At 68.4% G+C, this 56,016-nt stretch carries 54 protein-coding genes (2 of these 54 cut by a window edge); 17 read left to right on the forward strand and 37 right to left on the reverse strand.

The window, feature by feature from the left end:
• On the reverse strand, positions 1-302 hold the 5' portion of the coding sequence (locus tag RS901_RS08765; RefSeq protein ID WP_316153432.1) for a phytanoyl-CoA dioxygenase family protein. The gene continues 496 nt to the left of window position 1, outside the view; only the first 302 of its 798 coding nucleotides appear in the window; its start codon is at positions 300-302; its stop codon lies beyond the left edge, outside the window.
• Between the two features lie 89 nt (positions 303-391).
• Between RS901_RS08765 and RS901_RS08770 the strand changes: the two genes are divergently transcribed.
• Positions 392-1,297 carry a LysR family transcriptional regulator gene (locus RS901_RS08770; RefSeq protein WP_316152969.1) on the forward strand — a complete coding sequence of 302 codons (906 nt, stop codon included), beginning with the start codon at positions 392-394 and terminating at the stop codon, positions 1,295-1,297.
• Between the two features lie 3 nt (positions 1,298-1,300).
• On the opposite strand, the gene RS901_RS08775 is transcribed toward RS901_RS08770, so the two are convergent.
• Positions 1,301-2,431, reverse strand: a complete 1,131-nt coding sequence (locus RS901_RS08775; protein ID WP_316152971.1) for an anhydro-N-acetylmuramic acid kinase — start codon at positions 2,429-2,431, stop codon at positions 1,301-1,303.
• Between the two features lie 11 nt (positions 2,432-2,442).
• Positions 2,443-3,834, reverse strand: coding sequence for a M23 family metallopeptidase (locus RS901_RS08780; RefSeq protein WP_316152972.1), 1,392 nt, complete (start codon positions 3,832-3,834; stop codon positions 2,443-2,445).
• 245 nt (positions 3,835-4,079) lie between these two features.
• Here RS901_RS08780 and tyrS point away from each other — a divergent pair, with 245 nt between their 5' ends.
• The 4 genes from tyrS to RS901_RS08800 all read left to right on the forward strand — a co-directional run bounded on the left by tyrS (position 4,080) and on the right by RS901_RS08800 (position 7,230).
• Complete coding sequence (gene tyrS / locus RS901_RS08785; RefSeq protein ID WP_316152974.1) at positions 4,080-5,321, forward strand: tyrosine--tRNA ligase; 1,242 nt, start codon at positions 4,080-4,082, stop codon at positions 5,319-5,321.
• Between the two features lie 10 nt (positions 5,322-5,331).
• Positions 5,332-5,793 (forward strand): D-aminoacyl-tRNA deacylase, encoded by a 462-nt coding sequence (gene dtd / locus RS901_RS08790; RefSeq protein WP_010813898.1) that lies wholly within the window; start codon positions 5,332-5,334, stop codon positions 5,791-5,793.
• 51 nt (positions 5,794-5,844) lie between these two features.
• Positions 5,845-6,492 (forward strand): YbhB/YbcL family Raf kinase inhibitor-like protein, encoded by a 648-nt coding sequence (locus tag RS901_RS08795; RefSeq protein WP_316152977.1) that lies wholly within the window; start codon positions 5,845-5,847, stop codon positions 6,490-6,492.
• A gap of 63 nt (positions 6,493-6,555) precedes the next feature.
• Complete coding sequence (locus RS901_RS08800; RefSeq protein ID WP_035824657.1) at positions 6,556-7,230, forward strand: histidine phosphatase family protein; 675 nt, start codon at positions 6,556-6,558, stop codon at positions 7,228-7,230.
• 2 nt (positions 7,231-7,232) lie between these two features.
• On the opposite strand, the gene RS901_RS08805 is transcribed toward RS901_RS08800, so the two are convergent.
• From RS901_RS08805 to RS901_RS08885, 17 genes are all read right to left on the reverse strand, one after another.
• Complete coding sequence (locus RS901_RS08805; protein WP_316152980.1) at positions 7,233-7,958, reverse strand: queuosine precursor transporter; 726 nt, start codon at positions 7,956-7,958, stop codon at positions 7,233-7,235.
• Between the two features lie 200 nt (positions 7,959-8,158).
• Positions 8,159-8,743, reverse strand: a complete 585-nt coding sequence (locus tag RS901_RS08810; protein ID WP_316152982.1) for a BPSL1445 family SYLF domain-containing lipoprotein — start codon at positions 8,741-8,743, stop codon at positions 8,159-8,161.
• 44 nt (positions 8,744-8,787) lie between these two features.
• Positions 8,788-9,381, reverse strand: a complete 594-nt coding sequence (locus tag RS901_RS08815; protein ID WP_010813893.1) for a hypothetical protein — start codon at positions 9,379-9,381, stop codon at positions 8,788-8,790.
• Positions 9,382-9,588: 207 nt separating this feature from the next.
• Positions 9,589-10,647, reverse strand: coding sequence for a Holliday junction branch migration DNA helicase RuvB (gene ruvB, locus RS901_RS08820; RefSeq protein ID WP_013955579.1), 1,059 nt, complete (start codon positions 10,645-10,647; stop codon positions 9,589-9,591).
• A gap of 58 nt (positions 10,648-10,705) precedes the next feature.
• On the reverse strand, positions 10,706-11,287 hold the full coding sequence (ruvA, locus tag RS901_RS08825; RefSeq protein ID WP_316152986.1) for a Holliday junction branch migration protein RuvA: 582 nt from the start codon (positions 11,285-11,287) through the stop codon (positions 10,706-10,708).
• 78 nt (positions 11,288-11,365) lie between these two features.
• Positions 11,366-12,598 (reverse strand): glycerophosphodiester phosphodiesterase, encoded by a 1,233-nt coding sequence (locus tag RS901_RS08830; RefSeq protein ID WP_316152987.1) that lies wholly within the window; start codon positions 12,596-12,598, stop codon positions 11,366-11,368.
• Positions 12,599-12,681: 83 nt separating this feature from the next.
• The gene (gene ruvC, locus RS901_RS08835) at positions 12,682-13,227 is read right to left on the reverse strand and encodes a crossover junction endodeoxyribonuclease RuvC (protein WP_078195302.1); all 546 of its coding nucleotides are present in this window, start codon (positions 13,225-13,227) and stop codon (positions 12,682-12,684) included.
• Between the two features lie 146 nt (positions 13,228-13,373).
• Entirely contained in the window at positions 13,374-14,948 is a 1,575-nt protein-coding gene (gene purH, locus RS901_RS08840; protein ID WP_114134925.1) for a bifunctional phosphoribosylaminoimidazolecarboxamide formyltransferase/IMP cyclohydrolase, read from the reverse strand.
• A 22-nt stretch (positions 14,949-14,970) separates the two neighbouring features.
• Positions 14,971-15,204 carry a Fis family transcriptional regulator gene (locus tag RS901_RS08845; protein ID WP_010813887.1) on the reverse strand — a complete coding sequence of 78 codons (234 nt, stop codon included), beginning with the start codon at positions 15,202-15,204 and terminating at the stop codon, positions 14,971-14,973.
• Positions 15,201-16,262: a tRNA dihydrouridine synthase DusB gene (gene dusB, locus RS901_RS08850; RefSeq protein WP_316152994.1), complete on the reverse strand. Its 1,062-nt coding sequence runs from the start codon at positions 16,260-16,262 to the stop codon at positions 15,201-15,203. Before dusB ends, RS901_RS08845 begins: the two co-directional genes overlap by 4 nt.
• Positions 16,263-16,547: 285 nt before the next feature.
• Positions 16,548-17,786 carry a UbiH/UbiF/VisC/COQ6 family ubiquinone biosynthesis hydroxylase gene (locus RS901_RS08855; protein ID WP_316153436.1) on the reverse strand — a complete coding sequence of 413 codons (1,239 nt, stop codon included), beginning with the start codon at positions 17,784-17,786 and terminating at the stop codon, positions 16,548-16,550.
• Positions 17,767-18,246, reverse strand: a complete 480-nt coding sequence (locus RS901_RS08860) for a hypothetical protein (RefSeq protein WP_316152997.1) — start codon at positions 18,244-18,246, stop codon at positions 17,767-17,769. Before RS901_RS08860 ends, RS901_RS08855 begins: the two co-directional genes overlap by 20 nt.
• Complete coding sequence (locus RS901_RS08865; RefSeq protein WP_316152999.1) at positions 18,243-19,646, reverse strand: aminopeptidase P N-terminal domain-containing protein; 1,404 nt, start codon at positions 19,644-19,646, stop codon at positions 18,243-18,245. Before RS901_RS08865 ends, RS901_RS08860 begins: the two co-directional genes overlap by 4 nt.
• 104 nt (positions 19,647-19,750) lie before the next feature.
• Positions 19,751-20,494: an N-acetylmuramate alpha-1-phosphate uridylyltransferase MurU gene (murU, locus tag RS901_RS08870; RefSeq protein ID WP_316153001.1), complete on the reverse strand. Its 744-nt coding sequence runs from the start codon at positions 20,492-20,494 to the stop codon at positions 19,751-19,753.
• On the reverse strand, positions 20,494-20,817 hold the full coding sequence (locus RS901_RS08875) for an AzlD domain-containing protein (protein ID WP_010813881.1): 324 nt from the start codon (positions 20,815-20,817) through the stop codon (positions 20,494-20,496). The genes murU and RS901_RS08875 overlap by 1 nt, the downstream gene beginning before the upstream one ends.
• Positions 20,814-21,617, reverse strand: a complete 804-nt coding sequence (locus RS901_RS08880; protein WP_316153004.1) for an AzlC family ABC transporter permease — start codon at positions 21,615-21,617, stop codon at positions 20,814-20,816. Before RS901_RS08880 ends, RS901_RS08875 begins: the two co-directional genes overlap by 4 nt.
• Positions 21,618-21,621: 4 nt before the next feature.
• Entirely contained in the window at positions 21,622-22,656 is a 1,035-nt protein-coding gene (locus tag RS901_RS08885; protein WP_316153006.1) for an aminoglycoside phosphotransferase family protein, read from the reverse strand.
• Positions 22,657-22,866: 210 nt separating this feature from the next.
• Between RS901_RS08885 and lptD the strand changes: the two genes are divergently transcribed.
• From lptD to trpS, 5 genes are all read left to right on the forward strand, one after another.
• Positions 22,867-25,308: an LPS-assembly protein LptD gene (gene lptD / locus RS901_RS08890; RefSeq protein ID WP_316153008.1), complete on the forward strand. Its 2,442-nt coding sequence runs from the start codon at positions 22,867-22,869 to the stop codon at positions 25,306-25,308.
• A 9-nt stretch (positions 25,309-25,317) separates the two neighbouring features.
• Entirely contained in the window at positions 25,318-26,793 is a 1,476-nt protein-coding gene (locus RS901_RS08895) for a peptidylprolyl isomerase (protein ID WP_316153010.1), read from the forward strand.
• A 29-nt stretch (positions 26,794-26,822) separates the two neighbouring features.
• Complete coding sequence (gene pdxA, locus RS901_RS08900) at positions 26,823-27,926, forward strand: 4-hydroxythreonine-4-phosphate dehydrogenase PdxA (protein WP_316153012.1); 1,104 nt, start codon at positions 26,823-26,825, stop codon at positions 27,924-27,926.
• 17 nt (positions 27,927-27,943) lie between these two features.
• Positions 27,944-28,789 carry a 16S rRNA (adenine(1518)-N(6)/adenine(1519)-N(6))-dimethyltransferase RsmA gene (rsmA, locus tag RS901_RS08905; RefSeq protein ID WP_316153013.1) on the forward strand — a complete coding sequence of 282 codons (846 nt, stop codon included), beginning with the start codon at positions 27,944-27,946 and terminating at the stop codon, positions 28,787-28,789.
• Positions 28,790-28,852: 63 nt separating this feature from the next.
• Positions 28,853-29,887, forward strand: coding sequence for a tryptophan--tRNA ligase (gene trpS / locus RS901_RS08910; RefSeq protein ID WP_013955595.1), 1,035 nt, complete (start codon positions 28,853-28,855; stop codon positions 29,885-29,887).
• A gap of 52 nt (positions 29,888-29,939) precedes the next feature.
• Here the strand turns inward: trpS and RS901_RS08915 are convergent, their stop codons facing one another.
• The 15 genes from RS901_RS08915 to RS901_RS08985 all read right to left on the reverse strand — a co-directional run bounded on the left by RS901_RS08915 (position 29,940) and on the right by RS901_RS08985 (position 45,981).
• Complete coding sequence (locus RS901_RS08915) at positions 29,940-30,845, reverse strand: DMT family transporter (RefSeq protein WP_316153014.1); 906 nt, start codon at positions 30,843-30,845, stop codon at positions 29,940-29,942.
• Positions 30,846-30,857: 12 nt separating this feature from the next.
• Positions 30,858-31,265: a lactoylglutathione lyase gene (gloA, locus tag RS901_RS08920; RefSeq protein ID WP_316153015.1), complete on the reverse strand. Its 408-nt coding sequence runs from the start codon at positions 31,263-31,265 to the stop codon at positions 30,858-30,860.
• A gap of 83 nt (positions 31,266-31,348) precedes the next feature.
• On the reverse strand, positions 31,349-32,203 hold the full coding sequence (locus RS901_RS08925; protein ID WP_316153016.1) for a SprT family zinc-dependent metalloprotease: 855 nt from the start codon (positions 32,201-32,203) through the stop codon (positions 31,349-31,351).
• Positions 32,200-32,964 carry a lysophospholipid acyltransferase family protein gene (locus RS901_RS08930; protein WP_316153017.1) on the reverse strand — a complete coding sequence of 255 codons (765 nt, stop codon included), beginning with the start codon at positions 32,962-32,964 and terminating at the stop codon, positions 32,200-32,202. Before RS901_RS08930 ends, RS901_RS08925 begins: the two co-directional genes overlap by 4 nt.
• Positions 32,965-32,998: 34 nt before the next feature.
• Entirely contained in the window at positions 32,999-33,586 is a 588-nt protein-coding gene (gene gmhB / locus RS901_RS08935; RefSeq protein WP_316153019.1) for a D-glycero-beta-D-manno-heptose 1,7-bisphosphate 7-phosphatase, read from the reverse strand.
• A 21-nt stretch (positions 33,587-33,607) separates the two neighbouring features.
• A complete protein-coding gene (gene glyS, locus RS901_RS08940; RefSeq protein ID WP_316153020.1) occupies positions 33,608-35,731 on the reverse strand; it encodes a glycine--tRNA ligase subunit beta in 2,124 nt (707 codons plus the stop codon).
• Positions 35,732-35,767: 36 nt separating this feature from the next.
• Entirely contained in the window at positions 35,768-36,397 is a 630-nt protein-coding gene (locus RS901_RS08945) for a hypothetical protein (protein ID WP_114134909.1), read from the reverse strand.
• The gene (gene glyQ, locus RS901_RS08950) at positions 36,394-37,341 is read right to left on the reverse strand and encodes a glycine--tRNA ligase subunit alpha (RefSeq protein ID WP_010813866.1); all 948 of its coding nucleotides are present in this window, start codon (positions 37,339-37,341) and stop codon (positions 36,394-36,396) included. The genes RS901_RS08945 and glyQ overlap by 4 nt, the downstream gene beginning before the upstream one ends.
• 591 nt (positions 37,342-37,932) lie before the next feature.
• Entirely contained in the window at positions 37,933-39,543 is a 1,611-nt protein-coding gene (gene lnt / locus RS901_RS08955; protein WP_316153025.1) for an apolipoprotein N-acyltransferase, read from the reverse strand.
• Entirely contained in the window at positions 39,540-40,427 is an 888-nt protein-coding gene (locus RS901_RS08960; RefSeq protein ID WP_013955604.1) for an HlyC/CorC family transporter, read from the reverse strand. The genes lnt and RS901_RS08960 overlap by 4 nt, the downstream gene beginning before the upstream one ends.
• Before the next feature lie 133 nt (positions 40,428-40,560).
• On the reverse strand, positions 40,561-41,307 hold the full coding sequence (gene ybeY / locus RS901_RS08965) for an rRNA maturation RNase YbeY (protein ID WP_316153028.1): 747 nt from the start codon (positions 41,305-41,307) through the stop codon (positions 40,561-40,563).
• Positions 41,308-42,306 carry a PhoH family protein gene (locus RS901_RS08970; protein ID WP_114134905.1) on the reverse strand — a complete coding sequence of 333 codons (999 nt, stop codon included), beginning with the start codon at positions 42,304-42,306 and terminating at the stop codon, positions 41,308-41,310.
• 33 nt (positions 42,307-42,339) lie between these two features.
• Complete coding sequence (gene miaB / locus RS901_RS08975) at positions 42,340-43,692, reverse strand: tRNA (N6-isopentenyl adenosine(37)-C2)-methylthiotransferase MiaB (protein ID WP_316153031.1); 1,353 nt, start codon at positions 43,690-43,692, stop codon at positions 42,340-42,342.
• Positions 43,693-43,780: 88 nt separating this feature from the next.
• Positions 43,781-44,182 carry a hypothetical protein gene (locus RS901_RS08980; RefSeq protein ID WP_316153033.1) on the reverse strand — a complete coding sequence of 134 codons (402 nt, stop codon included), beginning with the start codon at positions 44,180-44,182 and terminating at the stop codon, positions 43,781-43,783.
• Positions 44,183-44,295: 113 nt separating this feature from the next.
• Positions 44,296-45,981 (reverse strand): ClcB-like voltage-gated chloride channel protein, encoded by a 1,686-nt coding sequence (locus RS901_RS08985; RefSeq protein ID WP_316153035.1) that lies wholly within the window; start codon positions 45,979-45,981, stop codon positions 44,296-44,298.
• 300 nt (positions 45,982-46,281) lie between these two features.
• On the opposite strand from RS901_RS08985, the gene RS901_RS08990 reads away from it, so the two are divergent.
• On the forward strand, positions 46,282-47,874 hold the full coding sequence (locus RS901_RS08990; protein ID WP_316153037.1) for a DEAD/DEAH box helicase: 1,593 nt from the start codon (positions 46,282-46,284) through the stop codon (positions 47,872-47,874).
• Positions 47,875-47,893: 19 nt separating this feature from the next.
• Positions 47,894-48,940, forward strand: a complete 1,047-nt coding sequence (locus tag RS901_RS08995) for a serine/threonine protein kinase (protein ID WP_316153038.1) — start codon at positions 47,894-47,896, stop codon at positions 48,938-48,940.
• Between the two features lie 47 nt (positions 48,941-48,987).
• Here the strand turns inward: RS901_RS08995 and RS901_RS09000 are convergent, their stop codons facing one another.
• Positions 48,988-49,428: a universal stress protein gene (locus RS901_RS09000; protein ID WP_041227749.1), complete on the reverse strand. Its 441-nt coding sequence runs from the start codon at positions 49,426-49,428 to the stop codon at positions 48,988-48,990.
• A 350-nt stretch (positions 49,429-49,778) separates the two neighbouring features.
• On the opposite strand from RS901_RS09000, the gene RS901_RS09005 reads away from it, so the two are divergent.
• The 5 genes from RS901_RS09005 to RS901_RS09025 all read left to right on the forward strand — a co-directional run bounded on the left by RS901_RS09005 (position 49,779) and on the right by RS901_RS09025 (position 54,434).
• Complete coding sequence (locus tag RS901_RS09005) at positions 49,779-50,846, forward strand: CaiB/BaiF CoA-transferase family protein (protein ID WP_316153040.1); 1,068 nt, start codon at positions 49,779-49,781, stop codon at positions 50,844-50,846.
• Between the two features lie 92 nt (positions 50,847-50,938).
• A complete protein-coding gene (locus RS901_RS09010) occupies positions 50,939-51,349 on the forward strand; it encodes a carboxymuconolactone decarboxylase family protein (protein ID WP_316153041.1) in 411 nt (136 codons plus the stop codon).
• Positions 51,350-51,512: 163 nt separating this feature from the next.
• Positions 51,513-52,139: a LuxR C-terminal-related transcriptional regulator gene (locus RS901_RS09015; RefSeq protein WP_316153042.1), complete on the forward strand. Its 627-nt coding sequence runs from the start codon at positions 51,513-51,515 to the stop codon at positions 52,137-52,139.
• Between the two features lie 84 nt (positions 52,140-52,223).
• The gene (locus tag RS901_RS09020; protein ID WP_316153043.1) at positions 52,224-53,816 is read left to right on the forward strand and encodes a L,D-transpeptidase family protein; all 1,593 of its coding nucleotides are present in this window, start codon (positions 52,224-52,226) and stop codon (positions 53,814-53,816) included.
• 30 nt (positions 53,817-53,846) lie between these two features.
• A complete protein-coding gene (locus RS901_RS09025; protein WP_316153044.1) occupies positions 53,847-54,434 on the forward strand; it encodes a YcbK family protein in 588 nt (195 codons plus the stop codon).
• A 177-nt stretch (positions 54,435-54,611) separates the two neighbouring features.
• Here the strand turns inward: RS901_RS09025 and RS901_RS09030 are convergent, their stop codons facing one another.
• Positions 54,612-56,016: the 3' portion of an ABC transporter ATP-binding protein gene (locus RS901_RS09030; RefSeq protein ID WP_316153045.1), read on the reverse strand. Its footprint extends 128 nt past the window's final position; only the last 1,405 of its 1,533 coding nucleotides appear in the window; its start codon lies off the right edge, out of view; it ends in the stop codon at positions 54,612-54,614.

Genomic DNA, 56,016 nt, shown 5'->3' on the forward strand with positions numbered 1-56,016 from the left:
ACCAGGATGTGTTCATGGAACACCTGCACCGCCTGCGACTGCATGATGCGCCCGGCAATGGCCGCGGCCGGGGACTGGCGGATAAAGTCATCGAACGGCGTAATGCGCTGCCAGTTGCAGTAGTCCTCGAAGAAGCGCCCGCTCTCGCCGGGCCGTACGTTCTCAATGGCGAAGGGGCCCGGCTCGGCCAGGTTCCGCGCAAAGCCGTCGCGCAGCCGTTCGACCCAGTCGGTGAAGGCGCCGCGCAGCACCAGCACGCCGTCGCGCTGGTAGGTGTCGATCTGTTCCTGGGTGATGTTCATGGCGATGTAGTGTGGGGCGGTGTGCCCAGTATCGCCATGCATGGTGGATAGGAAAAGCATATATTTCCTATGTTGCGATATAGGAAATCATGATCCCCTTCTCCTTCCGCCAGCTCGAATACTTTGTCGCCGCAGCCGAGCATGGCAGCATCAGCGCGGCGGCTCGGGCGCGCCATGTGTCGCAGCCTTCTGTCTCCACCGCGATCGCGCAGCTGGAAGACACCCTGGGCGAGCCGCTCTTCAGGCGCCAGGTCAGCCGCGGGCTGTCCCTGACGCCCGCCGGGCAGCGCCTGCTGGGGCGGGCACGAGACATTCTCGCGCTGGCGGCCGGCCTCACCGTGGACGACGCCACCGGCCGGGGCCTGACCGGCCAGCTCTCGCTGACCTGCTTCCAGGATCTCGGGCCGTACTTTGTGCCAGGTTTGCTGGCGGGGCTGCGCCGGCACCATCCGGGCATCTCGGTGACCTTGTTCGAGGCCGACCTGGCGACCGTCCACCGCACGCTGCAGGCGGGCAAGGCCGAACTGGCGCTGACCTATGAACTGGGGCTTGATGCCCGCACCGAGCGCCGCACGCTGGCGGAACTGGCACCCTATGCGCTGCTGCCCGCCGGCCATCCGCTGGCAAGCGGCACCGATGTGAGCCTGGCCGACCTGGCCGGCGAACGGCTGATCCTCGAGGACATCCCACAGACGCGCGAGTACTTCCTGTCGCTGTTCTGGGCGCATGGCCTGCACCCGGTGCTGCACCAGTACACGCAGACCTTCGAGATGCAGCGCGGACTGGTGGCGCACGGCTATGGCGTGGCGCTGTCGTGCACGCGCCCGGCCGGCGACCACAGCTACGACGGCGTGCCGATCGCCTGCCTGCCGCTGCGCGAGCCGGTGACGCCGCAGCGCGTCGTGCTGGCGCGCTCGCCGGCCATGCGGGCCTCGCCGCTGGCACAAGCGTTCATGGATTGGGTGGAGGCGGGCGGCGCGATGCGCCTGTCCTAGCGCTTAGCGCGGATAGATTGCGCCCAGCACGCGCGGCCCGGCGGCGCCGGTCACGGTGGGCACGTTGCCGGGCAGGCGCAGCAGGCACTGGCGTGCGAGCCAGGCAAAGGCGATGGCTTCGACCTGCGACACCGGCACGCCGTAGTCTTCCGAGGTCTCGATGGCCACGCCGGGCAACGCCTGCGCCAGCCGCGCCATCACGAACGCATTGCGGGCGCCGCCGCCGCAGACGACCAGGCGGCGCGCATCGGGCGCATGGGTGCGCACGTCGCGCGCGATGGCCTCGGCCGTCAGCGCGGCCAGCGTCGCCTGCACATCGGCAGGCGCGAGGTGCTGGAACGAGGCGAGACGGGCTTCGAGCCAGCCCGGATGGAACAGGTCGCGCCCGGTGCTCTTGGGCGGCGCCACGCTGAAGTAGGGCTCGGCCAGGCACTGCGCCAGCAGTGCGGCGTCGACGCGCCCGCTCGCGGCCCAGTCGCCATTGCTGTCAAAAGGAAGCCCGCGGTGGCGGCCGATCCAGTAGTCGAGCAGCGCATTGCCCGGACCGCAGTCGAAGCCGCTGACGGCGCCGCCCGCCGCGGGCAGGATGCTGATGTTGGAGATGCCGCCGATATTGCAGGCAACGCGGGTTTCGGCGTCGCTGCCGAACAGCGCATGGTGCAGCGCCGGCACCAGCGGCGCGCCCTGGCCGCCGGCGGCGAGGTCGCGGCTGCGGAAGTCCGCCACCACGTCGATGCCGGCCAGCTCGGCCAGACGCGCCGGATGCTGGCTCTGGCGGGTGTAGCCGATGCCGTCATAAAGGCCCGGCCGGTGGCGGATCGTCTGGCCGTGGGCGCCGATCGCGGCCACCGCGGCCGCGTCGACCTGCGCCTCGCTCAGCAGGGCGGCCACGCAACCGGCGTAGACCTGCGCCAGCGCATTGGCTGCCAGCGCCTCGCGATGGATCTCGTCCTCGCCCGGCTGCTGCAGGGCAGAGAATGCCGCGCGCAGCGTGTCGGGGAAGGGCTGGCTGGCGGCCGCCAGCACGGCGGGCCGCACGCCGCTGAAATCCACCAGCACCGCGTCGGCCCCGTCCATGCTGGTGCCGGACATGATGCCGATATAGCGTTCGCTGCCAGGCACGGGCTGAGTCACGATGGGCGCGGTCAGTTGGAGGCGGTCAGCACGTTGTAGGTGCGCAGCGCATTGATGCGGCTGAGCAGCCCGCTGGTGTAGGTCAGGAATTCCTGGCGCGACTTGCCGGTCAGCGTCGGCGATTCCATCAGCGTGATGGTCAGCGGGTTCTGCGGCACGTCGTTGAAGCGGAACTCATAGTGCAGGTGCGGGCCGGTGGCCCAGCCGGTCGAGCCGACATAGCCGATCAGCTGGCCCTGGCGCACCGGCTGGCCCTGGCGCATGCCGGCAAAGCCGGACAGGTGCGCGTAGTAGGTTGAGTAGCCGTTGGCGTGGTTCAGGATGACGATATTGCCGTAGCCGTTCTGCTGGCCCACGAACTCGACCACGCCGTCGCCGGTGGCCAGCACCTTGGTGCCGGTCGGGGCGGCGAAGTCCACGCCCTTGTGCTGCGCCCAGTCATGATGCAGCGGATGCTCGCGGCCGCCGAAGCCCGACGACACGCGCGAGAATTCCACCGGCGAACGCAGGAACGGCCGCTTCATGCTGCGCCCGTCGAAGGTGTAGTAGGCGCCGCCGTCCTTGCTGTCCTCGGGCGCGAACCACAGTGCCTGGTGCAGCTGGTTGCGGTTGATCAGCTCCAATGCGACCACGCGGCCGTTGCGCACGAAGGTGCCGTCGCGGAAGCCCGCTTCGTAGATGATGCGGAAGCGGTCGCCGCTGGCGATGTCGTGGTGGAAGTCGATCACGCCGGAGAAGATCGACAGCATCTGCTGCACGACTTCGTCGGGCACGTTGGCCGCGTCCATGGCCTTGAAGAAGCCGCCCGCGGAAATCGCGCCCGAGGCCATCTCGTAGTGCACGTCGTTGTCGACGCGCTGCACCCTGGCCTTGTAGGTGGCGGCGGTGTCGTCGCTGGCCGCGCGCACGCGCTCGATCACCAGCTCGCGCGAGGCGGCTGCGTCGCCGCCCAGGTTGGCCTGCAGCGACACCAGCGTGTTGCTTTCGTCGATCTCCGCCTGCACCGCCTGGCCGGGGTTCAGGTTGAACAGGCCGCGCGCGGTCGGGTTCTTGACGATGAACGCCTGCGCGTCGGCATCGTCCACGCCCAGCCGCTTGAGCAGGCTGGCGATGGTGTCGCCGCGCTGCATGCGCTCTTCGCGTACGTAGACGGCCTCGTTGTCGGTAAGCTGTTCAAGTTGCTCGCGCACGTCGGGCATGCGCAGCGCCTGCTGCGTGCGCGGTGCGAGCGGATCGTCAAAGGCGCTGCGCGGCGCAACGCCCATCGCCGCGGCCATGCCGAGCGTGAAGATTGCGCCCACCGAGGCCGTCAGTTGTTTGCGCCGCCGCGCGTGCTGGGGGTTGGTCGGATCGACAAGAACCACCAGCTCACGCGCGAAAACTTCGCGGAGTCTGGACCACATCACGTAAAATTCAACCTTGGTCTGAGCACCACTGCCGGGGACGATGTGTCTCGTCTGCCTTCCTCCCCCGAGGTGCGGCGCGGGCTCTTCACTGTTATTTGGCCGCCTGCATTGCTGCACAAAGTGGCGGGTAGCGCACTGGAAAGGCTTCCGTAGGCGCCGGGAATCGCGGATTATACCAAAGTCCAGCCCTGTCGGCTGTCAGGAAATTTCCTAAAATTTCAAGTATTTCAAAGACTTACGTCATGACTGAAGTTGCCTCGGGCCCCACGGCCAAATACCCCCTGACGCCGTCGGTGATGCAGGCCCTGGAAGTCTCCAAGCGAGGCTGCGACGAACTGCTGATCGAATCCGAGTGGACGCAGAAGCTGGCGCGCAGCGAGGCCACCGGCGTGCCGCTGCGCATCAAGCTGGGCCTGGACCCGACCGCGCCCGACATCCATATCGGCCATACCGTGGTGCTGAACAAGCTGCGCCAGCTGCAGGACCTCGGCCACCAGGTGATCTTCCTGATCGGCGATTTCACCTCGACCATCGGCGATCCGTCTGGGCGGAACAGCACACGTCCGCCGCTGACGCGCGAGCAGATCGAGGCCAACGCGCAGACCTACTACCGCCAGGCCAGCCTGGTGCTCGACCCGGCCCGCACCGAGATCCGCTACAACAGCGAATGGTGTGATCCGCTGGGCGCGCGCGGCATGATCCAGCTGGCGGCCAAGTACACCGTGGCGCGCATGATGGAGCGCGACGATTTCACCAAGCGCTTCCGCTCCGGGATTCCGATCTCCGTGCATGAGTTCCTCTACCCGCTGATGCAGGGCTATGACTCGGTCGCGCTGAAGTCGGACCTGGAACTGGGCGGCACCGACCAGAAGTTCAACCTGCTGGTCGGGCGCGAGCTGCAGAAGGAATACGGCCAGGAGCCGCAGTGCATCCTGACCATGCCGCTGCTGGTGGGCCTGGACGGCGTCGAGAAGATGTCCAAGTCCAAGGGCAACTACGTCGGTGTGACCGAGGCGCCCAACGAGATGTTCGGCAAGCTGATGAGCATCTCGGACGACCTGATGTGGCAGTACTACACGCTGCTGTCGTTCCGCCCGCTGGCCGAGATCGACCTGATGAAGCAGGAAATCGCGGGGGGCCGCAATCCGCGCGACTGCAAGGTGCTGCTGGCGCAGGAGATCGTGGCGCGCTTCCACAGCCAGGCCGATGCCGAGAAGGCGCTGGACGACTTCAACCACCGCGCCCGCGGCGGCGTGCCGGACGACATCCCGGCAGTGAGCCTGAGCGGCGCGCCGCTGGGCATCGCGCAGTTGCTCAAGCAGGCCAACCTGGTGCCGTCCACCTCGGAAGCCAACCGCAATATCGAGCAGGGCGGCGTCAAGATCGACGGCGCCACGGTCAGCGACAAGGCCACCAAGGTGGCCGCCGGCACCTATGTCGTGCAGGTCGGCAAGCGCCGCTTCGCGCGCGTGACGCTGGCCTGAGGCGGCCGGGATGATCGCGCTGATCCAGCGGGTGGCCCAGGCCCGCGTCACGGTAGAAGGCCGCACCACCGGTGAAATCGGCGCCGGCCTGCTGGCGCTGGTCTGCGCCGAGCGCGGCGACACCGAGGCGCAGGCAGAGCGGCTGCTGGCCAAGATGCTGTCGTACCGGGTGTTTTCCGATGCGGCCGGCAAGATGAACCTGCCGGTGCAGAACATGGACGGCAACGGCAACGCCGGCGGGCTGCTGGTGGTGTCGCAGTTCACGCTGGCGGCCGATACCAACAGCGGCACGCGGCCGAGTTTCACGCCCGCTGCCTCGCCCGAGGACGGCCGGCGCCTGTACGAGCATTTCGTGGCGCAGGCGCGCGCCGCCCATCCGCAGGTGCAGACCGGCGAGTTCGGCGCGATGATGCAGGTCAGCCTGGTCAACGATGGCCCGGTCACCTTCTGGCTGCGGGTGCCGCCGGCCTGAACAGATTCCAAGCTGTCGCGCCCCGGCGCGGCACCAAGACAGGAGAGACAAATGAAACTCTGGAGCAAGTCCTTCAACGACAACGCGCCGATTCCCGGCGAGTTCGCCTTCTGCGTGCCCGACGCAGCCGCCCACGTGGCCCTGTCGAACAACCGCAATCCCGACCTGCACTGGGAAGACGCCCCGGCCGAGACGCGCTCGTTCGTGCTGATCTGCCACGACCGCGACGTCCCCAGCAAGGGCGACGACGTCAACCAGGAAGGCCGCGAAGTGCCGGCCTCGCTGCCGCGAGTGGACTTCTTCCACTGGGTGCTGGTCGACATCCCGCCGGGCCTGACCTCGATCGCGGCGGGCTCGCACAGCGACGGCGTGATCGCGCGCGGCAAGCCGGGTCCCGAAGCCACCGGCGGCACCGCCACCGCGGGCGGTCTGCGCCACGGCATCAACGACTACACCGGCTGGTTCGCCGGCGATGCCGACATGAAGGGCGACTACTACGGCTATGACGGCCCGTGCCCCCCGTGGAACGACACGCTGCTGCACCACTACGTGTTCACGCTGTATGCGCTGGACGTCGACCGGCTGCCGCTGGATGGCACCTTCACCGGCGCGCAGGTGCGCGAGGCGATCCAGGGCCATGTGCTGGCGCAGGCCAGCCTCACCGGCACCTATACGCTGAACCCGAAGCTGGCGAAATAACGCCTGGCCGGCGCCGCGCCAGCCGCGCGGCGCCGGCCTCAAGGAAATCCCGAAGGAAACGGCATGTCGCAAAGCCCCGGGCCGCATTCGCTGGCCTATACCCACCTGATCGTGATCCGCCACGGCGAAACGGCCTGGAACCGGGAGCGCCGGCTGCAGGGCCAGCTCGACATTCCCCTGAACGAGACTGGCCGCGCCCAGGCGCGCGCGCTGGCCACTGCGCTGGCGGGCGAGCCGATCGATGCTGTCTATGCCAGCGACCTGTCGCGTGCGATGGAAACCGCTGCGCCGCTGGCCGAGGTGCTGGGGCTGCAGGTGCGCCCCGATGCGCGCCTGCGCGAGCGCAGCTATGGCACGTTGCAGGGCAAGACTTACGCCGAGGTGGCCGAGCACCTGCCCGAGGATTTTGCCCGCTGGCAGGCGCGCGTGCCGGACTACGCACCGCCTGAAGGCGAGTCGCTGCTGGGCTTCCATGAGCGGGCGGTCGAGGTGGTGCTGGCGCTGTCGCGCCGGCATCCCGGCGAGCGCATCGCGCTGGTGGCGCACGGCGGCGTGCTCGACTGCCTGTACCGCGAGGCCACCGGCATGACGCTGGAAGCGCCGCGCCAGCATGAACTGCTCAATGCCAGCGTCAACCGGCTACGCAGCGACAGCACCCACCTGACGCTGGCGCAGTGGGGCGATGTCAGCCACCTGGAAAACCTGGCGCTGGACGAGGTGGACCGCCGCGTGCCGTAGCGCTACACGCGGACGCGGAACGGGGTGAAGTCGGTATTGCGGTCGAAGTAATCCTCGTTCTCGGCCCGCTTCAGGAACCCCACCACCTTGTACGTCACCGGTGTCATCACCACTTCCCAGCCGGTCTTCAGCACGTACTGCGCCACCGCCACCTGGATCACCTTCTCCAGCGGCCAGATGCCGTAGAAGGCGATCACGTAGAACAGCGACGAGTCGACCAGCTCCCCGGCCAGCGTGGAGCCGATCGTGCGCGTCCACAGCCACCGCCCCGACGTCCACAGCTTCATCTTGGCCAGCACGTAGCTGTTGGTGAAGCTGCCGCAACAGAAGGCGATCAGCGAGCCGAGCGCAATCCGCCAGGTATTGCCGAACACCTCCTGCAGGCTTTTCTGGTACTCCGCCATGAAGGGCGCGACCGGCATGTTCAGCACCACCAGGCTCATGAAGGTGGCGAACGCCAGCGCGGCGAAGCCGGCCCAGACCACGCGCCGGTCGCGGCCGTAGCCGTAGACCTCGGTCAACACGTCGCCGAAGATGTAGGAGATCGGGAAGAACAGCACCCCGGCGCCGAAGGTCACCGTGCCGATCACCGGCAGCGTCACCTGCGCCGCCTTGGCCGCGCCGATCAGGTTCGAGCACAGCAGCACGGTGACAAAGGCCACCATGACGAAGTCGTAGTAGCGGTAGACGCGCGCGGCACGGGCCGGGCTGGCGGGTATGGCTGACATGAAGGCTCCGGTCGCGTGCGCGCGCGGGCGCAGTGGGTTGGGCGCGATTATGCCAGCGGGTGGGCAAGTTCGCGCGCGCCGGGCGCTGGCTGCGCGCCGCAGGGCGGCGCGGCGAGAGAGCGCTCCCCAAAAGAAATTCCCGGCCGGAGCCGGGAATCTGTTCGGGAGAGGCGGCCCTGCGGGGGGCGGGGCCAGCGGTGTCAGAGCTCCAGCTTGCTGATCTTGGAGCCGTTCACCGAGACGTCGAACATCAGCCCGGCGTTGGTCTGCACGAATGCAACCACCGGCTGCTGGCTGGTCAGCGTGTCGAGCCGGCCGTCCGCGCCGATCTTCGCCACCGCCACGTTGGCATCCGCGCCCGCCGTCCAGCCCTTGCTGGCCACAAACTTGTTGTAGGCCTCGGGGGTCATGAACATGATGATGACAGCCTTGGATTGCCCACCGGCGGTCAGCCCGACCGAGGCCTGCGTCGTGCTGTAGTAGCCGACCGTCGCGCCCTTCGAGCGCAGCGCGCCCTCGCCGTATTCGGCGCCTACAATGAAGCCGCCGGCAAGTACGCGTGGGAATACCAGGACGCCCTGCGCACGCTGCGCCAGCTCGCGCGAGCCGTTAGCCGAGGAGAACAGCCGGTTCAGCGCGCCGTCGACACCCGCATCGATTTCCTGCTTCTTGGCGACCGGGTCTTTCGACGCGCTGGTGCCGGTGGTGGTGCAGCCCGCGGCCATCGCGGTCGCAACGAGAAGGCCGGATCCTGCAACCCGGGTAACAAAGTGGCGACGATTCATAGGTAACCTCCTGATGGGAAAAGTACCGCGTCTGGCTCGGTGGCTCAGTTGGCTGCGGCTGCCGCGGGTGCCTTGACCGTAATGGCCACGACTTCACGGTAGACGATCTTGGCCATCTGGCCCTGCTTGATGCCGTTCAGGTCGATGGCCGGGTCCTGCACTTTCACGGTGCGCAGCGTCTCGCGCGGACCGCGGAAGGTGATCAGGCGCTTGGCCGGGTCGACCTTGGTGATCTGTGCGGTCACCGTGGTGGTGATCTCGCGCATGATGCCGGGCTTGCCGCCCTCGGCGGCGCGCGTGGTGCGGTCGACCGATTCGGCCAGTGCGGTGGCCTTGCTGTCGACCGGCTCAAGCGCGGCGACCAGCGCGGCGCCACGCGCCACGGTGAGGATGTCGCCCTTGCGGATCTGGCCAAAGTTGCGGGCTTCGTCGCCAGCCACCAGTTCGACCACGTTGCCGCGCGGGCCCTGGACCAGCACGGCCTTGGATTCGGGATCGATATCGACGATCTTGCCGCTGATGACCGCTTCTTCGGCCACGCCGACGGGCGCCGGCGGGCGCTGGGCGTTGGCACTGCCGGCGGCGAACGCGGTGGCGGCGAGGGCTGCGGCGAGCAGGCTGGACGAATGGCGAATCATTGGCTTTCCTTGACGTAATTGTGAAGGTGCCGTGCCTGGCGGGGCACGGCCATCGCAGCACCGGGCCGGTGCCGATAAAGCCATTGTGGACAATCGGCCACGGGCCAGCAATCCACTTCGAAAAAATTTGGAGCGCGAAATTAAAACATTTAATTGGTGCTGCGCCGGGGCGCTGCCAGGGCGTTATGGCTGCGCTGCAGCGAGCTGTCAGGCGTCGCCGAACAGCTCGGTCGCGCCGCTGCCTTGCGGGTTGGCCAGGCCGAAATGCCGGTAGGCGGCCGCCGTGGCCACGCGCCCGCGCGGCGTGCGCTGCAGGTAACCTTGCTGGATCAGATAGGGCTCAAGCACGTCCTCGATGGTGTCGCGCTCCTCACCGATGGCCGCGGCCAGGTTGTCCACGCCCACCGGGCCGCCGCCGAACTTGAGCAGCACGGCTTCGAGCAGCTTGCGGTCCATCAGGTCGAAGCCGACGCTGTCCACGTCCAGCATGGCCAGCGCCGCGTCGGCCATGGCGCGGGTGATGTTGCCGTCACCTTTGACCTCGGCGTAGTCGCGCACGCGGCGCAGCAGCCGGTTGGCGATACGGGGCGTGCCGCGCGCGCGCCGGGCGATCTCCAGCGCGCCCTGCGGGTCGATGCGGGCATGCAGCAGCTGCGCCGAGCGCGTGACGATGCGGGCCAGCTCATCGGCGGTATAGAACTCCAGCCGCGCCACGATGCCGAAGCGGTCGCGCAGCGGGTTGGTCAGCATGCCGGCACGCGTGGTGGCGCCCACCAGCGTGAACGGCTGCAGGTCGAGCTTGACCGAGCGTGCCGCCGGGCCTTCGCCGATCATGATGTCGATCTGGTAGTCCTCGAGCGCCGGGTAGAGGATTTCCTCGACGACCGGCGAGAGCCGGTGGATCTCGTCGATGAACAGCACGTCGTTGGCTTCCAGGTTGGTCAGCAGCGCGGCCAGGTCGCCCGGGCGTTCCAGCACGGGGCCCGAGGTCTGGCGCAGGTTGACCCCCATCTCGCGCGCGATGATGTGGGCCAGCGTGGTCTTGCCCAGGCCCGGCGGGCCGAACAGCAGCACATGGTCCAGCGCCTCGCGCCGGTTGCGCGCGGCGTGCATGAAGATATCGAGCTGCCCGCGCACCTTTTCCTGGCCGACATACTCGTCCAGCAGCTTGGGCCGCAGCGCGCGCTCGAACGCCTCCTCCTGCGACGAGGCGGGGGTGGCGGCGATCACGCGGGCGGGGGCGGCAAGCTTGTCAGTTTCGATCATGGTGGTCAGGGGCCCGGACAGCGGCAACAATCCGCCATTCTACGCGCCTATGCAGGTCTCAAGCCTTGGACAATGCCTTGAGCGCCAGCTTGATGCCTTCCGACACGCCGGTCCCCGCCGGCACCTGCTTGATCGCGGAGGCGGCTTCCTTCTCCGAGTAGCCCAGCGCCAGCAGCGCATTGAGCACGTCGACGGCGCTGTCCGGCACCGCCGGCGTGCCCGGCGCATGGCCCAGCTCCGCGCCCAGCTTGCCCTTGAGCTCCAGCAGCAGCCGCTCCGCGGTCTTTTTGCCGATGCCGGGAATGCGCGTGAGGCGGCCGGCTTCCTGCAGCGTGATGGCCTGCGCCAGCTCGGGGACCGACATGCCCGACAGCACTGCCAGCGCCATGCGCGCGCCGATGCCGGTGATCTTGATCAGCTCGCGAAAGGTGTTGCGCTCCGATGCGGTGCCGAAGCCGTACAGCAGGTGCGCGTCCTCGCGCACGATCAGCTGCGTCAGCAGCGTCACCGGCTGGCCCATCGCGGGCAGGTTGTAGAAGGTGCTCATCGGCACGTCCACCTCGTAGCCGACGCCGTGGCAATCGACCAGCAGGTGAGGGGGATTCTTCTCGATAAGGGTGCCGGCGATGCGTCCGATCATGGTGCGGAGGAGGGAATGGAAGGTGGGGTGTCAGGGAGGAGGCGGCCGCAAGTGTAGCCCAGCGGCCGCCCGGCCGGGTCAGCGCGCCGGCGTATCCACCGCGCGCCGGCCCAGCGCCGGGTCGTCGGTGAAGAAGCCGTCGATGCCGGCCGCGATAAAGGCCTGCACCTCCCGCTCCATGCCGGACGGGCTGCGCGTGGTGTCGTCGCCGCCGGTCTGCAGCGCCTTGGGCAGGAAGCTGTTTTCCGGGCGGAAGGTGTAGGGATGGACGAACAGCCCGGCAGCATGCGCTTGGCGCACCACCGGCGTCGGCGCAGCCAGCGCGCCCTGCGCGTCGCGCGGCACCACGCTGCTCTTCTCGGGGCCGATGCCGTCGGCATAGGCCGCCACCTCGCGCAGGCCGGTCGCGCCCAGCATGTCGCCGAAGGTGCGGCCGTCGCCGGCCAGCTTCCAGTCGGCCGGGCCCTTGCGCGGGTTGCCGATGAGCTGCACCAGCTTCACGTTGGGCAGCCCGCTGCCAAGCGTGCGCCGCAGCGCGCGCAGGCTGCCGGTCTCGAAACACTGGATAAACACGGGTGCGTTGCGCAGGTAGGGTTGTGCCCGCAGCGCGGCCACCAGCTTGTCCTCGAGCGGCAGCCCGATGCCGCGGAAGTAGCTCGGGTGCTTCAGTTCCGCGTAGATGCCGATGGGCTTGCCGGTGCGCAGCGCGGCCTGCTCGGCCAGGCGCACGATCTCGTCGAAGGTCGGCACCTCGAACTGGTCGTTCAGGCGCGCATTGTCCGGGCGCAGGCGCGGGATGCGCTCACGCGCGCGCAGCGTCTTGAGCTCGGCCAGCGTGAAGTCTTCGGTGAACCAGCCGCTCAGGCGCTCGCCGTCGATCACCTTGGTGCGCTTGCGCTCGGCGAACTGCGGCAGTTCGGCCACGTTGGTGGTGCCGGTGATGTCGTTCTCGTGGCGCGCCACCAGCACGCCGTCGCGTGTCATGACCAGGTCGGGCTCGATGGCGTCGGCGCCGTCCTCGATGGCCTTGGCGTAGGCGGCAAGCGTATGTTCGGGGCGCAGCGCGCTGGCGCCGCGGTGGGCGATCACCAGCGGCCGGGGCTGGGCGGCGGAGCCGGCCGGAGGCGCGGCGCTCGGCGCGGGCGCTGGCGCCGGCGAGGCGGGCTTCGGGCGCGGCGCGGTGGCGCAGCCGGCGACCAGCACGGCGCAGGCCGCGGCGGCCGGGAACAGCCATCGTCGGGAGGCGGCAAGAACAGGGAAGAGGCCGGCGGCGCGCGAGCGCGGCGCGCTCAGTCGGGACTGGCTAGGCATGCAGCTTTCCTATGGTGAGACGAATCCCCGATTGTAAAAGACGGGAAAGCCAGCGCGGCGCAAGCCGTATCCTGCCAGTGCGCTCAGCCGACCAGCCGCCCGCGCCGCACGCGCATGCCCTTGCGCACCAGGTCGGGCGCCAGGCCCGCCAGCGTGCCCAGGGTATCGCCGCCGTTGGCATGGCAGATCGCCACGCCGAGCGCATCGGCCGCATCGCTGCCGGGCTGGCCGGGCAGCATCAGGAGCCGCGTCACCATTTCCTGCACCTGCGCCTTGTTGGCGCGGCCATAGCCGACCACCGCCACCTTCAGCTGCAGCGCGGTGTACTCGAACACCGGCAAGCCGTAGCCCACCAGCCCGCAGATTGCCGCGCCGCGGGCCTGGCCGAGCAGCAGCGTGGACTGCGGGTTGACGTTAACGAAGACCTTCTCGATTGCCGCGCAGTCGGGTGCATAGGTGCGCGACACTTCGCTGATGCCGTCGTAGAGCGTCTTCAGCCGTTCCGGCAGGGTTGAATTGCCGTCGCTCTTGATCGTGCCCGAGGCTACGTAGGCAAGCTTGTTGCCGTGCTTCTCGATCACGCCGAAGCCGGTGGTGCGCAGGCCGGGGTCGATGCCTAGGATTCGCATTGGGTGGGTAGGGTGAACAGGCCCTAGTGTATTGCTTTTTGCGCCGGCACCTAATGCAAAAAGCGGTTTCGCTTTCCCTTGCAGGAGAACAAAACCGCTTCGGGAGCCGGCGGTCTTGCCAGGCAAGACCACAAGCCAGCCAGTGCTTAGTGGCGGAAGTGGCGCGTGCCGGTCACCACCATGGCAATGCCGCGCTCGTCGGCGGCGGCGATCACTTCGTCGTCGCGCATCGAGCCGCCCGGCTGGATCACGCAGGTCGCGCCCGCGTCGACCACCACGTCCAGGCCGTCACGGAACGGGAAGAACGCGTCCGAGGCCACTGCCGAGCCGGCCAGCGTCAGGCCGGCGTTCTGCGCCTTGATGCTGGCGATGCGGGCCGAATCCACGCGGCTCATCTGGCCCGCGCCCACGCCCAGCGTCATGCCGCCGCCGCAGAACACGATGGCGTTGGACTTGACGAACTTGGCCACGCGCCAGGCGAACATCAGGTCGTCCATTTCCTTCGGCGTCGGGTGGCGGCGCGTCACCACGCGCAGCTCGGACGGCTGCACGTTCCTGGCGTCCGGGCTCTGCACCAGCAGGCCGCCGCCGACACGCTTGAAGTCATACTGGTTGATGCCCTTGCCCAGCGGGATCTCCAGCAGGCGCACGTTCTGCTTGGCCGCGAACACGGCACGCGCGCCGGCGCTGAACGACGGGGCGATCAGCACTTCAACGAACTGCTTGGCCACCGCCTGCGCGGCGGTCTCGTCCAGTTCGACGTTGAAGGCGATGATGCCGCCGAAGGCCGAGGTCGAATCGGTCTTGAAGGCCTTGTCATAGGCTTCGAGCGCATTCGCGCCCAGCGCCACGCCGCATGGGTTGGCGTGCTTGATGATGACGCAGGCGGCACCGTTGGCGGCGTCGAACGACTTGACGCATTCCCAGGCCGCGTCCGCATCGGCGATGTTGTTGTACGACAGCTCCTTGCCCTGCAGCTGCACGTAGTTGGCCAGCGCGCCGTCCACGGCCTTCAGGTCGCGGTAGAACGCGGCCGACTGGTGCGGGTTCTCGCCGTAGCGCATTTCCTGCACCTTGTCGAAGGCCAGGTTCAGCGTCTGCGGGTAGGCGCTGCGCGCCTGGTGCGACTTGTCGGCACCCAGGCTGGTCAGGTAGTTGGTGATGGCGCCGTCGTACTGCGCGGTGTGCGCGAACACCTTGGTGGCCAGGCGGAAATTGGTGTCGTAGCCGACGCTGTTGGCGTTGGCGCGCATTTCATCGAGCACCACGGCGTAGTCGGCCGGGTCGACGATCACGGTCACGTCGCGATGGTTCTTGGCCGCCGAACGCAGCATGGTCGGGCCGCCGATGTCGATGTTCTCGATCGCGTCAGGCAGGGTGCAGTCATCCTTGGCCACGGTCTGCTGGAACGGGTACAGGTTCACCACCAGCAGGTCGATCGTCGGGATGTCGTGCTCGGCCAGCGCGGCCATATGCTCGGGCAGGTCGCGGCGCGCCAGGATGCCGCCGTGCACCTTCGGGTGCAGAGTCTTGACGCGGCCGTCAAGCATTTCAGGGAAGCCGGTGTAGTCGGCCACCTCCGTCACGGGCAGGCCGCTGTCGGCCAGCAGCTTGGCGGTGCCGCCGGTGGAAAGCAGCGTGACGCCGAGCGCGTTCAGTTCGCGCGCGAAATCGACGATGCCGGTCTTGTCGGAAACGGAGAGTAGGGCTTGCTTGATCATGGCTGTGGGAGACGCTTCAAATTCAAAGTAAACCGTGCTGCTGCAGCTTCTTGCGCAGCGTATTGCGATTGATGCCCAGGTAGGCGGCCGCCAGCGACTGGTTGCGCTCGGCGCGCACCATCACGGCTTCCAGCAGCGGCCGTTCGACCGCCTCGAGCACCATGTTGTACATATTGGACGGCTCTTCGCCGTCCAGGTCGCGAAAGTACGTATCCAGGCTTTCCCGGATGCACTGGTCGATAGCGTTGCGGCTCATGCGGCAAGCAACTCCCCGTTTTTGTTGTTGTTCGCTTCGTCTTGGTCTTGTGCTGCGTCGTCCACGTACACCAGCCGGTCAGAGATCTGCGCCTGCTCGTCGAAGAAGGCATTGACCGCCGCCAGTTGCCCGCCGGTGCTCTCCAGCGTGTTCATGCGGTGGCGGAACAGGTTGGCGCCGCGCAGCCCGCGCGTGTACCAGGCAATATGCTTGCGCGCGGTGCGCACACCGGTGAATTCGCCATAGAAGGCGTAGTGGTCTTCCAGGTGCGCATTCATGATGGCGCGGATCTCGGCCACTTCCGGCGACGGCAGCATCTCGCCGGTCTTCAGGAAATGCTCGATCTCACGGAACAGCCAGGGCCGGCCCTGTGCCGCGCGGCCGATCATGATCGCGTCCGCGCCGGTCAGCGCCAGCACTTGCTTTGCCTTCTGCGGCGTGGTGATGTCGCCGTTGGCGACCACCGGGATCGAGACCGCTGCCTTGACCGCGGCAATGGTCTCGTACTCGGCGTCGCCGTGGTACAGGTCGGCGCGGGTGCGGCCGTGGATGGTCAGCATGCTGATGCCCGCGTCCTCGACCATGCGCGCGACGCGCAGCGCATTGCGGTTCTCGCGGTTCCAGCCGGTGCGGATCTTCAGCGTGACCGGCACCCGGTCGCCCACCGCGCCGACCACGGCCTGGACGATGCGCACCACCAGCGGCTCGTTCTGCAGCAGGGCCGAGCCGGCGGCGACGTTGCACACCTTCTTGGCCGGGCAGCCCATGTTGATGTCGATGATCTGCGCGCCGCGGTCCACGTTGTAGCGCGCGGCCTCGGCCATCATCGACGGCTCGGCGCCGGCGATCTGCACGGCGATGGGCTCGACCTCGCCGGCATGGTTGGCGCGGCGCATGGTCTTCTCGCTCTTCCACAGCTGTGCGTTGGACGCCACCATTTCCGACACCGCATAGCCCGCGCCGAGCTGCTTGCACAGCTGGCGGAAGGGGCGGTCCGTCACGCCCGCCATCGGGGCGACAAACAGGTTGTTGCGGAGTTGGTGAGGTCCGATCTGCACGATTGGGCGGCGGTTCTGAGAGGCTGTCCCGGTGACCGTAGCGCCCTCGCGGCGCGGATGGCGCCAGGGAAGGGATCGGGACAGCCCGCTCTGAGACGGAAGACGAAACGGAAAAACATGCCCCTGCCGATACTGCTGCCGGCGTTGGATCGGGACATGTGCGAGGGCAGGATTCTACCGCCAAACCGTCGCCATTGCCCAAGATTTGAGCATCCGCAGCGCATCCGGGCAGGGGCCGTGGCGCAAACGCCGCCACGCGCGTGGCGCTTGCGCCACTGCCTGAGGTCAGTGGCGCATTCCGAACATCATGTGGCGCGCCAGCGCATGCCGCAGCGGCGGCAGGCAGGCCAGCGCGGCCAGCGACGCGCCCCGCGCGTGCGCGGCCAGCGGGTAGGCGATGCCGAACACGCGCGGCAGCAGGTCGGTCACGCCGATGGTGACGGCGCGGTCGAGCCGGTGGCGGCTGGCAAAGGCTTGCAGCGCCTGCGGCGTGCAGGCGCTGCGCAGCGAATCGGCCAGCGCGAAGGCGTCGCGCAGGCCCAGGTTGAGCCCCTGTCCGGCCACCGGGTGCAGCGTTTGCGCGGCATTGCCGACCGCCGCCACGCGGCCGTTGACGGTCACCGGTGCGGCATTCAGGCCGAGCGGGAAGGCATGGCGCTTGCCGGCCAGCGTGAAATGGCCCATGCGGTCGCCGAAGGCCCGGCCCAGTTCCGCCGCGAACTCGGCTTCCGGGAGCGCGATGCGCCGCGCGGCCTGGTCCGGCGGGCAGCACCACACCAGCGCATAGCCCGGCACGCCGTGCTCCTCGTGCGGCAGCAGCGCCAGCGGGCCTTCCTCGGTAAAGCGCTCCCAGGCCCAGCCCGGCTGCGGGCGCGAGCAGGCCACATGGGCGATCACCGCGGTCTGGCGGTAGTCGCGCGTGCGTGCGCCGCGGCCCTGGTGGGCGGCCTGCTGGTGGAACAACCCGCCCTCGGCCTGCACCACCAGGCGCGCGGCCAGGTGCGCCACCTGGCCGTCGTGGCCGGTGCCGGCCAGCTGCACGGTGCCGGCATCGGGGTCGTCCGCGGCGCGCGGCGCGGGATCCTGTGCGATCTGGTCGATGCGGGTCTCGAACACGCGCTGCAGCCGGCCTTCGCCCGCCGCCTGCGCGGCATGGGCGAGCGCGCGCTCCAGTGCCTCGCACAAGTCGCCGTAGCGCACCACGTAGCCGAGCGCCGGCACGCCGTAGTCGTCATGGTGCAGCCGGACATGGCCGAAGCGGCCGCGCTGCGAGACATGGATGTGCTCGATCGGGCTGCCGGGCACCGGCCAGGCGCCGATCTGCTCCAGCAGCTGGCGGCTGCCATGCGACAGCGCGATCGCGCGCGGATCGCGCGCGGCGCGCGCCGGGGTGGCGGCATCGACCAGCGTCAGGCGCCAGTCGGTAGTGCGCAGCAGCTGGCAGGCCAGCGCCAGCCCGACCGGGCCGCCGCCGACGATGGCGATATCGCAAAGGCCGTGGAAATCACGCTGCGCCGCCGGCATCGTCGCTGCCTCCCGCATGACCCGCATCCGCCTGCGGTTGTGCTGCCGCATCGCGCTTCCAGCAGATCGCATCCGAGCGCGACTTGCCCGCCGCGGCGTCGCGCAGCGCGTTCTCGAGCTTCTGGTGGTTGAAGCCCGGCAGTGCGCGCAGCTGCTCCAGCAGTGCCACATGGTTGGCGGCATTGAGCGGCGCCACGCAGCCCTGGCCCGAATCGGGCGTGCCGATCAGGATCAGCCAGGCCGTGCCGGCCCAGGGCGCGCGGTCGGACACCCGCACCACCACGCGCTCGAGCGCGTCCCAGGCGACTTCCTCGCGCTGGCCGTCGGGGCGGTGCACCACCACGCGGTCCTCGTACAGGTTGATGATGAAGGGTTCGGACGGATCGGGCCGGCGGGTGCTGCCAGCATTGCTGCCGCTGCGGGCCTGGCCCGGAAAGATCCTGCGCAGCCAGCCGATCATCGCAGACCTCCGGCAGCATTTGCGTTATCGCGCATCAGCGCCTCGATCTCGTCGGCCAGCACCGGCACGCCGCGCGTGATCAGCTCGCAGCCGCCGTCGGTGACCACGGCGTCGTCCTCGATGCGGATGCCGATATGCCAGTAGCGCTCGGGCACGTCCTCGGCCGGACGCACATAGATGCCGGGCTCGATGGTCAGCACCATGCCCGGCTGCAGCGGCCGCCACGGGCGCTCGCCCTCGCCGCCGTGGCTGGCCACGCGGTACTCGCCCACGTCATGGACATCCATGCCAAGCCAGTGGCCGGTACGGTGCATGTAGAAGCGGCGGTAGCTGCCGCTGGCGAGCACGTCGTCGAGCGTGCCTTCCTTGTTGCGGTCGAGCAGGCCGGTATCGAGCATGCCCTGCGCCAGCACGCGCACGGCGGCGTCATGCGGCACGTTGTAGGGCACGCCGGCGCGGGTCTCGGCGATGGCGGCGTCCTGCGCGGCCACCACCAGGTCATACAGCTCTCGCTGCGCCGGCGAGAAGCGGCCCGAGACCGGGAAGGTGCGGGTGATGTCCGAGGCGTAGCCGTCGAATTCGCAGCCGGCATCGATCAGGCAGAGGTCGCCGTCCCGCAGTTCGGCGGGGCCGGCGCGGTAGTGCAGCACGCAGGCGTTGGGGCCGGCCGCGACGATCGAGTTATAGGCCACGCTCTGCGCGCCATGGCGGCGGAATTCATAGAGCAGCTCTGCTTCCAGGTGGTATTCACGCAGCCCGGCGCGGGTGGCCTGCATGGCCCGCACATGGGCCCCGGCGGAGATCTGCGCCGCGCGGCGCATGGTGGCCAGTTCGCCCGCATCCTTGAACAGGCGCATTTCATCGAGCAGGGTGCGGATGTCGAGCGCAACCGACGGCGCGGCCACCCCGGCGCGGCCCTGCATGCGCACGGCGTCCAGCCAGCGTCGCATCTGCACGTCGGTGCGGGTCGAGTCGGCCAGCGGGTAGGCGATCTGCGCGCGGTTGGCCAGCAGCGGGGGCAGCGCGGCATCGATCTCTTCGACCGAATGCGCTTCATCGAAGCCGAACGCGGCGCGCGCGCCTTCCGGGCCGAAACGGAAACCGTCCCAGATCTCGCGCTCTTCATGCTTGGGGCGGCAGAACAGGATGCTGCGGTCGGCGTCAGCGGGGTCGCCCGGCGCGCCGGCCACCAGCACCAGCACGGCCTCGGGCTCGGTAAAGCCGCTCAGGTAATAGAAATAGCTGTCGTGCCGGTATGGGTAGTCGCTGTCGCGGTTGCGCATGGCTTCCGGCGCCGTGGGCAGGATCGCCACGCCGCCGCCACCGGCGCGCAGGTGCTGCAGCACACGGGCGCGGCGGTCGCGGCAGGCGGCGAGGAGGGCGTTGTCGGGTGAGGACATGGTAGGGCCTGGGATGAGGAGGATCAGGCCGATTCTACCGCCGCTGGCGCCTTGCTGGCCGCGGGATCTTCCGGGCGCCTTGTCAGCCTGCCCAGTCAGTCGGCTTAGCGCCCGTGCGCCGCCACAGGCGCTGATGCCGCAAGCGCCGCATCCAGCTCGGCCAGCTGCGCCGGCGTGCCCACGTTCTCCCAGCGTCCGTCGAAGCGTTCGCCGGTAGCGGCGCCGGCCTCGATGGCCTCCCAGTAGTAGGGTGTCATCGGCATTTTGGTGCCAGGCTCGATTGCGGTGAAGAGGCGCGTGTCGTACAGGCCGATATTGCCGAATGTCAGCCGTTCGCCACCGTTGGCCAGGGTCCCGTCGAGCGTCAGCAGGCCGTTCGGTTCCAAGGTGAAGTCGCCGTTCGGGTGAAAATCCGGGTTGGGCACCATCACCAGGTGCATGCGTGGGGCGGGCGCGCCGGCCATGTCGTGCGCGCGAAGTAACAGCCTGCGGAAGTCGTAGTCGCAGAAAATGTCGCCCGACACGGCCACGAAGATCTCGCCGCGCTCCGGGTGCGCGGACAGCAGCGGCAGGGCCTGTGCTATGCCGCCGGCGGTTTCCAGCGCAGTGCCCTCGGCAGAATAGGCCAGCCGCACGCCGAAACGGCTGCCGTCTCCCAGCGCGGCTTCTATCTGTCCGCCCAGCCAGGCATGGTTGATGACGATGTCGCGCAGGCCGGCACGCGCCAGCGCCTCGATCTTCCAGACGATCAGTGGCTTGCCGCCCACCGCCAGCAGCGGCTTGGGGCAGGTATCGGTCAACGGACGCATGCGGTCGCCGCGGCCGGCGGCGAAGATCATGGCCTTCATCAGAAGAGAGCCTCCAGGGCAAGCAGCGCGGCCATGCCACCGGCGATGGTCCAGCCCACGCTGCGGGTTCGAGCGGCGATCAGGATGGCCACCACGCCGGCCACCAGCCGCGCGTTGGCCGGGGTGAGGGCAAGCTCGCCATGCTGCATCAGCAGGTCAGGGGCGATCAGCGCCGACAGCATCGCTGCCGGCACGAACTGCAGCGCGGTGCGGAACCACGACGGCAGCCGCACGCGGCCTTCCACGGCGATGAACGACAGGCGGATCAGGAAGGTCGCCAGGCCCGCGGCAAGGAAGACCCACAGCAGGGTCATCGCACTCATGCGGCCCCCTTGCCGGCGGACCCGCCTGGCGTGGCATCGGCGCCACGGCTGGCCGGGCGTTGCCCGGGGCGGTTGCCGCGGCCCAGCACCAGCATGCCCACGGCAATGCCGCCGAGCGCCGCCACCATCAGCCCGAGCTTGTGCGGCAGGCTGTAACAGGCCACCGCCAGCACGCTGGCGGCCAGCGCCGCGGCCACTTGCGAGCGGTGCTTCAGTCCCGGCACGATGATGCCGATGAAGGTCAGCGGCAGGAAGAAATCGAGCGGCCAGTGGCGCGGCACCTGGGCGCCGACCAGCACGCCGGCCAGCGTCGACAGCTGCCAGCTGGCCCACAGCGCGAAGCCGCCGCCGAAGTAGTACCAGTGGCGGTAGCGGGCGCGCGGGCCGCTGTCGCCAAGCCGGTGCGTCATCGCGGCAAAGGCTTCGTCGGTCAGCAGGTAGGCGATCAGCGCCTTCCAGCGCCGCGGCAGGTGCGCGAGCGTGGGCGCGATGGTGGCGGAATACAGCGCGTGGCGCAGGTTGACCATGGCCACCGTCAGCGTGATCACCACTGCCGGGGTGCCGGCGGTCCACAACTGGGTCAGGATCATCTGCGAGGCGCCGCCGAACACGACCACGCTCATCGCGCAGGCCAGCCACGCCGGCATGCCGGCGCCGACGGCCAGCACGCCGTAGATCAGGCCGAACGGCACCACGCCCAGCAGCATCGGCGCGAGCGCGCGCGCGCCGGCCAGCCATTCGCCGGCGGCAGTGATGGCGGGCGCGTGGTGGTCGGGCAGAACTGGCTCGTTGTCGGGCACGGCGTCAGAACGTGTAGCCTGCCGGGCTGGCCACGCCTTCGAGCGCGTCCAGCAGCCGGATCAGCTTGCGCAGTTCGGTGTAGCGGCCGGCCACCTGGCGGGTGTACTTCATCACCAGCGGCAGGTTGGCCAGGTAGCCGTCCTTGCCGTCGCGGTGGTACAGCCGTGCGAAGATGCCCAGCACCTTGAGGTGGCGCTGCAGGCCCATCCATTCAAAGTCGCGATAGAACTCGCCAAAGTCGGCGTTGACCGGCAGGCCGGCCTTGCGCGCGCGCTCCCAGTAGCGGATCAGCCAGTCCAGTTGCTGCTCCTCGTCCCATTCGATATAGGCGTCGCGCCACAGCGAGACCGCGTCGTAGGTGATCGGGCCGGTCACCGCGTCCTGGAAGTCGAGCACACCGGGGTTGGCGCCGCCGTCGAGCACCATCAGGTTGCGCGAGTGGAAATCGCGGTGCACGTAGACCTGCGGCTGCGCGAGAATATTCGCGAGTAGCGTTTCCGTCACTTCATGCAGGTCAGCCTGCTGGGCCTCGGTCAGAGTGGCGCCCAGGTGCCTGGCCACGTACCACTGCGGGAACAGGTCGAGTTCGCGCTGCAGCAGCGCGCGGTCGTAGGCCGGCAGTTCGCCGGGGCGGGTGGCGGCCTGGATGCGGACCAGCGCGGCGGCTGCGTCGGCGTACATGCCGTGGGCGGTGGAATCATCGAGCCGCGACAGGTAGGTCTGGTCGCCAAGGTCGGCCAGCAGCAGGAAACCCTGCTCCAGGTCCTGCGCCAGCACGGTCGGCACGGTCACGCCGGCCGCGCCGAACAGCCCGCACACATGGATGAACGGGCGGCAGTCCTCGTGCGCCGGCGGGGCGTCCATCACGATGGCCGTGGGATGCGCCGGATGGCCGGTGCTGACGCGGAAATAGCGCCGGAAGCTGGCGTCGGCCGAGGCGGGGGCGCAGGAATCGGGATCGGCGGACCATGCCGGGCCGAGTCCGGATACCCAGGCCTTGAGCTGGTCCAGGCGCGGGTCGTGGGGGAGAGCTGCCATACAGATACGTGTGGGGAACGGGCGCAGAGTGGAAATGAAACCGAAAGTAAGCGGGAAGGGGACCCTAGGTTGCCCCGTATAATACCCGACCAGACCCGGGCGCCGGGTGGCCCCCGGGAGGGGCCATTCGGTGCCCCGCAGCCTGCTCCGGCAGGGGCTGGCGGCTTGCAGGCGGGCCGCAGCCGACGCCGAGACTGACAACCCGTGCGAATGACCGAACAACGACGATCACCGAACAACAGGGCCTTGCCTTCGCCTGCCCCAACCAGCGTTCCTGCCCGAGCCAGGCGCGCCGGCGGCCTGCACGCGGGCGCGCTGCGGCCGCTGGTGCTGGCCATGGCCAGCCTGTCGGCCGGCGCACACGCCCAGATGTCCGGTTCGGCGATCCCCGATCTCGACCAGGTCGAGCCGGTGTTCGAAGCCGCGCCGAAAGCGCCGCCGCTTCCGGTGGAGTCCGGCGAACTGGTGCCGCGGCTTGCCGAACCCGGCAAACAGTCAGACGCCGGCCCCGGCGGCCCGACCTTTATCGAGGCCGACCGCATGACCGGCTACAGCGAGCGTGGCGTCGAGCTGGAAGGCCATGCCGAGCTGCGCCGTGACGGCGGTGCGATCAAGGGCGACAAGCTGACCTACGACCAGGACACCGACGAAGCCTTCGCGCAGGGCAATGTACGGATGTCGCGCAGCGGCACGCTGGCGGTCGGCCCCGAGGCGCGGATGAAAGTCGAGGCCAACGAAGGCTACATGCTGTCGCCGGACTATTATTTCCAGCAGACCGGAGGCACGGGCAAGGCCGAGCGCATCGACTTCCTGGACAAGGACCGCAGCACCGCCAGGCACGCGTCGTACACCACCTGCTCGCCCGACAACGCCGACTGGTACTTCAGCGCGAACCGGATCGACCTGGACAACGACCGCCAGGTGGGCGTGGCCTACGGCGGCGTGCTGAACTTCTTCGGCGTGCCGATCGCGGCGGCGCCGGCGTTCAGCTTTCCGCTGAACGACGAGCGCCGCAGCGGGTTCCTGGCGCCGCTGATGGGCTACAGCTCGCGTTCGGGCTTCGACCTGACCACGCCGTACTACGTCAACATTGCGCCGAACCGCGACCTGACCATCTATCCGCGTCTGATGACGGAGCGCGGCCTGCAGCTCGGCGGTGAGTACCGTTACCTTGGCCAGGGCTACAACGGGCGCCTGCGCGCCGAGTTTCTGCCGGACGACAAGAAGACCAACTCGAACCGCTGGGCCTACTCGGTCCAGCATAACCAGAACCTGGCCAAGGGTCTTAATGCCTACCTGAACGTGAACCGGGTATCGGACGACCAATACCCGGACGACTTCAACCGCAGCGTTGCGCAGTCCGCGCAACGCCAGTACCTGCAGGAAGGCGGCGTTACCTACAGCTGGCAGGATTTCACGGTGCTGGCGCGGGTGCAGAAGTTCCAGACGCTGCGCCCCAGCGAGCCGTCGTACGAGCGCGTGCCGCAGCTCAACGGCAAGTACATCCGCTACGACCTGGGCGGCTTCGACGTGCAGGTGGAAGCGGACTACACGCGCTTCCGCATTCCGCTGACGTCCACCGGCTTCCAGCAGCCGCAGGGCGAGCGCATGTATATCCAGCCGAGCATCAGCTACCCGATCGTGCGGGCGGGCTGGTACGTGACGCCGAAGGTCACCTTCAATGCGACCCAGTACCAGATGGAGGCGGCCTCCAACACGCCTACGGCGCAGAATAACTTCTCGCGCGTGCTGCCGACCATGAGCCTGGACTCAGGCATGACGTTCGAGCGCGAGGCACCGACGGTCAGCCGCCTGTTTGGCGTGAATTATGTGCAGACGCTCGAGCCGCGCCTGTTCTATGTGTACACCCCGTTCCGCGACCAGAGCCAGTTCCCGCTGTTCGACACGGTGCAGTCGGACTTCGGCTACGGGCAGATCTTCAGCGAGAACCCCTTCACCGGCTACGACCGCATTGCCGACAACAACAAGCTGACCGGCGGCCTGACCACGCGCCTGATCGAAGCCGACACCGGCATCGAGCGCTTCCGCGGCACCATCGCGCAGCGCTACGACTTCACCGGCCAGCGCGTGCAGATCAACGGCACGCTGGCGGATCCCAAGGCGGGTTTCTCGGACCTGCTGGCGGCTACCACTATCCAGATGTTCCGCGGCTATTACCTGGACGCTGGCGTGCAGTACAACCCGGACAGCGACCGGATCAACTACGGCAACGTGGCGCTCTCTTACCGGCCCGAGTCGCGCAAGGTGATTAACGCTGGCTACCGCTACCGCCGCCCGACCTCGGTGACCGACAACACCGCGATCGACCAGTTCGAGGTGTCGAGCCAGTGGCCGATCACGCGCCGTGCCTTCGGCATCGCACGCTTTGCCTTCGACCTGACTGCAAGCCAGATGGTCGACGCGCTGGCGGGCGTCGAGTATGCCGCCGACTGCTGGGTTGGCCGCGTGGTCTACCAGCGCTTCCGCAACACCACGAATGGCTACACCGGGCGGGTCTTCCTGCAGGTGGAGTTCCGTGGCCTTTCCAAGATCGGTTCCAACCCGTTGAACATCCTGCGCCTGAACGTGCCGGGCTATGAGCCCGTATCGGCCAAGCCGGTGCCGACGACCCAGTTCGATCACTATGAATGACGGATTACGATGAAACGTCAAGAATTTGCCGTGTTTTCCTTTCTCCTGACGTCCTGGCACCGCTTGCTGCTGCCGGCCGTGCTGGCCGCCATGGCGGTGCCGGCTGCCGCGCAGCTCAAGGCGCCCGGGACGGCGCCGCGCTCCACCGGCATCTTCGTGCCGCAGGCGTCTGACGTCGCGGCGCCGTCGAGCCAGCCCAAGCTGGGCGTGCCGCCGGCCGGCGGCCAGAAGCGTTCGCAACTGGTCGACGAAGTGGTTGCGGTCGTCAACAACAGCGTGATCACGCGGCGCGAGCTGCTCGACCGTGCCGACGAAATCGAAGGCCAGCTGCGTACCGCCGGCCGCCCGGTGCCCGCGCGCGCCGACCTGCTGGGCGAGGTGCTCGAGCGCCTGGTGATGGAGCGCGTGCAGACCCAGGCCGCACAGGATGCCGGCATCCGCGTGACCGACCAGGAAATCGACCGCGCCATTGAATCGGTGGCGCAGCAGAACCGGCTGAACGCGACCGAGCTGCGTCGCCGCGTCGAGGCCAGCGGCATGACCTGGACCAAGTACCGCGAAGAGCTGCGCAAGCAGGTGCAGGTGATCCGCCTGCGCGAGCGCGAGGTCGACTCCAAGGTGCAGGTCTACGACGGCGAGATCGACAACTACCTGGCGGCCCGCGGCGGCCAGGGCGCCGCCAGCGGCCCGACCGAATACAACGTGGCGCAGATCCTCGTGCGCGTGCCCGAGAATGCCTCGGACGCACAGAAGCAGGCGCAGCGCGCCAAGGCCGAAGGGCTGCTCAGGCAGGCCCAGGGCGGTGCCGACTTCGCGCAGCTGGCACAGGCCAATTCCGAGGGCGCCGAGGCGGCCCAGGGCGGAGCCATGGGCTTCCGCGAGATCGGCCGCCTGCCGGTACAGTTCGCCAACGCCGTGGTCGACCTGCAGGCTGGCGCAGTGGCGCCGCAGGTGGTGGAAAGCGCCGCGGGCTTCCATGTGGTCAAGCTGGTGGCCAAGCGCGCGGCGCCGGCATCCAGCCCGGCCGCGGCCTCGAAGATCACCCAGACCCAGGTGCGCCACATCCTGATCCGCACCGGCCCCAACATGCCCGAGGCCGAGGCGCGCCGCCAGCTCGGCACGCTGCGCGACCGCATCACCCACGGCGGCGACTTTGCCGACGCCGCCAAGCGCTTCTCGCAGGACGGCTCGGCGCAGAACGGCGGCGACCTCGGCTGGGTGTCGCCGGGCGAGCTGGTGCCCGAGTTCGAGCAGGCCATGAGCCGCCTGCGCCCGAACGAGATCTCGGAGCCGGTGGTCACGCAGTTCGGCGTGCACCTGATCCAGGTGCTCAACCGGCGCGAGACCGAGATGTCGCCCGAGAAGCAGCGCGACTTCGCCCGTGCCGAAGTCCGCGAACAGAAGCTGCGCGCAGCCTATGATGACTGGGTGCGCCAGCTGCGTTCGCAGGCGTATGTGGAGTACCGGATCAACCGGCAGCGCTGAAGCGCCGGCCCCCGATCGGCTGACCTGACATGCCCGACCCGCTAGCCCTAGCCATCTCGACCGGAGAACCCGCCGGCATCGGTCCCGATATCACCATCGGGGCGTTGCTGCAGCTGGCGGGCGCCAACAATGGCGTCGGTGGCGGGCAATACCGCTTCCATGTGCTGGGCGATGCCCGCCTGCTGGCCGATCGCGCCGCGGCGCTGGGCGCCACGCACGCCTGGGAGCGGCGCATTGCCGACGGCGACGTGGTCGTCGAGGACATCCCGCTGGCAGTCGCGTGCGAGGCCGGGCGGCTCGACGCGCGCAACGGCCCCTATGTGCTGAAGCTGCTCGATGCCGCCATCCGCGGCTGCCGCGCGCGCGGCAAGGCAGCGCCCCGGTATGCCGCAATGATCACGGCGCCGGTGCAGAAGAGCACCATCAACGACGCCGGCGTGCCCTTCACCGGCCATACCGAATACCTGGCCGACAGCGCCCGCGTGCCGCGCGTGGTGATGATGCTGGCCGGCCCGCAGCCCGCGCACGACGGGGCCATGCTGCGCGTGGCGCTGGCCACCACCCACCTGCCGCTGCGCGCGGTGCCCGATGCGCTGTCCGTGCCAATGCTGGTGCAGACGCTGTCGATCATCGATGCCGACCTGCGCCGCTACTTCGGCATCGCGCGGCCGTGCATCCTGGTCACGGGCCTGAACCCGCACGCCGGCGAAAGCGGCCATATGGGCCGCGAAGAGATCGACATCATCATGCCCGCGCTGGCGCAGGCAAAAGATGCCGGCATCGACGCGCGCGGACCCTTTCCGGCCGACACGCTGTTCCAGCCGCGCCACCTGCGCGATGCCGACTGCGTGCTGGCGATGTACCATGACCAGGGGCTGGCGCCACTGAAATACGGCACCTTCGGCCACGGCGTGAATATCACGCTGGGGCTGCCCTTTATCCGCACCTCGGTGGACCATGGCACCGCGCTCGACCTTGCCGGCACCGGCCAGGCCGAACACGGCAGCATGATCGAGGCCATCCGCAGTGCGGTCATCATGGCCGGCCACGCCAATGGCCGGCGCCCTGGCAGCAACGGTGCCACGGGCAGCCATCCTGGCCACACCCATTCCGGCCCGCAGCCGCCATGCTGAAGCTGGACGAATAACCCATGCGTTCAAACGTGCACCAGGGCCATGTGGCCCGCAAACGATTCGGGCAGAACTTCCTGGTCGACGACACCGTCATCCACGGCATCGTCAATGCCATCAGCCCGCAGGCCGACGACGTGCTGGTCGAGATCGGTCCCGGCCTGGGTGCCCTGACCACCCCGCTGCTCGAACGGATCCCGCAGATGCAGGTGGTGGAACTCGACCGCGACCTGGTCGAGCGCCTGCGCCGCCGCTACGGCGAGCGTCTGCAGGTCCACGCCGGCGACGCGCTGGACTTCGACTTCGGCAAGCTGGAGGTGCCGGGGCGGCCGCTGCGCATCGTCGGCAACCTGCCGTACAACATTTCCAGCCCGCTGCTGTTCCACCTGATGGACTTCGCCGACCAGGTGCGCGACCAGCACTTCATGCTGCAGAAGGAAGTGGTGGAGCGCATGGTGGCCGAGCCCGGCAGCAAGGCCTTCGGCCGGCTGTCGATCATGCTGCAGGTCCGCTACTACATGGAGCATGTGCTCGACGTGCCGCCGGGCAGCTTCAACCCGCCGCCCAAGGTCGATTCCGCCGTGGTGCGCATGATCCCCTGGCCGCGCCACCTCGACGGCCGGCTGCGTTCGCCGCATGCCGATTGCGACATCACCGTGCTGGGCGACGTGGTCACCGCGGCGTTCTCGCAGCGGCGCAAGGTGCTGCGCAACACGCTCTCGTTCCTGCGCGACCAGGTCGACTTCGATGCGATGGGCTTCGACCTTGGCCGCCGCGCCGAGGAAGTGCCCGTTGGCGAGTATGTCGAACTGGCCCGGCGCCTGGGTGGTACGCCGCCATCCGGCCAGGCCGGACAGGCCGCCTGAGGCCCGTGCAACCCGATTCCCGAATCCCGAATTTCCCGCGACTATTTCGTGCAAGACCGTCCCATGACAGCCCAGACCCAAACCAACCGGCGTCCCGTGATCCTGACCGGCGACCGTCCCACCGGCCCGCTGCACCTTGGCCACTATGTCGGCTCGCTGAAGAGCCGCGTGGTGCTGCAGGATTCGCATGAGCAATACGTGCTGCTGGCTGACACCCAGGCCATGACCGACAACGCGCACGATCCCGACAAGGTGCGCCGCAACGTGCTGGAAGTGGCGCTGGACTACCTGGCCGTGGGCATCGACCCGGCCAAGACCACCATCACCGTGCAGTCGCACCTGCCGGCGCTGGCCGAGCTGACGCTGATGTACCTGAACTTTGTCACGGTGGCGCGGCTTGAGCGCAACCCGACCATCAAGGAAGAGATCCAGGCGCGTGGCTTTGGCCGCGACATCCCAGCCGGCTTCCTGTGCTACCCGGCATCGCAGGCCGCGGACATCACCGCCTTCAAGGCCCACGTAGTGCCGGTGGGCGAAGACCAGGCGCCGCTGATCGAGCAGACCAACGAGATCGTGCGCCGCATCAACCACCAGGTTGGCCGCGAAGTGCTGCCCGAATGCAAGGCCCTGATCCCCGAGTTCGGCCGCCTGCCTGGTGTGGACGGCAAAGCCAAGATGAGCAAGTCGCTCGGCAACGCGATCGCGCTGGGGGCCTCGCCCGAGCAGATCAAGGCCGCGGTGCACAGCATGTACACCGACCCCAACCACCTGCGCGTGTCGGACCCGGGCCAGGTCGAGGGCAACGTGGTGTTCACCTACCTGGATGCGTTCGACCCCAACACCGAGGAAGTCAAGGCGCTGAAGGAGCATTACCAGAAGGGCGGCCTGGGCGACATGGTGCTCAAGCGCCGCGTCGAGGGCGTCCTGCAGGACATGCTGGCCCCGATCCGCGCGCGCCGCGAAGAACTGGCCAAGGATCCGGACTACGTGTTCGACATCCTGCGCCAGGGCACCGCGAAGGCGCGCGCACTGACCCAGCAGACGCTGGACGAAGTGCGCGACGCGCTCGGCATGTTCTCGTTCGAGGCACGCCGCTGAGCGTCAGGCAGCGGCGGCTTCGGCCGCCGCCGTATTACGGTAGCCGCGCCGCTCAGGCGCGGCGATTGACCAGCGCGATGCCGGCCAGCACCAGGAGTGCCGCCACGGCAAAGCGCGGGCCCACCGCATCGCGCATCAGCACCACGCCGAAGGCGACCCCGAACAGCGGCGTCAGGAAGGAAAACACCGACAGCCGCGACGCCAGGTAACGCCGCAGCAGCCAGAACCAGGTCAGGTAGCTGGCAAACGCGATCAGCACTGACTGGTAGAACAGGCTCGCCAGCACCACTCCGTCGATCTGCACGGTTGCGGTCTGGCCGGCGGCCACCGCCATCGCCAGCAGCATCACCGCGGACACCGCCAGCTGGTACAGCAGGGTCTTGCTGGCCGGGGCGCTGGCCAGCGGGCTGGCGCGCACCACCACGGTGGTGGCGGCCCACAGTGCGCCGGCGAGGATGCCAAGCGCATCGCCCAGCAGCGTGCTGGCCTGCGCCGACGGCGCGGCAATGCCATCGGCAAAGGCCAGCGCCATGCCCGCGAACGCGAGCGCCACGCCCAGCCATTGCCCGGTGTGCAACCGCTCGCCCGGCACCACGAAATGCAGTCCCAGCGCGGTGAAGATCGGCGCGGTGTACAGGAACACCGCCATGCGCGAGGCGGTCGTGTGGCCCAGCCCGACGAAGATGCAGAAGAACTCCGCGCCGAACAGCAGCCCGGCCAGCAAGCCGGCGTTCAGCGTGCCGTCGCGCCGCCACAGCGGCGTGCCGCGCCAGGCGGCAAAGCCGAACACCAGCAACGCCGCCACTGCCGAGCGCACGCCGGCCTGCAGCACCGCGCCCATCAGCGGCGCGGTGACCTTGATCACCACCTGCTGCAGGCCCCAGGCGGCGCACAGCACCACCATCAGGCCCACGGCGATGCCGTCGAGCGGCTGCCGGGCCAGGGTTTGCGTGCTCATGGCCAGCGTCCGTCAGGGACGGCTGGCGTCGCGGGTGGTATGGCGCTCGATCAGCTCGATCTTGTAGCCGTCCGGGTCTTCGACAAAGGCGATCACGGTGGTGCCGCCCTTGACCGGGCCGGCTTCGCGCGCGACCTTGCCGCCGGCGGCGCGGATGCGCTCGCAGGCGGCCGCGGCATTGTCGGTTTCCAGCGCGATATGGCCGTAGGCCGTGCCCAGGTCATATTGGTCGACGCCGTAGTTGTAGGTCAGCTCCAGCACCGCGGTCTCGCTCTCGGGCCCGTAGCCGACGAAGGCGAGGCGGTACTTGTACTCAGGGTTGTCGCTCTGGCGCAGCAGCTGCATGCCGAGCACGCGGGTGTAGAAATCGATAGAGCGCTGCATGTCGCCGACGCGCAGCATGGTGTGGAGGAGTCGCATTTGAGGGCCTTCAACTGTTTTAGGTATAGGAAGGCGCCATTTTAGTGCGTTTGGCCGAAACGTACCGGCCCGCTCCCGCCCGCTCAGAAGGTTGGCAACAGCTCGGGCGGGTGTGCCCGCAGTTGCGCGCGCGCATCGCGGAACTCGGGGAAGATCGATTCCACGGTCTGCCAGAAGCGCGGGCCATGGTTCATTTCCTTCAGGTGCGCCAGCTCGTGCGCGGCGACATAGTCGATCATCGACAGCGGGAAATGCATCAAGCGCCAGTTCAGCCGGATCTTGCCGTCGGCGGTGCAACTGCCCCAGCGTGTGGCGGCCGAGGTCAGCGCAAAGCCGGTGTGGCGCACGCCCAGCTTGTCGGCATAGATATCGAGCCGCTCGGCCAGCAGCCGGCGCGCCTGCTGCTGCAGCCAGCCCTGCACGCGGTCCTTGATCTGCTGCTCGTCGGCATGGCCCGGCAGCGCCAGGTGCAGCACGCGGCGGTCGGCATCGAACAGCAGCGCGCCGAGCGGCGACTCCAGCGACAGCGTCAGCGGCTGCCCCAGGAAGGGCAGGCTGGCGCCGTCGCGCCATTGCACCGTGGGCAGGATGCGGCGCGACTCGCGGTGGCGCCACTCGCCCAGCTTGTTGAAGATCCAGCGCTGTTTTTCCAGGATGGCCGACTCGATGTCCGCCAGCGTGACCCAGCGCGGCGCCGTGATCGACAGGCCGCGGTCGTCGATGGTGAAGCCGATGGTGCGGCGCGCCGAGCGCTTGAGCGTGTAGTGCAGCGGCCGTTCGCCGATACGCAGCAGGCGTGCGTTGGGTTGCGGCACCGGCCATGCGGGCTGCTGCGGGGGCTCTTGCACAAGCGGGGCCGCTGGCTGCGTCGCCTGGGCGGACTCCGCCAGCGGCAGGTCCAGCTGCGCGCCGTCGGCGTCAGGTCGCAGCAGCTTCATGCGGCGGGCCCGCCCGGAGCCGCGCCCCGGTAGCTCTGCGGATCGATGCGGCGCATGTCGCGCTCGATCCATTCCGCCACCTCCTGGTTGAGCTGGTCCGCGGTCTTGTTGGCCGAGGCGATCGCCGGGCCGACCGAGATCGTCACCATGCCCGGGTGCTTCAGGAACGAATTGCGCGGCCACACCCGGCCCGAGTTGACCGCCATCGGCAGCACCCAGGCGCCGGTTTCCACCGCCAGGCGCGCGCCGCCGCTCTTGTAGCGCGCCTTCTCCAGGCCCGAAGGCGTACGCGTGCCTTCCGGGAACATGATGATCCAGGCGCCTTCGGCCAGCCGCTCGCGGCCCTGGCGCGCGGCCGAGGCGAAGGCGCGGGTGCCTTCCTTGCGGTTGATATGGACCATCTTCAGCATGCCCAGCGCCCAGCCGAAGAACGGCACCAGCAGCAGCTCGCGCTTGAACACGAAGCACAGCGGCTTGGGCATCAGCGCCACGTAGGCCACGGTTTCCCAGGCCGACTGGTGCTTGGACAGCAGCACCACCGGCTTGTCGAGCATCACGTCCATATGCTCATGGCCTTCGATGCGGTACTGGATGCCGCAGATGCCGCGCGCGGCCCAGATCACCAGCAAGGGCCAGCCGCGCACGAAGCGGAAGCGCTGGTCGGCATTCATGAACGGGAACACCAGGAAGCAGGCGCAGGCGTACGGCGGCGTCAGCACCAGCAGGTACAGCGCAAACAACAGGGAACGAAGAAACGTCATGCGGGGGGCGCGAATAGGGAATGGATGCGGGTGGTCAGCCGGCGCTATGAGTGGGCGGGCGCTGTGCGCCGCCGTTGCCGGTCAGCCAGCGTGCAAACGCGCGCAGGTCGTCGTGTACCTGCGTGCCCGGCGGCAGGCCACCCTGGTCGAAGGTCTTCTGGCCTTTGCCGCTGCGCACCAGGTGCGGCGCGCAGCCAACTGCCACGCCGGCTTCCAGGTCGCGCAACGAATCGCCAACGATGGGCACGCCGCGGAGCTCGATGCCGAAGCGCTCGCTGATCTGCTCCAGCATGCCCGGCTTGGGCTTGCGGCAGTCGCAACCGTCCGCGGCGGTATGCGGGCAGAAGAACACCGCGTCGACGCGCCCGCCCAGGCGCGCGAGCAACGTGTGCATCTTCTCGTGCATGGCGTTGAGCGCGCTCATCTCGAACAGCCCGCGGCCGATGCCGGACTGGTTGCTGGCGAGGACCACGCGGTAGCCGGCCTGGTTCAGCGCGGCGATGGCCTCCAGGCTTCCGTCGATCGGCACCCATTCATCGGGCGTCTTGATGAACTGGTCGCTGTCGAGGTTGACCACCCCGTCGCGGTCCAGGATGACAAACTTGGGCGGCGTCTGCGGCATGTGCGGCTCCGGTGGCTGGGATCAGGCGGCCAGCTTGGAGATGTCGGCCACGCGGTTGGCCATCGCATGCAGCGAAGCCAGCAGCGCCAGGCGGTTGGCGCGCAGCTGCGCATCCTCGGCCATCACCATCACATCATTGAAGAAGCGGTCGACGGCATCGCGCAGCTGGGCCAGGTCGCGCAGCGCGGCGGTGAAATCGCCGCTGGCGAAGGCTGCTTCCACGGCCGGGCGCACGCGCTCGATGGCGGCGTGCAGCGCGCCTTCGGCCTCTTCCTGGAACAGCGCCGGATCGACGGCGCCGACCGGCTCCGTGTTCTTGCGCAGGATGTTGGTGATGCGCTTGTTGGCGGCGGCCAGGGCCTCGGCCTCGGGCAGCGCGGCAAAGGTGCGCACTGCCTCCATGCGGCCCAGGATGTCGTGCAGCTGGTCCGGGCGCAGGCTGACCACGGCCTCGACTTCGTTGGTGGTGTAGCCCTTGTCCTTCAGGTAGCCGCGCACGCGGTCGTACAGGAAGTCGGCAATGGCCTCGGGTGCCGGCTTGACTGCAGCGATGCCGGCAAAGGCCTGCTGCGTCAGCGCCAGCAGCGACGACAGCGACAGCGCCAGCGGCTTTTCGATCAGCATGCGCAGGATGCCCAGCGCATGGCGGCGCAGCGCGAACGGGTCCTTCTCGCCGGTGGGCTGCAGGCCGATGCCCCAGATCCCGACCAGGGTCTCGAGCTTGTCGGCCAGCGCCACGGCGGTGCTGACCGCGCCCGCGGGCAGCGCATCGCCGGCAAAGCGCGGACGGTAGTGTTCGGAGCAGGCCAGTGCCACGTCTTCGGCCTCGTCGTCGTGGCGGGCGTAGTACGTGCCCATGGTGCCCTGCAGCTCGGGGAACTCGCCGACCATGTCGGTCAGCAGGTCGGCCTTGGCCAGCTCGGCGCCGCGCATCGCGGCGGCCTTGTCGGTGGGCACGCCGCTGTCGTTGAGCGCATCGGCGATATGGCCGGCGATCTGCTGCAGGCGCTGCACGCGGTCCAGCTGGGTGCCGATCTTGTTGTGGTAGACCACGCTGGCCAGCTGCGGCACGCGCGATGCCAGCGTCTTCTTGCGGTCCTGGTCGAAAAAGAACTTGGCATCGGCCAGGCGCGGGCGCACCACGCGCTCGTTGCCGGTGATGATCGACTGTGGTGTCTCGGTGGCCAGGTTCGACACGATCAGGAAGCGGTTGCGCAGGTGGCCGTCGGCATCGGTCAGCGCAAAGTACTTCTGGTTGGTCTGCATGGTCAGGATCAGGCATTCCTGCGGCACCGCCAGGAAGGCTTCCTCGAAATGGCAGGCATAGACCACCGGCCATTCCACCAGCGAGTTGACTTCATCGAGCAGCGAATCGGGCATGATCACCTGGTCGGCGCCGGCTTCCTTGAGCAGCGCGGTGCGCATGCGCTCGCGGCGCTCGGCGTAGCTGGCCACCACGTGGCCGGCGGACTCCAGCTGCTGCGCATAGTCATTGGCATGCGCGATCTCGATCCTGCCGTGCGACAGGAAACGGTGGCCTTGGGTCAGGTTGCTGGCCTGAAGCCCCAGCAGCGTCACCGGCAGGATCTCGGCGCCGAACAGTGCGATCAGGCTGTGCGCCGGGCGCACGAAATGCACCGTGCTGCCGTCCGGACGCTGGTAGCTCATGACCTTGGGGATCGGCAGCTTCGCAATGGTGTCTTCCAGCGCTGCCTGCACCGCGGCAGCGAGTTCGGCGCCGCGTGCGGTATAGCGGTAGAAGAAGGCCTCGGCCTTGCCGTCGGAGGCGCGCTCCAGCGACTGCCAGTCGATCTCGGCGACGCCGACCGACTTGGCCAGCGCGGCCAGCTTCTTGGCCAGCGGCGCGGTGGGCTCGCCGTTGGCGTCCAGCGCCACCGACAGCGGCAGGACCTTCTCGCGCTGCTCGCGGTCCGGCGCGCTGCGGCGCACGCCCGCCACCAGCGCGGCCAGGCGGCGCGGGGTGGCGAACGGCGTCACGGTGGCGCCCGGCTCAAGCAGGTCGCGCTCGCCCAGGCCGGCGAACAGGCCCTGCGCGAAGGCGTCGCCCAGGCGTCCCAGCGCCTTGGGTGGCAGTTCTTCGGTGAACAGTTCGATCAGCAGCGAGTCGGTCATGGGTTGCGACATGAATCGTATCCAGCAAGTTGTAGCGCGCGCCGCTTATCAGCAGCGCGGCGAAAGATTAGGTTCCACTCCGGACAGCAGCCACAGGCCGTTCTGTTGCCGGAATTGCAGCGTGGTGTAGGCGCATTGCGCGGCCGCCGCGGCGCTGGCCGCGCCGTTGCTGCCGCCGCGGCTGCCTGCAGCCGGGAAGCGCGCGTCGATGCGGCGCAGGCGCTTGTCGTAGCGGATCTCGTCGATGCGCCCGCCCACCCAGAAATCGATCTTCGGCGGCAGCTGCGCCGCCGAGTGGTAGGTCTTGACCGTGCGGCGGGTGCGGCCGTTGTGGGTCTCCATCTCCACCCACGTCAGCGGGTAGCGGATCGCGCTTTCATAGGCGCGCAGCGGCACGCGGTGCCACCCCAGGTCGCGCTGGCCGGACAGGTCGCATGAGAACGAGCGCACCAGCTGCGTCCACTGGTCGAGCGCGTTCAGCGACGGGCGCCATTGGCGCGCCATGGCAAGCTGCAGCGCCTGCGGGTCGGCCTCGCACACATTGCTCAGCTCCGCCGGCAGCATCAGCGCCTGCGCGCTGGGTGCCGCCTGCGCGCGCGCGCCGATGGCATTGCCGGCGGCGGCGAGCGCGGCGATCGCCATGGCGCAGCACAACGCGCTGCGCGCCAGTTGCGTCATGCCCGGGCTCCGCCGTTGCCGCACATCGGGAAGCCGAGGGCCTCGCGCGAGTCGTAGTAGGCCTGTGCCACTTGGCGCGACAGGTTGCGGATGCGGCCGATATACGCCGCGCGCTCGGTCACCGAGATCGCGCCGCGCGCGTCCAGCAGGTTGAAAGTGTGGGCGGCCTTGAGCACCTGCTCGTAGGCGGGCAGCGCCAGGCGCGTGCCCGCGGCCTGGCCTTCCTCGGCGCCGTCGCCATTGCCCATTAGCCGCTTGGCCTCGCCTTCGTGCTCGGCGAAATGGCGGAACAGGATCTCGGTGTTGCTGTGCTCGAAGTTGTAGGTCGACTGCTCGACTTCATTCTGGTGGTACACGTCGCCATAGGTCAGGCGGCGCGTCTCGCCGTTCTCGACCCACTCGGTCCAGATCAGGTCATAGACGTTCTCGACCTTCTGCAGGTACATCGCCAGGCGTTCGATGCCGTAGGTGATCTCGCCGGTGATGGGCTTGCAGTCGATCCCGCCCACCTGCTGGAAGTAGGTGAACTGTGTCACTTCCATGCCGTTGAGCCAGACTTCCCAGCCCAGGCCCCAGGCGCCCAGCGTGGGATTCTCCCAGTCGTCCTCGACGAAGCGGATGTCGTTCTGCTTGAGGTCCAGGCCGAGCGCCTCGAGCGAGCCCAGGTACAGCTCCAGGATGTTCTCGGGCGCGGGCTTGAGCACCACCTGGTACTGGTAGTAGTGCTGCAGGCGGTTGGGGTTCTCGCCATAGCGGCCGTCCTTGGGGCGGCGCGACGGCTGCACGTAGGCGGCGCGCCACGGCTCGGGGCCGAGCGCGCGCAGGAAGGTGTGTACGTGGGATGTGCCGGCGCCGACCTCCAGATCGATGGGTTGCAACAGCGCGCAGCCCTGCCGGTCCCAATAGGCCTGCAGGGTCAGAATCATTTGTTGGAAGGTCAGCATATGAAGACTAGGTAGAGGCACCCGGGCGCGGTCGCGCCGCCCGGCATGCAGGCCCCGCAGCGCGTGCCGGAGCCGGCGCATGCGGATTTTGCCAAACCCTGAATTCTATCGGCTTTTTGGCAAGGCGCCCCGTTTGGCGGGGCCGGCTAGGGCACGCACCGATGGCTGAGGATGCTTGCCAATGTCGGCCCTACGCAACGCATCGGGAAAATACTGAGGCGGATTTCAGGTTTGGCCGCTGCTAGCCGATAACGTTTTTGTATACAGTATGAGTAAGCAACCCGTTTCAGAGCGTTGCGATTGACAGTCCGTGCCGGCATGGCGGGCACGGCGGCTGCTGGCTGGCACCGCAGTAGCCGTTTGTCGGTAACTGATTATTGATGGGGACTTGGCATCATGGCACTTCTTTCTCGCAAGCCTTACCTGGTCGCAATCGCGGTCATGATCGCCGCGGCCACCGTGTCCGTGGCGACCGGGCTGCTGGGCTGAACCGGCTGGCGCTCACCTGAGGCGCCACAACCGGCACCGTAATCCAGCACCGGACGGCGGCGGCGATCCCGCCGCGTCCGGTGCCTGCTTCTACCTGTGCCTTCAGCTTGTGCCGCGCATCTTGCGCGCACGCCAGGCAGCCATCCCCAGCACCAGCGCAAACAGCGCCAGCACCGGCGCGTTCCCCCAGCGGATATAGGGCGTCAGCCCCTGCATGCCCTGCACCTCGGCCGCCAGCGTGCCGACTGTGAAGGTCGGCAGGCGTTGCTGCACCGAGCCATCCGGGCGCACCACCGCGGTCATGCCGGTATTGGTCGAGCGCAGCATCGGCCGGCGCGTTTCCAGCGCGCGCATGCGCGAGATCTGCAGGTGCTGGTCCAGCGCGATGGTGTCGCCGAACCACGCCAGGTTGGTCAGGTTGGCCAGGACATTGGCCGGCGCCGGCTGCTGGCGCAGCGTCTGCGCGATTTCCTCGCCGAACAGATCCTCGTAGCAGATATTGGGCGCCACGCGCACGCCGCGCACCGGCAGCGAGGCCTGGTCGAGCCCGCCGCGGCGGAAGTCGCCCAGCGGCATCTTCATCATGTCGACGAACCAGCGGAACCCCAGCGGGATGAATTCGCCGAACGGCACCAGGTGGTGCTTGTTATAGCGGTACAGGCGTTCGGTCTCGGGGCCCAGGCCGAAGACGCTGTTGGTGAAGTCCACCGGGGAGTCGGCGCCGGCGGCGCCGAACAGCACCGTGGTGCCGCTGGCCAGCGCGTGGTCGCGCACCGCCACGGCCACGTCGACCGGCAGCTCCTGCAGGATGACCGGGAACGCGGTTTCCGGCGTGACCACCAGGTCGGCCGGCGCGGCGGTGATCATGTCGCGGTACAGCTCGATCGAGCGCTGGATGCCGGCGGGCTCGAACTTGATGTCCTGGGCCACGTTGCCTTGCAGCAGCCGCACCGACAGCGGCTTGCCGGCGGGCGTGGTCCAGGCCAGCGGCGCCAGCGCGGCGCCCGCAGCGGGCAGGGCCAGTGCCAGTGCCAGTGCGCCCAGCGCCCGGCCGCGTTCGCCGCGGCCCAGTCCGCGTACGGCAGCGGCCAGCAATGCCGCCACCGCGGCTGCCAGGGCGCCGATGCCGTACACGCCAAGCAGCGGCGCGAAGCCGGCCAGCGGGCCATCGGCATGGGCATACCCGCCCGACAGCCACGGGAAGCCGGTAAACACCACGCCGCGCAGCCATTCGGCGAGACCCCAGGCAGCGCCGAAGGCCAGCGGCGCCAGCAGCGTGGTCCCCGGCAGGCGCGCCGTCAGCCGATGCCACAGCGCGCCGGCCAGCGCCGGGTAGAGCGACAGGAAGCCCGAGAACAGCACCACCGCCAGCGCGGCCATCCACGCCGGCATCTCGCCGTAGACGTGCATGCTGATATAGAGCCACCAGATGCCGGACAGGAACCAGCCCAGCCCGAAGGCATAGCCAGTGGCGGCGGCCAGGCGCGCGCGCGGCGCGTCGGCCATCAGCGCGGCCAGGCCGGCCAGCGACAGGATCTGCAGCCACCACCAGTCATGGGGGGCGAAGGCTTGCGTATGGGCGATGCCGAGCACGCCGGCCAGCAGCAGCCGCGCCATGGTCGCTGCGCGCGAATGCGCGCGCGTGCCAGGCACGCCCGTCGGGGCGGCGTCGGCAGCGGCGGCGCCGTTGAGGACCGGGGCGGAACGCTTCATGCGCCGGCCGTGCCCGCGTTGTCGCCGTTGGATTCGCGGTGCACCTGCAGCAGGTGCACCTGCCGCGCGTCGGCGCGCAGCACCTCGAAGCGGATCGGCGGCAGGGTGATGACCTCGCCGCGGTGGGGCACGTGGCCCACGTGGTTGGACAGCAGCCCGCCCACGGTATCGACGTCGTGGTCGGAGAACGCGGTGCCGAAGGCCTCGTTGAACTGGGCGATCTCGGTCAGGCCGTGCACGCGCCAGCTGCCGTCGGGCATTGGCAGGATATTGTCCTGGTCTTCGTCCAGGTCGAACTCATCCTCGATATCGCCCACGATCTGCTCCAGCACGTCCTCGATCGTCACCAGGCCGGCCACGCCGCCGTACTCGTCGACGACCATGGCGATATGGTTGCGGTTGATGCGGAAATCGCGCAGCAGGATGTTCAGGCGCTTGGACTCGGGGATGAACACCGCCGGGCGCAGGGTCTCGCGCAGGTCGAAGGCGGGGTCGGTGTAGTAGCGCAGCAGGTCCTTGGCCAGCAGGATGCCGATGATGTTGTCGCGGCTGCCTTCGTAGACCGGGAAGCGCGAGTGCGCGGTCTGCTGCATGAAGGGGATGAACGCCTCCGGGGCGTCCGCGATATTGACCATATCCATCTGCGCGCGCGGCACCATGATGTCGCTCGCGGTCAGTTCGGAGACCTGGAACACACCCTCGATCATCGACAGCGAGTCGGCGTCGATCAGGTTGCGCTCATGCGCTTCCTGGAGCACTTCGAGCAATTCCGCGCGGGTGTCCGGCTCAGGGGAAATCAGGTCTGACAGGCGTTCGAGAAGCGATCTGGGCCGATCGGCCTGCTTCAGGTAAGCGGGCTTCGAACTGGGATAAGGGTCGTTCATTTCGCGGCGAGCGCGTGGTGGAGATCGTCTGAAGGATACACTAAAAGCCTGACCGTCCCGTGACGGCGGGCGGTGGCCTGAGACCGGATGTGAGGCAGGCGGCGCTCGGTGAGCGCCGCCTATGACAAGGGAATCACGCGGTGCGGTCGCCCTGGTAGGGGTCGGCGTAGCCCAGCGCCTGCAGCGTCTCGGTCTCGATCGCTTCCATTTCCTCGGCCTCGGCGTCTTCCTCGTGCTCGTAGCCTTGCGCGTGCAGCACGCCGTGCACGATCAGATGCGCATAGTGCGCCTCCAGCGGCTTGCGCTGCTCGCGCGCCTCGGCTTCCACCACCGGGCAGCACAGCACGACATCGCCCGTGACCGGGTCTTCTTCGTTTTCCGCATAGGCAAAGGTCAGCACGTTGGTGGCGTAGTCCTTGCCGCGGTAGGTGCGGTTCAGCGTGCGGCCTTCTTCCTCGCCGACAAAGCGGATAGTCAGCGCGGCATCGGCATACAGCGCCGACTTGACCCAGGTCTCGATCTTGCGGCGCGGCGGCAGGCCGGCGCGCTTGCCGACGCCGTCGCCGTTCTGGATCTCGAGTTCGAGTCCGGGCGGGGTGGCCGGCGTGCCGGTGGTGGTGACCACCGGCGTGGCGGTCACGGCCACCGACAGCGAGTCATGGTTGTCCGGGCGCACCAGCAAGCCGGCCTGCTGGTTGGTGTCGGTGTGCTCGGCCAGCAGCGCTACCACGCCGTCGGCGGCCTGCGACAGGTCCAGCGTCAGGCTGCGGCCGTCGGGCAGTTGTACGCGCAGCGCGTGCGCGGCGCTCTTGCGCGCGCGGCCGTCGCCGTCGAACAGGGTCAGGCTCACGGCGGAAGACTTGGATTTCTGGGATTTCAATTAAGCGTCCTTGTGCTGGGCGTGGTATTCGTCATAGGCATCGACGATGCGGGCCACCAGCGGATGGCGCACCACGTCGATGCTGGTAAAGCGGGTGCAGGCAATGCCGCGCACGTCGCGCAGCACGAGCTGCGCTTCCACCAGGCCGCTCTTTTGCCCGCGGGGCAGGTCGATCTGGGTGATGTCGCCGGTGATCACCGCCTTCGAGCCGAAGCCGATGCGCGTGAGGAACATCTTCATCTGCTCGGGGGTGGTGTTCTGCGCCTCGTCCAGGATGATGAAGGCATGGTTCAGCGTGCGCCCGCGCATGTAGGCGAGCGGCGCGATCTCGATCATCTGCCGATCGAACATCTTCTGCGTGCGGTCGAAGCCGAGCAGGTCATACAGGGCGTCGTACAGCGGGCGCAGGTAAGGGTCGACCTTCTGCGCCAGGTCGCCGGGCAGAAAGCCCAGGCGCTCGCCGGCCTCGACCGCCGGGCGCGTCAGCACGATGCGCTTGACCGCATCGCGCTCCAGCGCATCGACCGCGCACGCCACCGCCAGGTAGGTCTTGCCGGTGCCGGCCGGGCCGATGCCCATGGTCAGGTCGTGCGACAGGATATTGCGCAGGTAGTCGCGCTGCGCCACGGTGCGGCCCTGCAGGCCGGTGCGGCGCGTGTGCAGCACCGGCGATTCGTCGCCGATCTCGCGATCCTCGACATCGCCGCCGTTGCCAGGCAGGTAGCTGCCATGCGCGGACAGCTGGCGCGTTTCCACCAGGCCCAGCTGCACGTCGTCGATCGACAGCGGCGTGCGCGCCTGGTTGTAGAAGCGCTCCAGCGCCGTCGCGGTGTCCTGCGCATTGTTGCCGCGCACCGTCATGCGGTGGCCGCGCCGCTGGATGGTCACGTCGAGCGCCTGCTCGATCTGGCGCAGGTTTTCGTCGAGCGGCCCGCACAGGTTCTGCAGCCGGGTGTTGTCGTCCTTGGGGGCGACGAATTCTGCGGAAGGGACTTTCATCAGTTGGCGATGGCCTCGCTGGATAGTGCCTGGTTACTGCCGAACCACGATCTCGCCGCGCAGCGAGTGCGGGAACGCCTGCGTGATGCTGACGTCGACCAGTTGGCCGACCAGCCGGTCGCGGCCGGCCTGGGGCACGCCCGGCAGCGCAAAGTTGACCACGCGGTTGTTCTCGGTGCGGCCGTGCAGCTCGGTCGGGTCCTTGCGCGCAGGGCCTTCCACCAGGATGCGCTGCACCGTGCCGACCATGTTCCGGCTGATGCGCTGCACGTTTTCCTCGATGGTGGCCTGCAGGCGCTGCAGCCGGCGCAGCTTGACCTCGTGGGGGGTGTCGTCGTGCAGGTTGGCAGCGGGCGTGCCCGGGCGCGGGCTGAAGATGAACGAGAACGAGGTGTCGTAGCCAATCTCCTCGATCATCGCCATCAGCTTCTCGAAGTCGGCATCGGTCTCACCGGGGAAGCCCACGATAAAGTCCGACGACATCGACATATCCGGGCGCAGCGCGCGCAGCTTGCGGATGATGCTCTTGTACTCCAGCACGCTGTAGCCGCGCTTCATCGCCATCAGGATGCGGTCGGACGCATGCTGCACCGGCAGGTGCAGGTGGTTCACCAGCTTGTCGCAGCGGCTGTACAGCTCGACCAGGCGCGAGGTGAATTCCTTCGGGTGGCTGGTGGTGTAGCGGATGCGCTCGATGCCGGGGATCTCGGCCACGTATTCGATCAGCAGTGCAAAGTCGGCGATCTCGGTGGTGTCGCCCATCTTGCCGCGGTAGGCGTTGACGTTCTGGCCCAGCAGCGTGACTTCACGCACGCCCTGTTCGGCCAGGCCGGCAACTTCGGCCAGCACGTCCTCGAACGGGCGCGACACTTCCTCGCCGCGGGTGTAGGGCACCACGCAATAGCTGCAGTACTTGGAGCAGCCTTCCATGATCGAGACGAAGGCGCTCGGGCCTTCCACGCGTGCCGGCGGCAGGTGGTCGAATTTCTCGATCTCGGGGAAGGAAATGTCCACCTGCGACTGGCCGGTGCGCTGGCGGCGCGCGATCAGGTCGGGCAGGCGGTGCAGCGTCTGCGGGCCGAACACCACGTCGACATAGGGCGCGCGCGAGACGATGCTGGCGCCTTCCTGGCTGGCCACGCAACCGCCCACACCGATCACCAGGTCGGGTTTGACGGCCTTGAGCGCCTTCATCCGGCCCAGTTCCGAGAACACCTTCTCCTGTGCCTTCTCGCGCACCGAGCAGGTGTTGAACAGGATCACGTCGGCGTCTTCGACGTTGTCGGTGGGTTCCAGCCCCTGGCTGGCGTTGAGGACGTCGACCATCTTGCCCGAGTCATACTCGTTCATCTGGCAGCCGTACGTCTTGACGAAAACTTTCTTCATATGCCGATCTCAGTGGTTGACCTGGGGGCATCAGGGTGTTGCAACAACACGGCCGGCGCGTTGGGCACGCCGGTCGCACTTCCGGGGACTACGATTTCTTCTTCAGCGCCTTCTGTTCCGGCTCGCTCAGCACCCAGGCGGTCAGCAACTGGCCGTACAGGTCCAGCTTGTACCGCACCGGCAGCTTCTGGCCCGCCACCGCGGCACTGGCCAGCAACTGGTTGTCGGTGCCGAACAGGCGCAGGCCCGGCGCCACGCCGACGGTCTTGCCATCGAGCGTGGCCGTTTGCGGCGCGCCGGCAGACGGCGTGGCGATAACGAGCCTGGCCGCCTGCGCATCGTCCGGGATCACCCGCACCGGCTGGGCCACCGCGCTTGCCGCACCGAGCAGCAGGGCGGCGGCGCAGGCCAGCGTTGGCAACAGCTTGCGGGCGCGCCTGGGTTGGACAGACTCCGGCGCCTCGCGGCGCGCATCACGACCTGCTGGCATGGGGGAGAACTCCGACAAATGGGACGACGCGTTGGCGGGAATGGCCCGAAGGCGGGCGCAACCTCGCATTTTACCCCGCTGGCGGCCTGGCTGGGTCGGCGATGCGTCCGGGCTCAGAACAGGCAGGATGCCTCTTGCAGCACACGCTGCTTGGACACCGTGCCCATCAGTTCGCGGCTGGCGCTGTCGCGCACCAGCGGGATGCGGTTGATGCCGTGCCTGGCAAACACCGCCAGGGCGTCGCGCAGGCGCGAATCCGGGGTCAGTGCGGGGAAGTCGCGTTCGGCCAGCTCCAGCACGTCATCCGGGGCCCCCTCGCGCTGGGCGCGCTGCAGCGCGTGGATCGACAGCGCGCCCAGCAGGCGGCCATCCGCTTCGACCAGATAGAGGTAGCGCGTGCCGGTCTCGGCAAACTTGTCGGCTGCCGCCGCCAGCGTAGCGTTCGGGTCGAGCACGGTGTCGGTCGGGTCGCACAGGCCCGCCAGCGTCAGCGTGCGGGCATGTTCGGCCGCGGCCGAGGCCTGCGCGCGCTCGGAGATCACGCTATACAGCGACAGCGTCTGGCAGCGTGACGCGGTGTAGTACGCCGCCACCGCGCCGATCATCGACGGCAGCAGCAGTGCGGGTGCCAGCGTCATCTCGAACACCATCAGCACCGACATCAGCGGCGCCTGGCTGGTGGCCGCCAGGAACGCGCTCATGCCCACCAGCGGCAGCAGCGGCGCCGCACCGGCCGCCGTGCCCTGCATGCCGATGGCCAGCAGCTGCCCGAGCGCCGCCCCCACGAACAGCGACGGCGTGAACACGCCGCCGACCGCCCCCGAGCCCATGCTGATCACCGTAGCCACCAGCTTGGCCAGCAGCACGCCGGCCACCGGCACGCTCAGCGGCTGTTCCTGCAGGATGGTCTGGATGGTGGAATAGCCGTTGCCAACCACCTCGGGCACTGCCATCGCCAGCACGCCGACCAGCGCGCCGCCCAGCGTCAGCCTTGCCACTGGCCCGCCCGGGACGGCGGCAAAGCGGCTGCGCGCAAAGCTGGCGGCGCGCATGAACAGCGCGCCCGCGATGCCGGCGGCCACGCCCAGCGCCGCCGCGGCCAGCAGGATGTGCGGGCGCAGGTCGGGGGCGATATCCAGTCCCGGGTAGAGCGGCTGCAGGCCGCCGTGCCACTGGCTGACCATGGCGCCGGCCACCGAAGCCAGGAAGAGCGGCATCAGGCGCTGCACCGCGAGCGCCCCGAACACCACTTCGGCAACGAAGACGGCGGCGGAGAAGGGGGTGTGATAGACGGTGGCAAGGCCGGCCGCGGCCCCGCAGGCGGTCAGCATGCGGCGCATGTTCGAGCCGCCGCCGCGTTCCAGCCGGGTCGAGGGGAACAGCGAGCCGCACAGCGCCGCCAGCTGGATCATCGCGCCTTCCTTGCCGACCGAACTGCCACTGACGATCGAGAAAAACGATGAGAGCGCGCGCAGCAAGGTGATCCGCACCGGCAGGCGGCCGCTGCCGTTGGCCACCGCTTCCATGTAGTCGGTGGCGCCGCCGTGGCTGCCGGCCAGGCGATTGGCCAGCACCAGCAGGCCGCCCGCCAGCGCGCCGCCCGCCGCCGGAATTACCAAGCGCCACGCCAGCGCCAGCGTGGCGAATACGGCCACCACGTCGGCATGGCTGGAAAACAGCACGACGCCCGCGCCCTCCAGCGCTTCCTTGAACAGTGTGGTGGCAATGGCCGCGACGATCCCGACCGGGATGGCCGCGAACAGGGTGACTTCCTGGTCTTCGAGGAAACGCAAGCGCATGGCGGCTTTCCGGGGCACATGTGGCGCGGGTGCGGAGCCGGAGAGGGGGCGGGCAGAGGCTGTCATGATAGCGCAGCGCCACCCGCGCAGAGCCGATGTGCGCCGGCGCGCATGCGGGGCCGCGCCCGGTGCAGAACCCGCTGGTCCCGGACTGGTACACTACCGCTCTTTCCTTCGCGGGCGGGCCGGTGCCCTGCCATGCCGGCTTCCCGGCGTTCGCGTTCCGATTCCGATCCGATTACCAGGAGCCATCCGGCGTTTGGCGCACCGCGTGCGCAGCGATGGCCCAAGCAGCAATACATGTCTTTTTCTGAACTCGGCTTGTCCGACAAGATTGTGCGTGCCGTGGCCGAACAGGGCTACACCACGCCGACTCCCATCCAGGCCCAGGCAATCCCCGCCATCCTCAAGGGCGGCGACCTGCTCGCCGGCGCGCAGACCGGCACCGGCAAGACCGCCGGCTTTACGCTGCCGATGCTGCAGATGTTGTCCGACTCCGCGGCGCGCGGCGCCAATGGCGCGCAGCGTCCGGCCCGCCTGCCGGTGCGCGCACTGGTGCTGACGCCCACGCGCGAACTGGCCGCCCAGGTCGAAGAGAGCGTGCGCAACTATGGCAAGTACCTGCGCCTGCGCTCCATGGTGATGTTCGGCGGTGTCGGCATCAATCCGCAGATCGAACAGCTCAAGCGCGGCGTCGAGATCGTCGTGGCCACTCCCGGCCGCCTGCTGGACCACGTGTCCCAGCGCACCATCGACCTGTCGCAGGTGGAACTGCTGGTGCTCGATGAAGCCGACCGCATGCTCGACATGGGCTTCATCCACGATATCCGCAAGATCCTCAACGTGCTGCCGGCCAAGCGCCAGAACCTGCTGTTCTCGGCGACGTTCTCGGACGATATCCGCGCGCTGGCAGACCGCCTGCTGAACAACCCCGCCTCGATCGAGGTGGCGCGGCGCAATACCACGGCCGAGACCGTGGACCAGCGCGTCTACCCGGTGGACCGCGAGCGCAAGCGTGAACTGCTGGCCCACCTGGTGCGCCAGCATGACTGGCACCAGGTGCTGGTGTTTACGCGCACCAAGCACGGCGCCAACCGCCTGGCCGAGCAACTGACCAAGGACGGCCTGTCGGCACTGGCGATCCATGGCAACAAGAGCCAGTCGGCGCGCACGCGCGCGCTGTCGGAATTCAAGTCCGGCACGCTGCGGCTGCTGGTGGCAACCGATATCGCCGCGCGCGGCATCGACATCGACCAGCTGCCGCACGTGGTCAACTTCGACTTGCCCAACGTGCCCGAGGACTATGTGCACCGTATCGGCCGCACCGGCCGCGCCGGCGCCGAGGGCGAAGCGATCTCGCTGGTCTGCGTGGATGAGATTGCGCTGCTGCGCGATATCGAACGCCTGATCAAGCGCAAGCTCGAACAGACCGTGTTGCCGGGCTTCGAGGTCGACCCGAGCATCGCGCCCGAGCCGATCCAGAAGGGCCGCCAACAGCGTGGCGGTGGTGGCCAGGGGCAAGGACAAGGCCAGGGCCGCGGACGCGCCCAGGCGCGTCCGGCCGGCAACGAAGGCGAGGGCGCCCAGCGCCAGCGCCCGGCGCGCGAAGCGCAGGCTGCGCCGCGGCAAGCCCAGGGCGGCCAGCCGCGCACGCGCGCTGCCGAAGGCGGCCAGCGCGGCAATGGTGCCGCCAACGGCAACCGTGGCGGCCAGCCCGCCGGCGGCGCGCGCAATCCCGCACCGCGCCGCGACGGCCAGGAGCCGGCGCGCCAGCAACGGACCGCGGCGCAACCCGCGCGCCAGCCGCACGACGCGGCCCCGGCACCTGCGCGCAATCGCCGTCCGGCGCCGCAGGCCGCGCTGCTCGGCGGCAACCGCAAGCCGGCGCGCTGAGCGGATCAGGGCTGACACCATGCACGCGTCCGACGCTCCGGCCGACCCCGGCGTTCCCTACGCCGGCCTGACGCCGGAGCTGATGCTGGACGCGCTGGAAGGCGCCGGCCTGCGCCCCGACGGGCGCCTGCTGGCGCTCAACAGCTATGAGAACCGCGTCTGGCAGCTGGGCATCGAGGATGCCCCGCCCGTCATCGCCAAGTTCTACCGTCCGGGCCGCTGGACCGACGCGGCCATCCTGGAAGAACACGCCTTCGTGCAGCAGCTGGCCGATGCCGAGATCCCGGCCGTGCCGGCCATGGTGCTGGCACCGGGCGAGGCCGGCACGCTGCTGCATCACGCCGGCTTTCGCTTCGCGGTATTCCCCCGCTGCGGCGGCCGCGAGCCCGCGCTGGACCGTTCCGATACGCTGACCTGGCTCGGCCGCTTTATCGGCCGCATCCACGCGCTGGGGGCGACGCAGCCCTACCAGGCGCGCCCGGCGCTGGATCTGGAAACCTTCGGCGTTGCTCCGCGCGACTGGCTGCTTGCCAGCGGCTGTATTCCCGCCGAGCTGCTGCCCGCGTGGCAATCGGTGACGGACCTGGCGCTGGACGGCGTGCGCCGCTGCTATGAGCGCGCCGGCGAGGTGCGCCTGCTGCGCACCCACGGCGACTGCCATCGCGGCAACGTGCTGTGGATCGACGAGGACGACGCGCGCGGCGGCACCCATGGCGCGCCGGGCCCGCACTTCGTGGATTTCGACGACAGCCGCATGGCGCCGGCGATCCAGGACATCTGGATGCTGCTCGAGGGCGACCGCGCGGCCATGCAGGACCAGCTGGCCGACATCGTTGCCGGCTATGAAGACTTCGCGGAATTCCAGCCGCGCGAACTGTGGCTGGTGGAAGCGCTGCGCACGCTGCGGCTGTTGCACTACAGCGCCTGGCTGGCCAGCCGCTGGGCCGACCCGGCCTTTCCGGCCGCGTTCCCGTGGTTCGGCACGGCGCGCTACTGGCAGGACCGCATCCTGGAGCTGCGCGAACAGGTGGCGCTGATGGACGAAGCGCCCCTGTGGGGCGCCTGAGGTCTACCGGACGGCGCCGCCAGGGCGCCGGTATTCGGCTGCTTTGCTCAGCTCTTCTTTTCCGGCGCCTTGACCAGCAGCACCGGGCACTCGGCCTGCGCCAGCACGCGGCCCGCGACCGAACCGATCACCGCATCGAAGAACGAACCCCGGCCATGCGTGCCCATCACGATGGCCGCGGCGTCGACCGAGCGCGCACAGGCGACGATGCGCTCCGGCGCGAAGCCGTGCAGCGGGTGCCGCTCGAACGGCACCTTGGCTGCGGACAGGATGTCGCAGACCGCCGCCATGGCCTTGTCGCTGGCCTCCTTGTGCCAGTCGTCGATGGTCTCCTTGCTGACAAAGGCGCGCACCTGGCCGCTCACTTCCGGCGCCACATGCACGACATGCACGGTGAAGCCGCTCTGCAGCAGCTTGCCTTCGGCGATAAAACGGGCTGCGGCGTCGCTGAAGGCCGAGCCGTCGGTGGCGAGCACGATATTGGTCATGTTGGGAATCTCCTGGATGGGGGCTGTCGGCAGGCGGTGCGCCATGAGGCGGCACCGCCACTGGAACCATCATGGCACCTAGTGTCCTGCCAGGACCCGATTTAGATCAAGTCGGATCGGATTTATCCTATCCCGCCGTGCGATAGCCGGCCGGTTGACGGATTCCGTCAATCCGGCTGAAGCATTTGGCCATTGCCCCGTCAACGCGGCGGCGCGTAGCATGCTCCCGAGCCCCGCGGCAGGCATTGGCACGCCCGTGCTGCCGCAGGCACGGCCCATCCCATACCTATTCAATACAAGCTGCCCCCGGCCATGGCGCGGGCGGGCGGCGATTGCGGAGACGAACGATCATGAGTGAGCGTGGCAACCTGCTGCCCCTGCGCGGAATCAAAGTAGTGGAATTCGAAGGCATCGGCCCCGGCCCGTTGTGCGGCGCGATGCTGGCCGGCCTGGGCGCCGAAGTCACGCTGGTGACCCGCCCGGTCGCGCCGGATGCCCGCCGCATCCTGCGCGGCCAGCCCGTGCCGCCCGAGATGGAGCTGGAGCACGGCAAGCGCGTGGTGCAACTGAACCTGAAGTCGCCGCAAGACGTGGCCGCCGCGCTGGACCTGGTGGCCGGCGCCGACGCGCTGATCGAAGGGCTGCGCCCGGGCGCGATGGAGCGCCTCGGCCTGGGCCCGAAGGTGTGCCATGCACGCAATCCGCGCCTGGTCTACGGCCGCATGACCGGCTGGGGCCAGACCGGCCCGCTGTCGCAGAGCGCCGGCCACGACCTCAACTACATCGCGCTGACCGGCCTCTTGTCGATGGCCGCGCGCGAAGGCTCACTGCCGATGGTGCCGCCGACCGTGGTGGGCGATGCCACCGGCGCGCTTGGCCTGGCATTCGGCATCACCAGCGCCATCCTGAGCGCGCGCGCCAGCGGCGAGGGCTGCGTGGTGGACGCGGCCATCACCGATATCGTTGCCATGCTGGGCTCGCTGGTGCAGGTGTCGCGCGCAGCCGGCACATTGGGCGGCCCGCAACCCAGCCCCTTCCACGATTCGCCGTTCTATGACGTCTTCCCTTGTGCCGACGGCCGCGCCATCACGCTGGGCGCGCTTGAGCCGCAGTTCTACCGCGAGCTGCTCGAGCGGCTCGAACTGACCGACATCGACCCCGCCGCGCAGTATGACCGCGCCCAGTGGCCCGCGGTGAAGGCGCGCATTGCCGCCTGCATCGCAGGCAAGCCCAGCACCCACTGGGAGTCGGTGCTGGGCGGCACCGACGTGTGCTTTGCGCGCGTGCTGACCCTGGACGAGGCCGCGCGCCATCCGCACAACCAGGCACGCGGCACGTATCGGCTGTACCAGCAGGGCGAGCGCGAGGTGCCGCGTTCGGCGCCGGCGCCGCGCTTCCTGCCCGCCGGCACGGAATGACCTGGGGCCGCGGCACTGGTGCTGCGGCCACTCGAATCTGCCTGATCGGTTCGGCTACCATGCGGCATCCACCCAAACCGGAGACCCAAGCCATGGCCGAACCGAGCCAACCTCCAGCCTATACCCCCACGCCGGCCTTCGAGGCCGGTCTTGACGTGCGCACCGAAGTGCTCGGCTCCGAGCACGTCCGGCGCGCGCTGGACGCCGCCGCGCAGCAGGGCGACACCAGCCTGCAGCAACTGGTGACGGAGTTCGCCTGGGGCACGGTCTGGACCCGCGACGGCCTGGACCGCAAGCAGCGCAGCCTGGCCACGGTGTCGATGCTGATTGCGCTGAACCGGCCGCAGGAGCTGGCCGGGCACCTGCGCGGCGCGCTCGCCAACGGCGTTACGCCGCAGGAACTGCGCGAGCTGATGGTGCACAGCGCGGTCTACTGCGGGTTCCCCGCGGCGCTGGATGCCAGCCGCAAGCTGACTGAAGTCCTCGACGCTGCCAACGGGTAACGCCGACCGCGGCATCGATACGAAAACAGCGCGACGCAGAAAAGACTGACTCTGATGCAGATTCTGCTGCATCTGCGCAGCGAGGATTCGGCGCGTCAGGACCTCTCCGGCCCCTTAACCTTGGCACCAGGCCAAGCCATGCCAGTCGTTAAGGAGCCTCAAATTGCATCTCGCGCTGATCGTCGACGTACCTTCCCAGTTCCGCGCCACGCTGTCCGCTGAACTCTGCGCTGAGCTGGGCGCCAGTGAAGTACTGGAAACGGATGGCATGCGGGAAGCGTTCCGGCTGGTCCGCGAGCACCGGCCGGGGCTGGTGCTGGTCGATGTCGAGCGCTTCGGCAGTCCCGGCATCGACTTTGTCCGGCGCGTCTCGGCGACGCTGCCCGCCGTGCCCTTGCTGGTACTGTCTGACAGTGACGCCACGCTGGCGTCGGTGCGGGCGCTGCGCGCCGGCGCCCATGGCTTTGTGGTCAAGCAGCGTGGGCTGGCCGAGGTGATGCACGCGGTGCGCGGCGTGCTGAGCGGCTACATGGTATTTCCCATGCATACGCTGGAGACCGTGCGCCAGATCGGCGAGCAGCGGGAATCGGGCTTTGCGCGGCTGAGCAACCGCGAAATCACCGTCCTGCAATACCTGGCGCGCGGCCATTCCAACAAGTCGATCGCGGAGCAACTGCTGATCAGCAGCAAGACGGTCAGCACCCACAAGGCCAACATCATGGCCAAGCTCAATGTCGGCTCCCTGGTCGAAATGGTGGACTACGCGCGCCGGCATCAGCTGGTATGGTGACGCGCACCCCGGGCGGCTTGCCGCACCATGCCGCCATCGCGGGTAGACTGTGGGCGTGTGTGACGAATCCGAGCTTTCCGCCCGATGCCTCCGCCCCTGAATGCCGCCGCGCGCCGCCTGGGCGCTGTAGTGCTTGCCTGTGCCGCCGCGTGCCTGGCCGCGCCTGCCTTCGCCAATGAACCGATGTGGTTTGCGCAGGGCCGTCCGGTGCCGGCGGCCCGCCAGGCCGTCGATGCGCTGGCTGCGGCCGCGGCCGACGGCCTCGATCCGCGCGACTACGATGCCGACGCCTTGCGCCAGGCCGTGGTCCAGGCCGCCAGCGGGCCAGCCCTGCCGCCGGACGCGGCCGCACGCGTGGATGCCGCGCTGAGCGCCGCGATGGAGCGGATGCTGGCAGACCTGCACGGCGGACGCGTCAACCCGCGCGCGGTCCATGCCAACTTTGCCCCGCAGGCGGAACGGCCCTTTGATGCCACCGTCTGGCTGCGCGATGCCGTCACGCAGCAGCGGCTGCCCGACGCCATCCGCCAGGCAGCGCCTACCTTCCCGCTCTACGGCACGCTGCGGGAGGCCCTGGCGCGGTATCGCGAGATCGCGAAGCAGCCGGCCTGGGGGCAGCCGCTGCCACCCTTGCCGGCGAGCAAGCTGACCCCGGGCCAGCCCTGGGCCGGGGCCGCGGCGCTGACTGCACGCCTGGTTGCGCTGGGCGACCTGCCCGCCGGCACCCAGGCGCCGGCCCGCTACGAAGGCGCCCTGGTCGGCGGCGTCAAGGCGTTCCAGGCGCGCCACGGCCTGGAGGCCGACGGCGTGATCGGCGCGGGCACGCTGGCACAACTCAACCTGCCCATCGCCAGCCGTGTGCGGCAAATCGAACTGACCATGGAGCGGCTGCGCTGGACGCCGCTGGACGGTCCGCGCATGATCGTGGTGAATGTGCCGGAGTTCATGCTGCGCGCCTATGAGATCCGCGACGGCAAGCTCGACATCAAGCTCGAGATGAAGGTGATCGTCGGCAAGGCACTGGATACGCGCACGCCGCTGTTCGAGGAGGATATGCGCTACATCGAGTTCAGTCCGTACTGGAACATCCCGCCCTCGATCGCGCGCCGCGAGACCGTGCCGCGCCTGCGCAGCGATCCGGCCTACTTCAACCGGCAGGGCCTGGAGTTCGTCAGCGGCGACGGCAAGGCCGTGACCACGCTGTCCGACGAGAATCTCGACGCCGTGCTGAACGGCCGCATGCGCATCCGCCAGCGGCCGGGCCCGCTGAACGCGCTGGGCGATATCAAGTTCATGTTTCCCAACAACGAGAACATCTACCTGCACCACACGCCCTCGCCGCAGCTGTTCAAGCGCGACCGGCGCGACTTCAGCCACGGCTGCATCCGCGTGGAAGCCCCAGTAGCATTGGCCCAGTTCGTGTTGCAGGATATGCCGGACTGGAACGAGACCCGGATCCGCGAAGCGATGACGCGTGGCAAGTCCAATACGGTGCGCCTGCAGCAGCCCTTGCCGGTGGTGCTGGCCTATGGCACGGCCATTGCGCGCGGCGATGGTCGTGTATCCTTCTTGCCTGACATCTACGGTCACGACAAATTGCTGGACAAGGCACTGCGGCAACGCAACGGACGGTCCCAGCAACCAGCTATTGCAAGCGCCTCCGGCACCACCCACTGAGGCGCCACCGGCACATTCAGAGGAAGTACCATGACTGATGCGACGCGCAAGGCACGCCGCCGCTTTCTTCATACCGCCGGAGGCCTGGCCCTTGCCGCGGGCCTGATGCCGCTGGCGCCGCGTCAGGCGCTGGCCAGCCTGCTTGCAAACCAGGCCCTGGCAGGCCTGCCGGACGCCCGCACCCTGGCATTCGACCACACCCACACTGGCGAACGCGTGTCGTTGGTCTATGCCGTTGGCGACCGCTTCGTGCCCGACGCGCTGACCACGCTCAACGGCTTCCTGCGCGACCACTACTCCGGCAAGGTCGGCATGATCGACCCGCAGCTGTTCGACCTGCTGTTCCAGGTCCGCCGCGAGCTTGGCACCGACCAGCCGTTCCAGGTCATTTCCGGCTACCGCAGCCCGGCCACCAACTCGCGCCTGCGCAACACGCGCGGCGGTGGCGTGGCCAGGCACAGCCTGCACATGGACGGCAAGGCCATCGACATCCGCCTGGCCGGCGTGCCGCTGGCGGACGTGCGCGACGCGGCCAAGTCATTGCAGGGCGGGGGCGTCGGCTTCTATGAGTCTGACCAGTTCGTGCACATCGATACCGGGCGCGTGCGTTACTGGTAAGCGGGCCGTTCAAGGCCGTGGTTCACCTCCCGAACGCGGCCATTCTCGACGCGATACGCGCGATCTGCCGAGTCGAGCAATGCATGACGGTGGGTAACCACGATAAGTGTTGGCACACGCTGCCGAACGCGCGCAAAGAGCCGAGCCTCACGTGCTTGGTCGAGTGACGAAGTGGGCTCATCCAGAATGATGACGGATGGACTGCGCGAGCGCGCGACCCAGTGCAACACGTTGACGTTCCCCACCTGACAAGATCCGTCCCTGAATGCCCAACTGACGGTCCAGGACGCTTCCTTGTCCCTCATGGGCGAGTTCATGCAATTCGAGCAACGCAACGAGCTCGAGCAAATACTCATCTGATGGCGGGTTGTCGCACCCATAGGTCAGATTGGCCCTAAGTGTTCCGGTGAGAACCATCGGCGATTGTGGCGCGACTGCGATCTCGCGGGCGATGTCGCTGACGGACATATCGCTGACGTCGGCCCCATAGAGAGAAACGGTTCCCGAGTGGGAGCGCGCAAGTCCCAACAACAGATTCAGCAAGGTCGATTTTCCCGCGCCAGACGGCCCGGTGAGCACGACCAGCTCTCCGCGATTGATCGCCATATTCACATCGCGCAAAATCACTCTTGCACCGTGCTTGGCTGTTACCTGGTCCAGGCGATAGATCTCTGCCGCCGATCGGTCGATGTGCGCTTTCGACTCATGCAACTCGAGCGGCAATTCCAGGATGCGGAAGCCCTCGCGCAGCGCGAGATGGTTTCGACGCAAGTCAGACAGCGTTCCCGCTAGCGTGGCAAACGGTATCGCCAATGCGACGACATAGCTTACGATCATGACGAAATCTCCCACCTGGAATATCGATTGCGTCACGCCATGTGCCGTCGTCACCGTAAAGAGGGTGAGCAATAGGCCCGTGCAAACCGCCTGCGCCGCGAGCAATAGTGCGAGACGCGCGTTTCCGCGGGACAACTTTCTAATATAGCTGTCGAGAATCCGGTGCAGCGCCGCGTCTTCTCTCGCGTATGCATTGTTGAGCTTGATGTCGAGCGTGAAGCCGAGCTTCTCTACAAGATGGCTCGACAGCATGTCCGTGGCACCAAAGATCTCCTCGTGGGCGCTCTTGCTCTTGCTCGCGAAGAACCAAGTCGCAGCAAAGAGCATCAGCATTGAAACGGCAAATCCCAGCGCGAACCCGCCGTCAATCAATTGCCACAAGACGGTGCTGGAGAGAATCAACTGGAGCACGGTGGGAGCGATCACCCAGAACACCACAAACGTGATGGCACTAAAGGCTGCTCTGCTGCGCGCGATGACAGAAACGAGCGTGCCGGGATCTTCTTTAGTCAGGCATGCGTAATCCATCCTGATAAGCCTGGCAAAGATGACATGGTGAAACGCCGCATCGCATCTTGCGAGCACCGCAGCGGACAGCATGCTCTTCAGCCATTCGAATGCGCGAGCCGCGGTCCAGGCAAGCCCGTACGCGCCGGCTAGCATAACCGCGGAACCGGTAGCCCGATGCGCGGCATTCATCGACAGCGCGTTGGTGGCTTGTCGCAGCAGGTAGGGAACGAGTGTC

The organism is Cupriavidus sp. BIC8F (genome assembly GCF_032465815.1).
In the GTDB taxonomy this organism is placed as follows: Bacteria; Pseudomonadota; Gammaproteobacteria; order Burkholderiales; family Burkholderiaceae; genus Cupriavidus; species Cupriavidus necator.

What these genes read in the sequence shown, in the direction of transcription:
- RS901_RS08770 (WP_316152969.1), top strand. Translation starts at nt 392, where the DNA reads ATGATCCCCTTCTCCTTCCGCCAGCTCGAATACTTTGTCGCCGCAGCC.
- RS901_RS08780 (WP_316152972.1), bottom strand. Translation starts at nt 3,834, where the DNA reads ATGTGGTCCAGACTCCGCGAAGTTTTCGCGCGTGAGCTGGTGGTTCTT.
- tyrS (WP_316152974.1), top strand. Translation starts at nt 4,080, where the DNA reads ATGACTGAAGTTGCCTCGGGCCCCACGGCCAAATACCCCCTGACGCCG.
- dtd (WP_010813898.1), top strand. Translation starts at nt 5,332, where the DNA reads ATGATCGCGCTGATCCAGCGGGTGGCCCAGGCCCGCGTCACGGTAGAA.
- RS901_RS08795 (WP_316152977.1), top strand. Translation starts at nt 5,845, where the DNA reads ATGAAACTCTGGAGCAAGTCCTTCAACGACAACGCGCCGATTCCCGGC.
- RS901_RS08800 (WP_035824657.1), top strand. Translation starts at nt 6,556, where the DNA reads ATGTCGCAAAGCCCCGGGCCGCATTCGCTGGCCTATACCCACCTGATC.
- RS901_RS08805 (WP_316152980.1), bottom strand. Translation starts at nt 7,958, where the DNA reads ATGTCAGCCATACCCGCCAGCCCGGCCCGTGCCGCGCGCGTCTACCGC.
- RS901_RS08810 (WP_316152982.1), bottom strand. Translation starts at nt 8,743, where the DNA reads ATGAATCGTCGCCACTTTGTTACCCGGGTTGCAGGATCCGGCCTTCTC.
- RS901_RS08815 (WP_010813893.1), bottom strand. Translation starts at nt 9,381, where the DNA reads ATGATTCGCCATTCGTCCAGCCTGCTCGCCGCAGCCCTCGCCGCCACC.
- ruvB (WP_013955579.1), bottom strand. Translation starts at nt 10,647, where the DNA reads ATGATCGAAACTGACAAGCTTGCCGCCCCCGCCCGCGTGATCGCCGCC.
- ruvA (WP_316152986.1), bottom strand. Translation starts at nt 11,287, where the DNA reads ATGATCGGACGCATCGCCGGCACCCTTATCGAGAAGAATCCCCCTCAC.
- RS901_RS08830 (WP_316152987.1), bottom strand. Translation starts at nt 12,598, where the DNA reads ATGCCTAGCCAGTCCCGACTGAGCGCGCCGCGCTCGCGCGCCGCCGGC.
- ruvC (WP_078195302.1), bottom strand. Translation starts at nt 13,227, where the DNA reads ATGCGAATCCTAGGCATCGACCCCGGCCTGCGCACCACCGGCTTCGGC.
- purH (WP_114134925.1), bottom strand. Translation starts at nt 14,948, where the DNA reads ATGATCAAGCAAGCCCTACTCTCCGTTTCCGACAAGACCGGCATCGTC.
- RS901_RS08845 (WP_010813887.1), bottom strand. Translation starts at nt 15,204, where the DNA reads ATGAGCCGCAACGCTATCGACCAGTGCATCCGGGAAAGCCTGGATACG.
- RS901_RS08855 (WP_316153436.1), bottom strand. Translation starts at nt 17,786, where the DNA reads ATGCCGGCGGCGCAGCGTGATTTCCACGGCCTTTGCGATATCGCCATC.
- RS901_RS08860 (WP_316152997.1), bottom strand. Translation starts at nt 18,246, where the DNA reads ATGATCGGCTGGCTGCGCAGGATCTTTCCGGGCCAGGCCCGCAGCGGC.
- RS901_RS08865 (WP_316152999.1), bottom strand. Translation starts at nt 19,646, where the DNA reads ATGTCCTCACCCGACAACGCCCTCCTCGCCGCCTGCCGCGACCGCCGC.
- murU (WP_316153001.1), bottom strand. Translation starts at nt 20,494, where the DNA reads ATGAAGGCCATGATCTTCGCCGCCGGCCGCGGCGACCGCATGCGTCCG.
- RS901_RS08875 (WP_010813881.1), bottom strand. Translation starts at nt 20,817, where the DNA reads ATGAGTGCGATGACCCTGCTGTGGGTCTTCCTTGCCGCGGGCCTGGCG.
- RS901_RS08885 (WP_316153006.1), bottom strand. Translation starts at nt 22,656, where the DNA reads ATGGCAGCTCTCCCCCACGACCCGCGCCTGGACCAGCTCAAGGCCTGG.
- lptD (WP_316153008.1), top strand. Translation starts at nt 22,867, where the DNA reads ATGACCGAACAACGACGATCACCGAACAACAGGGCCTTGCCTTCGCCT.
- RS901_RS08895 (WP_316153010.1), top strand. Translation starts at nt 25,318, where the DNA reads ATGAAACGTCAAGAATTTGCCGTGTTTTCCTTTCTCCTGACGTCCTGG.
- pdxA (WP_316153012.1), top strand. Translation starts at nt 26,823, where the DNA reads ATGCCCGACCCGCTAGCCCTAGCCATCTCGACCGGAGAACCCGCCGGC.
- rsmA (WP_316153013.1), top strand. Translation starts at nt 27,944, where the DNA reads ATGCGTTCAAACGTGCACCAGGGCCATGTGGCCCGCAAACGATTCGGG.
- trpS (WP_013955595.1), top strand. Translation starts at nt 28,853, where the DNA reads ATGACAGCCCAGACCCAAACCAACCGGCGTCCCGTGATCCTGACCGGC.
- RS901_RS08915 (WP_316153014.1), bottom strand. Translation starts at nt 30,845, where the DNA reads ATGAGCACGCAAACCCTGGCCCGGCAGCCGCTCGACGGCATCGCCGTG.
- gloA (WP_316153015.1), bottom strand. Translation starts at nt 31,265, where the DNA reads ATGCGACTCCTCCACACCATGCTGCGCGTCGGCGACATGCAGCGCTCT.
- RS901_RS08925 (WP_316153016.1), bottom strand. Translation starts at nt 32,203, where the DNA reads ATGAAGCTGCTGCGACCTGACGCCGACGGCGCGCAGCTGGACCTGCCG.
- RS901_RS08930 (WP_316153017.1), bottom strand. Translation starts at nt 32,964, where the DNA reads ATGACGTTTCTTCGTTCCCTGTTGTTTGCGCTGTACCTGCTGGTGCTG.
- gmhB (WP_316153019.1), bottom strand. Translation starts at nt 33,586, where the DNA reads ATGCCGCAGACGCCGCCCAAGTTTGTCATCCTGGACCGCGACGGGGTG.
- glyS (WP_316153020.1), bottom strand. Translation starts at nt 35,731, where the DNA reads ATGTCGCAACCCATGACCGACTCGCTGCTGATCGAACTGTTCACCGAA.
- RS901_RS08945 (WP_114134909.1), bottom strand. Translation starts at nt 36,397, where the DNA reads ATGACGCAACTGGCGCGCAGCGCGTTGTGCTGCGCCATGGCGATCGCC.
- glyQ (WP_010813866.1), bottom strand. Translation starts at nt 37,341, where the DNA reads ATGCTGACCTTCCAACAAATGATTCTGACCCTGCAGGCCTATTGGGAC.
- lnt (WP_316153025.1), bottom strand. Translation starts at nt 39,543, where the DNA reads ATGAAGCGTTCCGCCCCGGTCCTCAACGGCGCCGCCGCTGCCGACGCC.
- RS901_RS08960 (WP_013955604.1), bottom strand. Translation starts at nt 40,427, where the DNA reads ATGAACGACCCTTATCCCAGTTCGAAGCCCGCTTACCTGAAGCAGGCC.
- RS901_RS08970 (WP_114134905.1), bottom strand. Translation starts at nt 42,306, where the DNA reads ATGAAAGTCCCTTCCGCAGAATTCGTCGCCCCCAAGGACGACAACACC.
- miaB (WP_316153031.1), bottom strand. Translation starts at nt 43,692, where the DNA reads ATGAAGAAAGTTTTCGTCAAGACGTACGGCTGCCAGATGAACGAGTAT.
- RS901_RS08980 (WP_316153033.1), bottom strand. Translation starts at nt 44,182, where the DNA reads ATGCCAGCAGGTCGTGATGCGCGCCGCGAGGCGCCGGAGTCTGTCCAA.
- RS901_RS08985 (WP_316153035.1), bottom strand. Translation starts at nt 45,981, where the DNA reads ATGCGCTTGCGTTTCCTCGAAGACCAGGAAGTCACCCTGTTCGCGGCC.
- RS901_RS08990 (WP_316153037.1), top strand. Translation starts at nt 46,282, where the DNA reads ATGTCTTTTTCTGAACTCGGCTTGTCCGACAAGATTGTGCGTGCCGTG.
- RS901_RS08995 (WP_316153038.1), top strand. Translation starts at nt 47,894, where the DNA reads ATGCACGCGTCCGACGCTCCGGCCGACCCCGGCGTTCCCTACGCCGGC.
- RS901_RS09000 (WP_041227749.1), bottom strand. Translation starts at nt 49,428, where the DNA reads ATGACCAATATCGTGCTCGCCACCGACGGCTCGGCCTTCAGCGACGCC.
- RS901_RS09005 (WP_316153040.1), top strand. Translation starts at nt 49,779, where the DNA reads ATGAGTGAGCGTGGCAACCTGCTGCCCCTGCGCGGAATCAAAGTAGTG.
- RS901_RS09010 (WP_316153041.1), top strand. Translation starts at nt 50,939, where the DNA reads ATGGCCGAACCGAGCCAACCTCCAGCCTATACCCCCACGCCGGCCTTC.
- RS901_RS09020 (WP_316153043.1), top strand. Translation starts at nt 52,224, where the DNA reads ATGCCTCCGCCCCTGAATGCCGCCGCGCGCCGCCTGGGCGCTGTAGTG.
- RS901_RS09025 (WP_316153044.1), top strand. Translation starts at nt 53,847, where the DNA reads ATGACTGATGCGACGCGCAAGGCACGCCGCCGCTTTCTTCATACCGCC.